Below are 56,473 nucleotides of genomic sequence, written 5' to 3' on the forward strand. Positions count from 1 at the left end.
GGAACGGACGCTTCCTTTGTACTCACCCTCTCGGGCTTTCCTCCGGGCTTTTCCCTTCGGTCTTGCGTTTCCGACTCTATCAGACTCTTTCGAGTCCCGATTCCCGGTCGAAGCGGGTTCCGCTTTCCAGTTCCTCGCTTCCGCGATTCCCTTTCCGGCGGTTCCGACTCTATCAGATCCTTTCGGGCCTGATTCCCAGTCAGCGGGGTTTGTCTTCCCGGCCCTTGGGCCGTTCCGACGAGTGAGACTTTAGCGGATTCCTTGGCTCCGACGCTAATCGGGGGCGTTCTCGCGAACGCGGATTCCTCATTCCGCAAATGCGCACGAAAAACCGGACGACAGGTGTCGCTGGTCAGAAGTGATTACTGCGGATTGGTTGTCCGGGGACCGACCGGAGTCGGCGCTCACGTCGGACAACTCGGAGCACACTACGGATCGGGGCGGGCCGTGTCAACCTCTGGCTCACCGCCGGCTCAGCCGTTGCCGGAGGCCAGTTCGCGGCTGCGGTCGCGGGCGGCTTCGAGGGCGGCGATGAGGGCGGCCCGTACGCCGTGGTTCTCCAGCTCACGGATGGCGCTGATGGTGGTGCCGGCCGGGCTGGTGACGGCTTCGCGCAGTTTGACGGGGTGTTCGCCGCTGTCGCGGAGCATCACGGCGGCGCCGATCGCGGCCTGGACGATCAGCTCGTGGGCCTGGGCGCGGGGCAGGCCGAGCAGGATGCCCGCGTCGGTCATCGCCTCGACCAGGAAGTAGAAGTACGCGGGCCCCGAGCCGGACAGGGCGGTCGCCGCGTCCTGCTGGGACTCGGGGACGCGGAGGGTCTTGCCGACGCCGCCGAAGATCGCCTCCGCGGCGGCGAGGTGCTCGGGCGTGGCGTGGCTGCCCGCCGAGATGACGGACATCCCCTCGTCGACCAGGACCGGGGTGTTCGGCATGACGCGGACGACCGGGGTCTCCGCGGCGAGGCGCTCCTCGATGAACGCGGTGGTGATGCCCGCGGCCGCGCTGATGACCAGGCGGTCGGGGGTCAGGTGCCCGGCGAGCTCGTCGAGGAGGCGGCCCATGTCCTGGGGCTTCACCGCGAGGATGAGGATGTCGGCGCGGGTGGCGGCCTCGGCGTTGTCCACGGAGTCGACGCCGTACCGGTTGCGGAGCTCCTCGGCGCGCTCGGCACGGCGGGTGGTGACCAGCAGGTCCGCCGGGCGCCAGCCCGCCCGGATCATGCCGCTGAGCAGCGCCTCGCCGATCTTTCCGGTGCCGAGGACTGCGACTGTCTGGGCCATGCGGTTCACCCTCCGGGCGGTGCTGACGGTTCTCGGTGCTCGTTGCCCGCCATCCTCCCCCAAGGCTCGTCAGGTCGTCGGGGTGGTCGCCACGTACAGCTGGACGGCGTAGCTCTCCTCGACCGTGCCGTCCGGGAAGACCTCCGCGAGGTGGTCGCGCTCCTCGGTGAGGAAGGTCCGGGTGCGTGCGTCGCCGATGACCAGGAGGGCGGAGTGGCTGCCGAGGTTGGCGAGGTGGGTGTCGAGGGGGACGCGCCGGGTCCAGCGCAGCAGGCGGTGCGCGAAGCCGAGCGCGGGCGGCAGGGTGCGGACGGCGCGGCCGGGGTGGCCGTGGACGGACTCCCCGGCGCCGAGGAAGCGGCGGAGGCGGGCGTCCTGTTCGGCGACCCAGGGGACCGACTGGTCCGAGATGTTCCACCACAGGGCGAGGGCGCCCCCGGGACGCAGGACCCGTACCGCTTCGGGGGCGGCCAGCTCCGGGTCGGTCCAGTGCCAGGACTGGGCGTAGGTGATCAGGTCCGTGGAGGCGGTGGCGAGGGGGAGGTGGTTGCCGTCGCCGCGCACCACGGGCAGGCGGGGCAGCGAGCGGTGCAGCTCCGCCGCCATGCCGGAACCGGGCTCGACGGCGGTGACCCGGGCGCCGCGCTCGTGCAGCAGCCGGGTGGCGATGCCGGTGCCGGCGCCGACGTCGGCGGTGCGGGCGCCGCGCAGGGGGCGGCCGGCCAACTCCTCCACCGCGTCGAGGAGCGCGGGCGGATATCCGGGGCGGGCGGCGGCGTACTGGGCGGCCGCGCGGTCGAAGGAGAGCGCCCGGGGCGTCGGCGGGGCAGTAATGTCGGGGTCGGCGGGGTCCATGGGGTCATCGTGGCCGCCATGGAGGCGCCGCGCCAGGGCGCGGGCTCGTGGCGCTACGGGCGCCTGGGGCGCTTGGGCCTGTTGGTGCCGCCCTGCTTGGCGGACCGGTTCTGCTTGCGGGCCGCCGGGTTCCCTGTCCGGGTGGAGCGGCGCTTCTCGTAGCGGGCCACGGCCGCCTCGTACTCCTCGCGGTGCAGCCGTTCGCCCGGGGCCTCCCGGAACGTGCGGAAGAAGTACGCGAGCAGCGAGCCGACGAAACCGATCGTCTTGATGCCGCGCAGGCTCGCCTCGCGCTCCGGGTCGGCGGGGCGGCGGCCGAAGCCCTCCCAGGTCTTGCGGAAGGCGACGGCGCTGCAGACGGCGAACATCAGCATCACGAGGATGCCGACGAAGCTGCCGACGTCGGCGATCTCCAGGCCCTGGAAGGCGAAGCGCAGGACGAAGCAGGAGGCGACCGCGGCGGCCAGCGAGCCGACCGCCGCGCCCACCCGGCGCAGCCCGTAGCCCCCGCTGTGGTCGACCCAGGTCGTACCGAAGAAACGCAGGGGCTCGGGGTGCGGGCCGGGGGTGGTGGAGCCGGGCGCGGCTCCGGTGCCGGGGGCTTCGCTGTTCTCGCTCACGGAGCCGATTATCCCCGGGCGGGTACGGCGGGAGCCCTGCCGGTCAGTCGCAGCGGGGCGCGATGTAGCCGTCGCTGCCGGTGTGGACGTAGGCGTCCGAGACGAACTGGCCGTTGGCGATGTTGTCCCAGATGTTCGAGGTGCCGTAGGGGCCCTTGACCGACTCGCCCGCCTTCTGGCAGTAGATCCCCACCTTCACCCCGTAGGGGAGCGTGCGGACGATGCCGTACTTGGTGCCCGGGCCCCGGCGGACGTTGACGCGGTAGCCGGGGGCGACCGGGTACCGGGTGACGCCGTCCTCCGCGGCGAGCGCCACGGGGTCGGTGTCCCCGGGTCCGGGCGCGGCGCCGTCCGCGTCCACGGCTTCCGCGGTCGTCACGTCGTTCTCTTCGTCCATGGCCATCAGGGCCTCCCCCTCGCAAGACGGTCCGTACGGCCGGAATCCGGCCCGTACGACAGGTACGACGCGCAGGCTACAAGCCCCCTCCGTATCGCACGCACCATCGACTAGGCTCCGTGCGTCGCGCTTGCGGACGAACACACGGGGGTGGGCGATGCCGCCGCTGCGAGGTACCGGTGCCGGTCCGGAAGCGGAACATCCGGACCATGCGGGCCAGTACCGTCTTGAGACGCGTCTGGGCGCGGGGGGCATGGGGGTCGTGCATCTGGCGCGCTCCGCCTCCGGGCTCCAGCTCGCCGTCAAGGTGGTGCATCAGCAGTACGCCTCGGACCCGGAGTTCAGGGCGCGTTTCCGGCAGGAGGTCGGGGCGGCCCGGCGGGTCAGCGGCGCCTTCACCGCACCCGTCGTCGACGCCGATCCGGACGCCGAGCTGCCCTGGATGGCCACCCTGTACGTTCCCGGTCCGACCCTCTCCGACCAGGTGAAGCGGAACGGGCCGATGGCCCCCGCCGCGCTCCGGCGGCTGACCGCGGGGCTCGCGGAGGCGCTGCGCGACATCCACCGGGCCGGGGTCATCCACCGCGACCTCAAGCCGAGCAACGTGCTGCTCGCCGACTCCGGGCCCAAGGTCATCGACTTCGGGATCTCCCGCCCCTACGACAGCGATCTGCGCACCGAGACCGGCAAGCTGATCGGTTCGCCGCCGTACATGGCGCCCGAGCAGTTCCAGCGGCCGCGCGAGGTCGGGCCCGCCGCCGACGTGTTCGCGCTGGGGGCCGTGCTCGTCCACGCGGCGACCGGGCGGGGGCCCTTCGACTCGGACAGTCCGTACATCGTGGCGTACCAGGTGGTGCACGACGAGGCGGATCTGGCGGGGGTGCCCGAGGACCTGGCCCCGCTGATCGGGCGGTGCCTGGCGAAGGACCCGGCCGAGCGGCCCACCCCCGACGAGATCATGGCGGCGCTGCGGCCGCCGTCGTACGACGCCGCCGCGTTCGTACCGGTGCAGCGGCGGCCGCTCGCCACCTCGGTGCCCGCCCCGGAACCCGGTGGCGGGGACACGGACGCCGACACGCATGTGCGGGCGGCGGGCGGGCGGGTCCGGGCGGGCGGCGGCAAGCGGCGGTGGCTGGCGGCCACGGCGGTACTGCTGGTGATGGGCGCGGGCGGGGCGTGGGTTGTGGGGTCGGGCGCGGTGCTCGGCGGCTCCGGCGGGGCGGCGGCGGAGGGTCCGGCCGAGGGCGCGGAGGAGGACGTGGCGGAGGAGTTCTCGCCGTGGGACATCGCGTTGGGCGGGAAGACGACGCCGGTCTGCGCAGCCCCGGACGGTTCCGCCCTGTACTGCGCGGCGGACGGGACCGGGGCGGCCCGGCTGGACCCCGTCCACGGTCGGATCACGTGGTCGCGGCATGCGGTGGCCGGTGCCCCGGCCGGGGTGGTGTCGGTCTCCGGCGGTCTGGTGCACACGGCGGTGCCGGGCGGGAGGATCCGGGCGTACGACCCCGCCGAGGGCGGGCCGGTCTGGAGCGCGGACCTCTCCCCGTACGAGGGCACCCCTTTCGCCGCGGGCGACACCCTTCTGCTGGTCGCCGGGGACGGCACGACCGAGGCGCTGGACGCCGCGACCGGGGTCTCGCTGTGGCGGCACGCGCTCGCCGGGCACCGGCGCCCCGACTACGCGCTGTACGACGCGGGCACCGGGCTGGCCTACGCCTTCGAGAACTCGTCGTACGGGTCGAGCACGCTGATCACGGCCGTCGATCCCGCGTCGGGCCGCACGGCCTGGCAGCGGCGGCTGGACGGGATGCTGACGCCGGTGGGGAGCGCGGACGGGGCGCTCGTGCTGACCGAGATGAACGGGGACACCCAGACGGTCGGGCTGGTCGGCTACGACCCGAAGACGCGGAAGGCCGTCCGGACCGCGCTGCCGTTCCGGATGAACGATCCGGAGGTCGTGGTGGGCGGGGACACCGCCTATCTGCTGGGGCGCGGCGGGACGCTGGTGGCCGTCGACACCCGGGCGGGGGGCGGTGCCACGGACGCCGGGGACGCGGTGCGCTGGCAGTTGGAGACCGCCGCCGGGCGGACCTCGGCGCCGGTGCTCGCCGCCGGGGACCGGCTGTACTTCTCGGCGGCGGACGGGCGGCTGCTGGCCGTGGACACCGGTCGCGGGAAGCTGCTGGGGCAGACCGGGCCCCGGCTGCGGGACGGGCGGCTTGGCTACGCGGCGGGGCTGCCCGCCCCGGTGGTGGTGGGCCGGGCGGTCGTCGGGACGGCGCCCGACGGGTCCGTGTTCGCCGTGGACGGCGCGGACCCCGCCCGCTGGTGAGGGTTCACCGGCGGACGGGGTCCGGATACGCGGGGGTTCAGCCGAGCTTGGAGACGTCACGCACCGCGCCCCGGTCGGCGCTGGTGGCCATCGCGGCGTAGGCCCGCAGGGCGACGCTGACCTTGCGTTCGCGGTCCTTCGGGGCGTACGTGCCGTTCAGCGCGGCCCGCCGGGCGGCCAGCTCGGCCTCGGGGACCAGCAGTTCGATCGAGCGCCCCGGGATGTCGATCCTGATCCGGTCGCCGTCCTCGACCAGGGCGATCGTGCCGCCCGAGGCGGCCTCCGGCGAGGCGTGGCCGATGGACAGGCCCGACGTACCGCCGGAGAAGCGGCCGTCGGTCACCAGGGCGCAGCTCTTGCCGAGGCCGCGGCCCTTGAGGAAGGAGGTCGGGTAGAGCATCTCCTGCATGCCGGGACCGCCGCGCGGGCCCTCGTAGCGGATGACGACGACGTCGCCCTCCTTGATCTCCTTGCGGAGGATCTTGTCGACGGCCGCCTCCTGCGACTCGCAGACGACCGCCGGGCCCTCGAAGGTCCAGATCGACTCGTCGACGCCCGCCGTCTTCACGACGCAGCCGTCCTCCGCGAGGTTGCCCTTGAGGACCGCGAGGCCGCCGTCCTTGGAGTAGGCGTGCGCCAGGTCGCGGATGCAGCCGCCGGCGGCGTCGAGGTCGAGGGTCTCCCAGCGCTCGGACTGGGAGAAGGCGGTGGCGGAGCGGACGCAGCCGGGGGCGGCGTGCCACAGCTCGACGGCCTCCGGGGAGGGGGAGCCGCCGCGGACGTCCCAGTCCTTCAGCCACTGGTCGAGGGAGTCGGAGTGGACCGCGTGCACGTTCTCGGCGAGGAGTCCGGCGCGGTGCAGTTCGCCGAGGATGGCGGGGATGCCGCCGGCCCGGTGCACGTCCTCCATGTAGTACGTGCCGCCGGGGGCGACGTTGGGGGCGACCTTCGCCAGGCAGGGGACGCGGCGCGAGACGGCGTCGATGTCGGCCAGGTCGTAGTCCAGCTCGGCCTCCTGGGCGGCGGCCAGCAGGTGCAGGATCGTGTTGGTGGAGCCGCCCATGGCGATGTCGAGTGCCATGGCGTTGTCGAAGGCGGCACGGGTGCCGATGGCGCGGGGCAGGACGGTGGCGTCGTCCTGCTCGTAGTGGCGCCGGGTGATCTCGACGATCGTGCGGCCGGCCTCCTCGTACAGCGCCCGGCGGGCGGTGTGGGTGGCGAGGACGGAGCCGTTGCCGGGGAGGGAGAGGCCCAGCGCCTCGGTCAGGCAGTTCATCGAGTTGGCGGTGAACATGCCGGAACAGCTACCGCAGGTGGGGCAGGCGTTCTCCTCGATGCGGAGGATGTCCTCGTCGGAGATGCTCTCGTCCACGGCGTCGCTGATCGCGTTGACCAGGTCGAGCTTGCGGACCGTGCCGTCGACCAGGGTGGCCTTGCCGGCCTCCATCGGGCCGCCGGAGACGAAGACCGTCGGGATGTTGAGGCGCATCGCGGCCATCAGCATGCCCGGGGTGATCTTGTCGCAGTTGGAGATGCAGATCAGCGCGTCCGCGCAGTGCGCCTCGACCATGTACTCGACGGAGTCGGCGATCAGGTCGCGGGAGGGGAGGCTGTAGAGCATCCCGCCGTGGCCCATCGCGATGCCGTCGTCGACGGCGATGGTGTTGAACTCGCGGGGCACGGCGCCCGCCGCCTTGATGGCCTCGGAGACGATCCGGCCGACCGGCGCCAGGTGGGTGTGGCCGGGGACGAACTCGGTGAAGGAGTTGGCGACCGCGATGATCGGCTTGCCGATGTCCTCGCTCGCTACGCCCGAGGCCCGCATGAGGGCTCGGGCGCCCGCCATGTTGCGGCCGTGAGTGACAGTGCGGGACCTCAGCTGGGGCATCGTCTCTCGCTCCTTCGACGTTAAGGACTGTCTTCGAGCGTACGCCCCCCGCTCCAAGATCTGGACAGAGTGTCCGATATGCGGGACGAAACTGCCGGGTGCGCCGCCGGTCCGGGAGGCCGCGCTACGGGTGCTGGGTCCCGGTCGGGGACCAGGCCAGGTGGAGGCGGGTGAAGGCCAGCGCCTCCGCCAGGTCGGCCTCGCGTTCCGCGGCGGACATGGCCCGGCGGGTGTTGACCTCGATGACGACGTGGCCGTCGAAGCCGGTACGGGCCAGGTGCTCCAGGAGCTCGGCGCAGGGCTGGTCGCCCCGGCCGGGCACCAGGTGCTCGTCCTTGTTGGAGCCCTTGCCGTCGGCGAGGTGGACATGGGCGAGCCGGTCGCCCATCCGCCCGACCATCGCCATGCCGTCGGTGCGGGCCGTCGCGGTGTGCGAGAGGTCCACGGTGAAGTGGCGGTAGTCGTTGGCCGTGACGTCCCACTCGGGGGCGTACGCGAGCATCTCGCGGTCCCGGTAGCGCCAGGGGTACATGTTCTCGACGGCGAACCGCACATCGGTCTCGTCGGCCATCCGCCAGATGCCCGTGACGAAGTCGCGCGCGTAGTGGCGCTGCCAGCGGAACGGCGGGTGGACCACGACGGTCGACGCGCCCAGCCGCTCCGCCGCCGTCCGGGCCCGCTGGAGCTTCACCCACGGGTCGGTGGACCAGACGCGCTGGGTGATCAGGAGGCAGGGCGCGTGGACGGCCAGGATCGGCACCCCGTGGTAGTCCGAGAGCCGGCGCAGTGCCTCGATGTCCTGGCTGACGGGGTCGGTCCACACCATGACCTCGACGCCGTCGTAGCCCAGGCGCGCGGCGATCTCGAAGGCCGTCGCCGTCGACTCCGGGTAGACCGAAGCCGTCGACAGGGCGACCTTCGCATCCGGGACGCGCACCACTGGTTCTGCCACTGGGACAGCGTACGGGCAGCGGTACGTCGCGCCGAGGGACCGTGGCGGAAAGTGAGCAGGACCATGGGGCCGGGCGTCCCCGAGGCCCCCGGCCCTCAGCCCGGTGAGGTCAGGGCGGCCCGTTCCGCGGGCAGGTGGTCCAGGCGGCGCAGGATGACGCCCTCGCGCAGCGCCCAGGGGCAGATCTCCAGCTCCTCGACGCCGAGCAGGTCCATCGCGCCCTCCGCGACCAGCGCCCCGGCGAGCAGCTGGCCGGCCCGGCCTTCGGAGACGCCGGGCAGGCCGCCGCGCTGCGCGGAGGTCATCGCGGCCAGCCGGGGCACCCACTCCTCCAGCGCCTTGCGGGAGAGGTTGCGCTGGACGTACAGGCCCTCGGTGGAGCGTGCGGCGCCCGCGATCCTGGCGAGCTGCTTGAAGGTCTTGGAGGTGGCCACGACGTGGTCGGGGCGTCCGAGGCGGGTGAACTCCCCGACGCTGCGGGCGATGGTGGCGCGCACATGGCGGCGGAGCGCCTTCACGTCCGCCGGGTCGGGCGGATCGCCCGGCAGCCACCCGGCGGTGAGCCGGCCCGCCCCGAGCGGCAGCGAGACCGCCACGTCCGGCTCCTCGTCCATGCCGTACGCGACCTCCAGCGAACCGCCGCCGATGTCGAGCACCAGCAGCCGCCCCGACGACCAGCCGAACCAGCGGCGCGCGGCGAGGAAGGTGAGCCGGGCCTCCTCCGGGCCGCTCAGGACGGTGAGGTCGACACCGGTCTCCTCGCGCACCCGGGCCAGCACCCGGTCGGCGTTGCTCGCCTCCCGCACCGCCGAGGTGGCGAACGGCAGGACGTCCTCGCACCCCTTGTCCTCGGCGGCCTGGAGCGCGTCGGCGACCGTGGCGACCAGCCGGTCCACACCTTCGGGGCTGATCGCCCCGTCCTCGTCGAGGAGTTCGGCCAGGCGCAGCTCGGCCTTGTGGGAATGCGCGGGCAGCGGACGCGCTCCGGGGTGCGCGTCCACCACCAGGAGGTGCACCGTGTTCGAACCCACGTCCAGGACTCCGAGTCTCATGGCCGAAACGCTACCGGGGCCCCGAGACCGCTCCGACCGGTGGTCCGGGGGTGCTCCCGCCCCGCTCCGGCCCGCCGTCCGGCCCTCCGTCGGCCGTACGCTGGGCACGTGCCAAAGACGAAAAAGGCGAAGCCGGGCAAAAACACGAAGAAGCAGAAGGCGGAGCAGACGATGCAGCGGGAAGTGAACGGTCCGGCCCCCGCCGGGGACGGGGCCGACGACGAGGTGGGGATCGATTTCGCCCGCGCCTGGGTCGAGTTCCCCGACCCCGAGGACGACGAGCAGGTCTTCCGCTGCGACCTGACCTGGCTGACCTCCCGGTGGACCTGCGTCTTCGGCAGCGGCTGCCGGGGCATCCAGGCGGGCCGGGCCGACGACGGCTGCTGCACGCTGGGCGCGCACTTCTCGGACGAGGACGACGAGCGGCGGGTGGCCTCGCACGTCGAGCGGCTGACACCGGAACTGTGGCAGTTCCACGACGTCGGCACCGGCACCGGCTGGGTCGAGGTCGACGACGACGGGGAGCGCCAGACCCGCCGCTGGCAGGGCTCGTGCATCTTCCAGAACCGGCCGGGGTTCGCGGCGGGCGCCGGCTGCTCGCTGCACATCCTGGCGCTGCGCGAGGGCCGGGAGCCGCTGGAGACGAAGCCGGACGTCTGCTGGCAGCTGCCGGTCCGGCGCACCTACGACTGGATCGACCGGCCCGACAACACCCGGGTGCTCCAGGTGTCGATCGGCGAGTACGACCGCCGGGGCTGGGGCCCCGGCGGCCACGACCTGCACTGGTGGTGCACCTCGGCGACCTCGGCGCACGGGGCCGGGGAGCCGGTGTACGTCTCGTACCGGCCCGAGCTCACCGAGATGATGGGCGAGAAGGCGTACCAGCGGCTGGCCGAGCTGTGCGAGGAGCGGCTCTCCGCCCTGCTGCCGATGGCCCCGCACCCGGCCGACCCGGCCTGATCGTTCCGCCGGGGCCGACCGCGGCCGCCAGGACCGTCGGAGCCGTCAGCCGGACGGGGGCGGCTCGGCGGGGCCCGTGGAGCCGGTCGGGCCCGGGGACTCCGCGGGGTGGCCGCCCTGGCCCGGGCCCGGGTCCGGCGGGGTCGTCGTGGGCGTCGGGGACGGCGTCGGGTCGACGGGCGCCGGGGCCGTGGGCGACGGGTCCGGCGCGGGCCGGGCGGGCGCCGCGGTCACCAAGGGCCGGAGCGGCGGAGGGGCGGGGGCGGGCGGCCGCGCCCCGCTCCCCCGGACCACCACCACCGAGCCGGACGGGGCGAGCGTGATGCGCGCGCTCCACGGACCGGCCGGTTCCCGCCGGTGGTCCACCAGGACCCGGAGCGTGGTGGAGCCGCCCGTGGCGAGCGTGCCCGAGGGGCGGCTCAGCCGCACCCAGGAGGCGTCCGCGTGGGCCGACCAGGCGACCGGCGCCCCGCCCGAGGCGGTCAGCCGGATGCGGGTGGCGTCGCCGGAGGTGCGGGCCTCGACGGTGAGACCGGGGCCGGAGCCGATCACCTCCACCGAGACGTCCGGGGCCCGGTCGTCCCCGGAACCGCCGGGCTGGGGGCGGGCGTTGCCCGCGTTCTCGTAACGGCTGCCCGAGGGGGCGGGGCCGCGGTGCCCCTCGCTCTCGGTGGCGGCGATCGACGCGCCGCCCCGGCCCTCCCCGGACTGCGGCGCGCCCCGGTAGGCGGTCCACAGCGCGATCACCGGGGCGGCGACGACCGTGGCGACCACCGTCGTCGTGACGACCCTGGCCCGCAGCCGGTCCCGGCGCGCGGCGTGGTCCTTCGGGTCCATCGGGAAGCCCGACCGGTCGAAGCGCGGGCCGCCGGAGCGGCTGCGCTGCGCGTGGGCCATCGCGACGTACGCCGAGCGGCGGGGCGCGGCGACGACCGGCAGCGCGGCGGCCGGGGCGACGGTGGAACCGGGCCACGGCCCCTTGGCACCGGCGCGCTCGGCGGCCCGGCGGCAGCGCGGGCAGTCGTCGACATGGCGGACCAGCTCGCGGCGGAGGGCGGCGGAGAGCAGGACCCGGTGGTCGCCGGTGAGCCGGGCGACGACCGGGCAGTTGCCCGTCTCGACGACGGCGAGGGCGGCGCGGGTGCGCTCCACCTCGCAGGCGGCGGCGGCCAGCAGCTCGCGGGCGGCGGCCGGGTCGAGGCCGAGGACGGAGGCGACGGCGCCCGGGGCGAGGCGGTGGCGCACCGCGAGTTCGAGCGCCTCGCGCTGCTCGGGGGTGGTGCCGGCCGCCTCGGGCCAGGCCAGTTGGGCCAGCTCGCGGCGGTGCGCCTCGGCGTCCTCCGCCTCGGGGGACGCGGCGGCCCCGGAGGCGGGCGGGGACGCGGGGGCGGGGAGCGGGGAGCGGGACAGGGGCGTGCGGCGCCCGGTGCGCGCCCCCGGGGCGGTCGCGCCGGCCCGGCGCCGATGGGCCTGGCGGCCCCGCTTCTGCTCGGTGAGCTTGCGCAGGCACATCCACCGGGCGAGCGCGTACAGCCAGGATTTACGTTCCTCCTCGCCCGCCGGACACCGGCCGCCCTGCCGTTCCGCGATCGCCAGCACACCGCCGAGCGCCTCGGTGGCGGCGTCGTGGTCGCAGAGCACGGAGAGGCAGTAGGTGAACAGGCCGTCGAGATGCGGTTCGTAGCGGACGGGCGGCCGGCGCGACGAGGAGGACAGCGCGGACGGCGTGTACGCCGAAAGGCGGGGCGCACTGCCCCGCGTCCGGTGTGCGCCGGTGGTGTGTGTGGGGGGCTCCAGACCGCTGCTCGTCACCTTGCGACCGTAGGCAGCACCCGGCACACCATTAGCTCACCTTCAGCACTTTTAACCCTTACGGGTGAACGTATCGCTCAAAAGGGGACAGGAATCCTGGATTCCGTCGAGCGGTCCGCACCCCGGACGCCCTGCGGGGCCCGGCGGTTCCGGGGCTCCGCAGCGGTGCCGACGGCGTTGTCGTACCCCACCTATACGGTGGGCGTCATGGCTGCCCGTACGAAATCCGCGAAGGACCGGCCGTCCTACCGCTGCTCCGAATGCGGCTGGACGACCGCCAAATGGCTCGGCCGCTGCCCCGAATGCCAGGCGTGGGGGACGGTCGAGGAGTTCGGCGGCGCCCCCGCCGTGCGGACCACCGCGGCCGGCCGGGTCAGCTCCGCCGCCCTCCCCATCGGCCAGGTCGACAGCCGGCAGGCCACCGCCCGGTCGACCGGCGTCGGTGAGCTGGACCGGGTGCTCGGCGGCGGTCTCGTGCCGGGCGCCGTCGTGCTCCTCGCGGGCGAGCCGGGCGTCGGCAAGTCGACGCTACTGCTGGACGTGGCCGCGAAGTCGGCGTCCGACGAGCACCGCACGCTCTACGTCACGGCTGAGGAGTCGGCGAGCCAGGTCCGGCTGCGCGCCGACCGCATCCGCGCGATCAACGACCACCTCTACCTCGCCGCCGAGACGGACCTCTCCGCCGTCCTCGGCCATCTGGACGCCGTCAAGCCCTCCCTGCTCATCCTCGACTCGGTGCAGACCGTCGCCTCGCCGGAGATCGAGGGGGCGCCGGGCGGCATGGCACAGGTGCGGGAAGTGGCCGGGGCCCTGATCCGGGCCTCCAAGGAGCGCGGCATGTCCACGCTGCTGGTCGGCCATGTCACCAAGGAGGGCTCGATCGCGGGCCCCCGCCTGCTGGAGCACCTGGTGGACGTGGTGCTGTCCTTCGAGGGCGACCGCCATGCCCGCCTCCGTCTCGTCCGCGGCGTCAAGAACAGGTACGGGGCGACCGACGAGGTCGGCTGCTTCGAACTGCACGACGAGGGGATCACCGGCCTCGCCGACCCCTCCGGCCTCTTCCTCACCCGGCGCGACGAGCCGGTCCCCGGCACCTGCCTGACCGTCACGCTGGAGGGCAAGCGGCCGCTGGTCGCCGAGGTCCAGGCGCTCACGGTCGACTCCCAGATCCCCTCGCCCCGACGCACCACCTCGGGCCTGGAGACCTCCCGGGTCTCGATGATGCTCGCGGTCCTGGAGCAGCGCGGCCGGATCAGCGCGCTCGGCAAGCGCGACATCTACAGCGCGACGGTGGGCGGGGTGAAGCTCTCGGAGCCCGCCGCGGACCTCGCGGTGGCACTGGCGCTGGCCAGCGCGGCCAGTGACACCCCCCTGCCGAAGAACCTGGTGGCGATCGGCGAGGTGGGCCTCGCGGGCGAGGTCAGAAGGGTGACGGGGGTGCAGCGCAGGCTGGCCGAGGCGCACCGCCTGGGGTTCACGCACGCGCTGGTGCCGACCGATCCGGGGAAGATCCCGGCCGGTATGAAGGTCACAGAAGTCGCCAACATGGGCGATGCGCTCAGAGTCCTCCCGCGCCGGTCTCGCGCACAGGCCCCCCAGGAGGAGGGCGCACGCCGGTAGACTTTGCCCTGGTCTCGCCCGTCCGTGCGAATGGCACGAGGGACGTAAGGGCACCGCGAACCTGTGACCGGAGGAGTGCAGTGGCAGCCAACGACCGGGCAGCATCGCCCGGAAAGTCCGGCCAAGGCACCGGTAACGAGGCGCTGATGCGCGCCTCGCTGAGCGCCGTCGCGCCCGGAATGGCGCTGCGGGACGGTCTGGAGCGCGTCCTCCGCGGCAACACCGGCGGGCTGATCGTGCTGGGCATGGACAAGACCGTCGAGTCGATGTGCACCGGCGGATTCGTGCTGGACGTGGAGTTCACCGCGACCCGGCTGCGCGAGCTGGCCAAGCTGGACGGCGCGCTGATCCTCGACAAGGACATGACCAAGATCCTGCGCGCCGGTGTGCAGCTGGTGCCGGACGCCTCCATCCCCACCGAGGAGACCGGCACCCGGCACCGCACCGCGGACCGGGTCTCCAAGCAGTGCAACTTCCCGGTCGTCTCGGTCTCCCAGTCGATGCGCCTGATCGCCCTGTACGTGGACGGGGAGCGGCGGGTCCTGGAGGAGTCCGGCGCGATCCTCTCCCGGGCCAACCAGGCCCTCGCCACCCTGGAGCGGTACAAGCTCCGGCTCGACGAGGTCGCGGGCACGCTCTCCGCGCTGGAGATCGAGGACCTGGTGACGGTCCGGGACGTGACGGCGGTCTCCCAGCGGCTGGAGATGGTCCGCCGGATCGCCACCGAGATCGCGGAGTACGTGGTCGAGCTGGGCACCGACGGCCGTCTCCTCTCGCTCCAGCTCGACGAGCTGATCGCCGGCGTCGAGCCGGAGCGCGAGCTGGTCGTGCGCGACTACGTGCCGGAGCCGACCGCGAAGCGCTCCCGCACGGTCGCCGAGGCGCTGACCGAGCTGGACGCGCTCTCCCACACCGAGCTGCTCGAACTCCCCGTCGTGGCACGGGCGCTGGGCTACAGCGGCTCTCCCGAGACGCTGGACTCGGCGGTCTCGCCGCGCGGTTTCCGGCTGCTGGCCAAGGTGCCGCGGCTGCCCGGCGCGATCATCGACCGGCTGGTGGAGCACTTCGGCGGTCTGCAGAAGCTGCTCGCCGCCAGCGTGGACGATCTCCAGACCGTGGACGGCGTCGGCGAGGCGCGGGCGCGCAGTGTGCGCGAGGGACTGTCCCGGCTGGCCGAGTCGTCGATCCTCGAACGGTACGTGTGACGGCCGCCGCCGGACCGGTACATGCGGAAGGGGCCCGGTTTCCCGGGCCCCTTCCGCATGTCCGGGGGCGTGTGCCGGGGCTCAGTCCTTCGCGAGGACGAAGGGGGCGCGCTGCACCGGCACACCCGGCACCTTCGCCTCGACCAGGTACGTGCCCGGCCCGGCCGAACCCGCCGGGGGCGTCGCGCAGCGCGCGGAGCTCTTGTGGCGGTCCCACTCCACGGTGTGCAGGACCGTACCGCCCGCCGGGACCTTGATCAGCAGGGGTTCCGTGACGCTCGGGCAGTCCTTGGACGACCAGACGCGGTCGTTGTCGCCGCCCGCCCTGGTGACGGTGAGCACCGCGCTCCTCGGCCCGAGGTCGGCCTTGCAGGTGGCGGCCGAGGTGTTGCTGACGGTCAGTCGGAACTTCGGCTTCTCGCCGGGGGCGTAGCTGTTCGCGGTGGCCAGGCTCAGCCGGAGCGCCTCGGGGGCGCAGTCGGGAAGCGGGGACGAGGCCGGGACCCGCTGGCCCGCCGCGCCGCCGGAACCGGTACCGGAACCGGAGCCGCCCGCGTCACCGGCCTCGGTGGCCGCGCCGCCGCCCGCGTCCGTGCCGCTGGAACCGGAACCGGAGCCCGCGCCGCCGGAGCCCGCGCCCGTGGCGCCGGAGTCGCCGCCGGAGTCGCCCGCCTCGTCGCGGCCGCCGGGCTGCTGGCTGATGGCCGGGCCGGAGCCGCCGGGGCCCGGGGTGATCTCGCTCGCGGGCCCCGAACCGGCGGGCTTGGCATCGCTCTTGGCGCCCTTGCTCCCGCCCGAGGTCACGGCCCAGAAGATCAGCACCGAGATCAGCGCGACGAGCGACAGCGCAACGGCCCTTCGCCGCCAGTAGATGGTGGAGGGAAGCGGACCGATCGGATTACGCAGAGATCCCACGGCTCAAACTCTACGAGAGATCGGCACCGGCTCCCGCCCCACCCGCCGTTCGGGTCAGCAAGTTTTACGGATCATCATCCCGACGCCCGCGCTCCGCACCCCATTTGCCCCCACATCGCCCCTGCGCCCCGGGACGGTTGAACAAGGGGCGGCTCCTGAATGAACTTCAGGTTCCATTCATTACCCTCTGTCGGATGGACAGCTCAGTTACCGCCCCGCTCTACCGGGACATCACCGACTTCGCCCATGACATGCCGTCATGGGTGCAGCATCTGGCCGAGATATGGACGGAGCTCGGGCTCCTCCTCTTCGGCCTCCTGTTCGTCACCGGGTGGTGGCGGGCCCGCACCCGCGACGACCGCGGCCTGGCCCTGGCGGTGCTGGCACCGGTGGCGACGGCCTTCGGCTATGTGGTCAGCGAAGTACTCAAGTCGGCGGTGACCGAGGAGCGGCCGTGCCGGGCGGTCGCCGGGGCCGCGGCCTCCCTGGTGACCTGCCCGCCCTACGGCGACTGGTCCTTCCCCAGCAACCACTCCGCGATCGCGGGCGCGGCGGCGGTCGCGGTGGCGCTCGTCCGGCCCGTGCTGGCCTGGCTGACCGTGCCGATGGCGCTGCTGATGGCCTTCTCCCGGGTCTTCGTCGGCGTGCACTACCCGCACGACGTGGCGGTCGGCCTGGTGCTGGGCGCCCTGGTCTCGGCGCTGGTGATCGCCGTACTGCGCCGCCCCGTGCAGTCCCTCGCCCGAACGGTACGGAGCAGCGGGGCGCCCCTGGCGGCCTGGGCCTCCGGACCGGGCGCGACGACCCGGCGTTCCCGGCGGCGGCACGGCTGAGCGCGCGCACCGGGGCGCGGGTGCGGCGTACGGGCCGCGCGCCCCGGTGCCTCTTGGGCCGGTTGCCGGACCCTCGGGTCTCGGACGGGTGGCGTTATCACCCCAAGGGCCCCCAGGAGTGGCGACACCGCCGTGGGCGGAACCGTTGTCCGGCCTTCCGTGCCAGGATCGAGGGGCGATGACTGCCACGACTTCGACACAGACGCCCCCCACGTCCCTCCACTCCCCCGTGATCAGCTGGTTCGACGAGCACGCCCGCGATCTGCCCTGGCGCCGCCCCGAAGCGGGTGCCTGGGGCGTCATGGTCAGCGAGTTCATGCTCCAGCAGACCCCCGTGAACCGGGTCCTGCCGGTGTACGAGCAGTGGCTGGCCCGCTGGCCCCGCCCCGCCGACCTGGCCGCCGAACCGCCCGGCGAGGCGGTCCGCGCCTGGGGCCGGCTCGGCTACCCCCGCCGGGCGCTCCGGCTGCACGGTGCCGCACAGGCCATAACGGAACGCCACGGCGGCGATGTACCGAGCGAGCACGGCCAGCTGCTCGCGCTCCCCGGCATCGGCGAGTACACCGCCGCCGCGGTGGCCTCGTTCGCGTACGGACAGCGGCACGCCGTGCTCGACACGAACGTCCGCCGGGTCTTCGCCCGGGCCGCCACCGGCATCCAGTACCCGCCGAACGCGACGACCGCCGCCGAACGCAGGCTGGCCCGGGAGCTGCTCCCCGAGGAGGACGAGCGGGCCGCCCGCTGGGCCGCCGCGACGATGGAGCTCGGCGCCCTGGTCTGCACCGCGAAGAACGAGGACTGCACCCGCTGTCCGATCGCCCGGCAGTGCGCCTGGCGGCTGGCCGGGAAACCCGCCCACCAGGGGCCGGCCCGGCGCGGCCAGACGTACGCGGGCACCGACCGGCAGGTCCGCGGCCGGCTCCTCGCGGTGCTGCGCGACTCCGTGGCCCCGGTGTCGCAGTCGGCGCTGGACGCGGTGTGGGACGAGCCCGTGCAACGGGCCCGCGCCCTGGACGGCCTGGTCGCCGACGGCCTGGTCGAACCCCTGCCCGGCGGGCAGTACCGGCTTCCCCTCACCTGACCACTCCCCGAATCTGCCCCCGGCGCTCCCCCGTGCGCCCTCGTTGTTACACAACCGATGGGCAGCCGTGCGTCGGCGTATGGCTGCTCCGCACAGCCTCGTGACAACCGCTCCGTAGCGTTTTCCCATCAGCCCGACGACGGCCCGACCGCACAACGGCCGGCGTCGGCAGCACGGGGATCCACGGGGACGGAGGCGGTTGGAATGGCGCAGGGCGAGGTACTCGCGTTCGAGGACTACGTACGCACTCGGCAGGACGCGCTGCTGCGCAGCGCGCGACGGCTGGTCCCCGACCCGGTGGACGCGCAGGACCTGCTCCAGACCGCCCTGGCCCGTACGTACGGCCGCTGGGACGGGATCGCCGACAAGTCGCTGGCCGACGCCTACCTCCGTCGCGTCATGATCAACACCCGTACCGAGTGGTGGCGGGCGCGCAAGCTGGACGAGGTCCCGACCGAGCAGCTGCCCGACGCCAGCGTCGAGGACGGCACCGAGCAGCGCGCCGACCGCGCCCTGCTGATGGACGTGCTCGGCGTGCTGGCTCCCAAGCAGCGCAGCGTCGTCGTGCTGCGACACTGGGAGCAGATGAGCACGGAGGAGACGGCCGCCGCGCTCGGCATGTCTGCCGGTACGGTGAAGAGCACGCTGCACCGTGCGCTGGCACGGCTGCGCCAGGAGCTGGAGAGCCGCGAGGCGGCGAGCCGGGAGGCCCGGATCGCCGAGGAGCGGCGGCGGCCGGTCGGCCGCGTTCCGGCGCGGGCGCGGGCGGGCAGGCATACGGACGAACGGGGGCGGGAGCGGTGCGCGGCCTGACAGCCAGCGGCGACGGCGGTGACCGTGGCAGCGGAAGAGACGACGGCGGCCACGCGGCCGCCGTCCGGCGTGGCCGGCGCCTGACCGGCCGGGCGGCGGCCGCCACGACCCTGGTCGGGCTCGCCGCCTTCGGGCTGTTCACGGCGAGCTGCTCGACCGGCGGCACCGGCACCCGGGACGAGGGCCCGGCCGGTACCCAGCCCGTCGCCCAGGTCACCCCCGGCGACACCCCCTCCTCGTCCGCCCGGCCCGCCACCCGGGTCGACCCCGTGGCGCTGCTCAAGCGGGACCCCAGGGTCAGCGAGCGGGTCCGGACGGACCTGAAGCCCTGCGCCGGTTCCGACTACCCGGTGGACACCTCGTACGGCACGCTGACCGGCGGCCCGGCGCCCGATGTCGTGGTGAACGTGATGACCTGCGCCGATTCGGTGGGCGTGGGCACGTACGTGTACCGGCGGGAGGGCAACGGCTCGTACCAGAACGTGTTCGCCGTCGAGCAGCCCGCCGTCTACGGGACCATCGACCGCGGCGATCTGGTGGTGACGACCCAGGTCTACGAGAAGAAGGACGCGGTCGCGTACCCCTCCGGCGAGGAAGTGATCACCTACCGCTGGGCGGGCAACCGGTTCGGCGAACACGACCGGGTGCACAACGACTTCAACCGAGCCGTGGGCAACGGCGGGGCCGCCCTCCCGGGGACGGACGCCGGGCCGGCGGGGAACTGAGAGCATTCCGATGGCCGAGACCCATGTCCTGTTCGTCGAGGACGACGACGTCATCCGCGAAGCCACCCAGTTGGCGCTGGAGCGCGACGGCTTCGCGGTCACCGCGATGCCCGACGGGCTCTCGGGCCTGGAGGCGTTCCGGGCGGACCGCCCCGACATCGCCCTGCTCGACGTGATGGTGCCGGGGCTCGACGGGGTCAGCCTCTGCCGCCGCATCCGCGACGAGTCGACGGTTCCCGTGATCATGCTGTCGGCCCGCGCCGACTCGATCGACGTGGTGCTGGGCCTGGAGGCCGGTGCGGACGACTACGTCACCAAACCGTTCGACGGGGCGGTGCTGGTGGCCCGTATCCGCGCCGTGCTGCGCCGGTTCGGCCATGCCTCGGGCGGGCAGGCGGGCGGCGGCGAGCCGGAGTCGGAGGACGCCGGCGGGGTGCTGGTCTTCGGTGACCTGGAGGTCGACACCGAGGGCATGGCCGTGCACCGGGGCGGTGAGCGGGTGGCGCTGACCCCGACGGAGATGCGGCTGCTGCTGGAGTTCTCGGCGGCGCCGGGCACGGTCCTCTCCCGCGACAAGCTCCTGGAACGGGTCTGGGACTACGGATGGGGCGGTGACACCCGGGTCGTGGACGTCCATGTGCAGCGGCTGCGCACCAAGATCGGCCAGGACCGGATCGAGACGGTCCGCGGCTTCGGCTACAAACTCCGGCCGTGAAGCGGCCCGCCCTGCGGACGGGGGTCCGCTGGAAGATCAGCATCGCGATCGCCGCGGTCGGGGCGCTGACCGCGGTCGCGCTCAGCTTCGTCGTGCACAACGCGGCCCGGGTCTCGATGCTGGAGAACGCCCGCGAGGTCCAGTTGGAGCGGCTGACGTACGCGCAGCTCCTGTACGAGGCGACGAAGACGAAGAAGGCCGATCCCCGCTTCGGCGCCAAGCTCAACGATCCGACGATGCCGCAGAGCCTGCGCGCGGAGACCGCCAAGAACCGGCGGGCCACCCATGTCGAGGAGACCGCGAAGGGCGTGCCCGACGTGTGGGCGGCGGTCCCGGTCGGTCACGGCGACGTGCTCTCGCTGCACACCCGGTTCGCCGGGCGCAGCTCCACGATCATGGCCGATCTGGACCGGGCGCTGATCATCGGCTCGGTCTCGGTGGTGTTCGGCGGCTGCGCGCTGGGGGTGCTGATCGGCGGCCAGCTGTCGCGCCGGCTGCGCAAGGCGGCGGCCGCGGCGGGCCGGGTCGCCCAGGGCAACACGGACGTACGGGTGCGGGACGCGGTCGGCGGGGTCGTCCGGGACGAGACGGACGAGCTGGCCGGCGCGGTGGACGCGCTGACGGACGCGTTGAACGCGCGGATCGAGGCGGAGCGGCGGGTCACCGCGGACATCGCGCACGAGCTGCGTACGCCGGTGACCGGGCTGCTCACGGCGGCCGAGCTGCTGCCCCCGGGGCGCCCGACCGAGCTGGTGCGGGACCGGGCGCAGGCGATGCGGACGCTGGTCGAGGACGTGCTGGAGGTGGCCCGGCTGGACAGCGCGTCGGAGCGGGCCGAGCTCCAGGAGCTGGCGCTGGGCGAGTTCGTCAGTCGGCGGATCGGGCTGCTGAACCCGGACGTGACGGTGCGGGTGGTGCACGAGTCGTACGTCAGCACCGATCCCCGGCGGCTGGAGCGGATCCTGGGGAACCTGCTGGGCAACGCCGCCAAGCACGGCGCCACCCCGGTGGAGGTGACGGTCGAGGGCCGGGTGGTCCGGATCCGCGACCACGGTCCCGGGTTCCCGGCGGACCTGCTGCGCGAGGGGCCGAGCCGGTTCCGTACCGGCAGCAGTGACCGGGCGGGCCGGGGGCACGGCCTCGGGCTGACCATCGCCGCCGGTCAGGCACGGGTCCTCGGGGCCCGGCTGACCTTCCGCAACGCGGGGCCCGAGGGGGCGGCGCAGGGCTCCGGCGGGGCCATCGCGGTGCTGTGGCTGCCGGAGCACGCGCCGACGAACACCGGGAGCTTCCCCATCCTCGCGGTGGCGGAGCAGCGTGCCGCGGAGAGCGCGGGCGGCGACGCGGACGGGGACAGCGGCAGCAGCGACGGTGCCGGGGCGGCGCCGGGGCGCAAGCGGGCGTAACGGCGGCGCGGCCGAGCACGGACGCGCGGACCGGCGGCCGAGCGCGGGCGCGAAACGGCGGGAGGCCCCCGGGGCCTGCGCCCGGGAGCCTCCCGTTCCGTCGTTCCGTACGTCCGCTCCGTACCCGCGGAGGGTTTCAGACGGCCTCGGCGACCGGCTTGGGCGCCGGGCCCGAACCGCGCAGCGGCACTTCCTTGACGAAGACCGAGGACACCAGCGCGATCACCGCGACCGAGGCGCCCACCAGGAACGCGATGTGCGTCCCCGAGGCCACCGCGAACTGGTACGCCTCGCGCGCCGCGTCCGGCAGCTTCGCCAGGCTCGCCGCGTCCAGCTGCGCGGACCTCGCGGTCGCCGCCCCGCCGCCGCGGGCCAGCATCTCGTCCTGCACCCGCCCGGTGAAGAGCGCGCCCATGATCGCGACGCCGAAGGAGCTGCCGAGCGTGCGGAAGAGGGTGGTCGAGGAGGAGGCGGCGCCCATGTCCTTCAGCTCCACGCTGTTCTGCGCGACGAGCATGGTGATCTGCATCAGGAAGCCCATCCCCGCGCCGAGCACCGCCATGTAGACGCCGGAGGTGAGCCGGGTGGTGTCGACGTCCATCCGGGACAGCAGGTAGAGGCCGCTCACCATCAGCACGGAGCCCAGGATCGGGAAGATCTTGTACTTGCCGGTGCTGGTGGTGACCCGTCCGGCGACGAGCGAGACGACCATCATCGACAGCAGCATCGGCAGGAGCAGCACACCGGAGTTGGTCGCCGAGGCACCCTGGACGGACTGCTGGTACAGGGGCAGGAAGAGCACCGCGCCGAACATCACGAAGCCGGTCATGAAGCCGATGACGGACATCAGGGTGAAGTTGCGGTTGCGGAAGATGTGCAGCGGGATGATCGGCTGCGCCGCCTTCGTCTCGACGAAGACGAAGGCCACGAGGGCGACGACCCCGATCGCGACGAGCTCCATGATCACGGTGGAGGTCCAGGCGTACTCCGAGCCGCCCCAGGTCGTGACCAGCACGATCGAGGTGATGCCGAGGGTGAGCAGCCCGGCGCCGAGGTAGTCGATCCGGCCCTTGCCGCCCTCGCGCCGGGGCAGGTGCAGGACCATGGTGACCATGGCGAGGGCGACCGCGCCCAGCGGCAGGTTGATGTAGAAGCTCCAGCGCCAGCCGAGGTGGTCGGTGATGGTGCCGCCGACCAGCGGTCCGCCGATCATGGCGATGGCCATGACACCGGCCATCATGCCCTGGTACCTGCCGCGCTCGCGGGGCGGGACGAGGTCGCCGATGATCGCCATGACGCCGACCATCAGACCGCCGGCGCCGAGCCCCTGAACCGCCCGGAAGCCGATCAGCTGGCCCATGTCCTGGGCCATTCCGCTCAGCACCGAGCCGATCAGGAAGATCACTATGGACGTGAGGAAGATGCCCTTGCGCCCGTACATGTCGCCGAGCTTGCCCCAGATGGGCGTGGAGGCCGCGGTGGCCAGGGTGTAGGCGGTGACGACCCAGGAGAGGTGCTCCAGACCGCCGAGGTCGCCGACGATCGTCGGCATGGCCGTGCCGACGATCAGGTTGTCCAGCATGGCGAGCAGCATCGTGATCATCAGGGCGAGGATCACCACCCGGACGCTGCGCTGCGGCACCCCGGGCTCCGCGGCCGGCCGCTCCGCGGCGGCCGCTTCCCCGCCCCCGCCTGGCGCTTTCTTCAGATCGGTCATCGTTCCCACTCCCCCGGCCCCGCCGTACGGACCCGTTCCCCTGCCTGAGCCGGAGGACTTACTTGCCGCCCGGCTAGTAACTACACTGGGGAAGGTAGACCCCTAACTAGCCGGGCGTCAAGTAAGTTTTGAGGAGCTCTCATGGGCCGCACACCGCAGCAGCGCCGTGGCAACACGCGCCAGCGCATTCAGGACGTCGCCCTGGAGCTCTTCGCCGAGCAGGGCTACGAGAAGACCTCGCTCCGCGAGATCGCCGAGCGGCTGGACGTCACCAAGGCGGCGCTGTACTACCACTTCAAGACCAAGGAAGACATCCTGGTCGGCATCTTCGAGGACCTGAACCGTCCGGTGGAGGAGCTGGTCGCCTGGGGCCAGGAGCAGCCGCGCACGCTGGAGACGAAGAAGGAGCTCCTGCACCGCTACAGCGAGGCGCTGGTCGAGGCCGCCCCGCTCTTCCGCTTCATGCAGGAGAACCAGGCGGCCGTCCGCGACCTCAGCATCGGTGTGACGATCAAGGAGCGCGTGATCGCCCTGGTGGGGCTGCTCCAGGAGCCGGACGCCTCACTGGCCGACCAGGTGCGCTGCTTCACCGCGCTCGTCGCCTCGCACGCGGGGATGTTCGCCCTCAAGGACGCCGAGGGCGACCCCGAGGAGAAGCGCAAGGCCGTCCTGGAGGTCGCCATCGAACTGATCACCCAGGCGCACACGGGCGCGGGTGCGGGAGCGGATAGGGGTACCGACGCCCCGGAGTCGTGACGCGGTCCGGTCAGACGCGCACGCCCTCGCGGTGCAGGAAGTGGACCGGGTTGACCGCCGAGCCGTAGTCGGCGGTGTGCCGGATCTCGAAGTGCAGGTGCGGGCCGCTGGAGTTCCCGGTGTTGCCGGAGAGCGCGATCCGCTCACCGGTCCGCACGGCGTCGCCGATCCGCACGTCGATCCGCGACAGGTGGGCGTACTGGGAGTACGTGCCGTTGGAGTGCTTGATCACGACGGCGTTGCCGTACGCGGGGCCGTCGCCGCCGCCGTTCGGGCCGGCCTTCACGACGACGCCGCTGTGCGCGGCCTCGACCCTGGTGCCGATCGGCACGGCGAAGTCCTGGCCGGAGTGCTTGTGGGCCCAGCGGCTGCCGTCGTTGCCGTAGCTCGCGCTCAGCTCGTAACGGTTCACCGGGGCGGACCAGCCGTGCGCCTTCTTGATGGCGGCCTTCTTCGCGGCGGCCGCCTTCTTGGCCGACGCGGCCTTCTTCGCGGCGAGCTTGCCCTGGACGGCGGCCTGCTCGGTGATCGACCGGGCCGCGCCGGCACCGGTCAGATGGTCCACACCGCTCGGGGCCCCCGCCGAACCGGCCGCGAACGCAGCGCCCGCGCCGAGAACCATCGACGCACCGAGACCGGCCGCCATCAGGGCGCCGCGGGTACGGGACAGGGACGGGCGGCGGGAGTGCTGGAACGAAACGCGCTTCGACATATGCGGAGAACCTCCGTAGATGACTGGACCCGGCGCTCGACCGGGCTGGCCATCCCTTGGTAACCCGCATCCCAGCCGGGGTTCAAACCCCCCATCTACGAACAAAAGCCGTATCCGACACCTCGGGAATTCGCCGGGCTTCCCACCGCCGCGACCACGGCCGGGCCCGCCGGGACACCGTTCCGGGCCGTCCGGCGATCACCCGCTCCGCCTCCCCTATCGCCCCTAGTAGGCCCGGAACGGGCTGTGCGGCTTGTCACCGCGGGCAGGCCGGAACCGACCCCCTTCCGGGACCTTCGGCCCTAAGGTGACGGGACCACAGCGAACTCCGGGGGGACGGGGACATGGGCAGCGACATGGACGGCATCGAGCTCGCCGACGCCGTCGAATCGATCCGCGACCAGCTCATCGACGCCGCGGGCCGCGCCACCGGCAGCCCGCTGGCCTTCGAGGTCGGCGACATCCAGATGGAGTTCACCCTCGAACTCCGCAAGGAGATCAAGGGCGGCGGCCGGGTGAAGGCATGGGTGGTCGACGCGGGCGCCGACGCCTCCCGCGCGACCGGCCGCACCCACAAGGTCGCCTTCACGCTGAAGCCGCGTACCGCCGCGACCGGCGGGGCCTGGGAGATCAGCGACGACGACCCGGGCAGCACGGCCCACTTCGGCGGCGGTGGGACGCCCCGGCCGTGACCGTCGCGGAGCGCACGGTCGTCGTCACCGCGGCCGCCCAGGGCAGCGGTGTCCTGCTCACCGACCGCCTCGTCCTGACCTGCGCCCATGTCGTCCAGCGCGGTCCCGCCCTGGTCGCCCACCCGCTCCGGACCGGGCCCACCCCCGCGAAGGTCGCCTGGATGGACCACGACCTCGACGCCGCGCTCCTGGTCACCACCGACCCGCTCGGCCCGGACACCCCGGCACGGCTCGGCCTCCTCCACTCCGAGCACGCCGTCCCCGGCTGCGAGATCACCGGCTTCCCGCACGTCCAGCGGTACGGGCACGAGGGGCACCTGGAGTCCGACCAGTACACCGCCACCGCCCTGCCGACCGCCGGACAGGCGCGCGGGCTGCTCGTCTGCGAGCTGGACGGCCCGCCCCCGGCCGACGACGCCCGGGTGTCGGCGCTGCGTGGACTGTCGGGCGGCCCCGTCTTCGCCGGTGACGTCCTCATCGGCATCGCCCGGCAGGTCCCCCAGGGGCGCGCGGGCCGCCGCGTGGAGTGCGTACCGCTCGCCCCGCTGCTCGCCGCGAAACCGTTCCGGCTGGTCTACGAGCAGAACGGCCCGCCCCTGCGCCACGAGCCGGTACGCGGCCACTTCCCCCGGGACGCCTGGTACGAGAAGGACTACGCGGCGGCGCTCGGGGCCGCGTACCGCCGGACGAAGATCTTCGGCCTCGACGAGCTGGGCCGACGCGACTCCGAATGGGACCTGGACACCGCGTACCTGAGCCTGGAGGCCCAGCAGCAACCCGACCGGAGCGGACTCGGACCGTCCACCCCCGGCCCGGCCCGGCGGATCGAGGCCCTCCTCCCCGACCGGCACCGGGTCCTGCTGCGCGGCGACGCGGGCGCGGGCAAGACCACGCTGCTGTGGTGGCTGGCCGCGCACGCCGCGTCCGGCACCCTGAGCACGGAGCTGGGCGCGCTCAACGGGCTGGTCCCGTTCGTCGTCCCGCTGCGCACCCTGCGCGCCGAGGGCGGCACCTTCCCCTCCCCCGCACAGCTGCCCGACGCGGCCCGGCTGGTGGTCGACCGAGCCCCCGAGGGCTGGGTGGGCCGGGTGCTGGAGTCCGGCCGGGGGCTGCTGCTGGTCGACGGACTGGACGAGGTGCCGGGCGACGACCGCGAGCAGGCCCACCAGTGGCTCTCCCGGCTCCTGGACCGCTACCCGGACACCCGCTGCGTCGTCACGGTGCGCCCGCTCGCCGTCGAGTCCGGCTGGCTGGACGGCCAGGGCTTCGAGGAGCTGCGGCTGCTGCCGATGAGGGACCAGGACATCGAGGCGTTCGTCGCCGCCTGGCACCGGGCCGCCCGGCTGGACGACGACGACCACGAGACGCTCGGCATGCTGGAGCGGGACCTCGTCCAGCAGTTCGCCCAGAACCGCATCCTGCGCGACCTCGCCCGCACCCCGCTGCTCTGCGCCGTGATCTGCGCCCTGCACCGCCGCCGCCAGGGCCTCCTCCCGGAGACCCGCTGGAGCCTCTACGCGTCCGCCCTCACCATGCTCCTCGGCGACCGCGACAAGCAGCGCCGGATCGACGCACCCGAGGGCATCACGATGAGCCCGGCGGAGCAGGCCCAGCTCCTCCAGCGCATCGCGATCTGGCTGGTCCGGGGCAATCAGTCGGAGCTGGACCGCGCCTCCGCCCTGCGCCAGCTGGAACGCGCCCTGCCCGGCATGGCGCGGCTGAGCTCCCAGGGCTCGTCCGACACGATCCTGAACCACCTGCTCAACCGCAGCGGGGTCCTTCAGGAGCGCGCCGAGGACACCTACCAGTTCGCCCACCGCACCTTCCAGGACTTCCTGGCCGCGAAGGAGTTCGTCGAGGGCGACCAGCTGCACGAACTCCTCACCCGGGCCGGCTCCCAGAACTGGTACGACGTCATCCTGCTCGCCGCCGGCCACTGCGACCGCCGGGACCACCCCGTCCTGGTCAACGGCCTCCTCGACCACGTCCCAGGCCCGGCCGACACCGCCACCCGGGACGAGATCGTCGTCCTGGCGGCCCTCTGCGCCCAGCACGCCACCTGGCTCGACGAACCGACCCGGGAGCGGGTCCACGCGGCCGTGTCGGCGCTCTTCCCACCGGACGACTACACGGCCGTCAAGGTGCTCGCCCGCCTCGGCCCGGCCGCCCTGGCCCACCTGCCGGACCCGGCCCGGGTGACCGACGAGGAGGAGATCAACCTGCTCACCGAGCTGATCAGCGAGATCGGCGGGGCCGAGGCCGTACCGCACGCCCGTCGCTGGGCCCTCGCCCACCCGGAGCTCGAACTCGTCCTCACGGCCAACTGGGACCGGTACCCGATACACCCGTACGCCCGGGAGGTCCTCTCCGTCTTCGACCTGCCGCACAGATCCCTGGTCCTCAACACCGAGGAGAAGCTGGCGGCCCTGCGCCATCTGCCGTCCGTCAGAAGCCCGTTGATCACGGGGGAGCACCCGGCCACCACCCTCGACACCGCCCTCCGCGGTGGTCCGTGGACCGCCGTGGAGATCCAGGAGAACCCCGGACCGGCCGACCTCTCGTTCCTGACGGACTGCACCGCGCTCGAATCCGTGTCGCTGAACCAGTGCCCCGCCGTCCAGGACCTCGGCGCGCTCGTCGGACTCCCCTCGCTGAGGTCGGTCGAGCTCGACATGACCCATCTCCCCAGCGCCGCGCTGGCCGCCACGGCTTCCCGGGAACTGCACTCCCTGCAGCTGAACCACCTGAGCGCCGACCGGCTCTCCCAGGTCCCGGCCCACCCCCGGCTGACCCTGCTGGGCATCCACCAGGTGGCCCTCTTCGAGATCGACTCGCTCGACGGCTGGACCGGTTTGCGACGGCTGGAACTATGGGCTCCCACCCCGGTCCGCCCGCTGCTCGCCGCCCTCCGAAAGGCTCCGCAGGTCGCCCATCTCTCCCTGTTCCTGCCGTCCGCCACGGAATTCACCGCGGAACAGCCCGTGCCCTTCCTGGAGAGTCTGGAACTCAACCAGGGCGACGACACACTCGGGCTGGAGGCGATCCCCCGGGCCTTCCCCGCGCTGAAGCAGCTCCTGCTCGTCTCGCCCGGCCACATCGGCGGTGGCGATCTCTCCCTGCTCCGGACGGCGCTGCCCGACTGCCAGATCACCGCGATCTGACACCGCCGCCCCCGGAAGAGCCCCGGGCGCCCCGCACAACGGAAAAGGCCCGGGCCCCGGACCGTTGCACACGGTCCGGGGCCCGGGCCCCTGCTTGCTTCCGCTCAGGCGCTCAGCGGCGGCCTCACACGTCCTTCGACATGTTCGGACCCGCGCCACCCGCGGCCTGCTCGATCGGCGGGACGTCGGGCAGAGCCGTCTTCTCCTCGCCGCGGAAGGTGAACGCCTTCTCGTCGCCCTCGCCCTCCGTGCCGACGACCACGATGTGACCGGGGCGCAGCTCGCCGAAGAGGATCTTCTCCGAGAGGATGTCCTCGATCTCGCGCTGGATCGTCCGGCGCAGCGGCCGGGCGCCCATCACGGGGTCGTAGCCCTTCTTGGCGAGGAGCGTCTTGGCCTCCGCGCTGAGCTCGATGCCCATGTCGCGGTCCTTCAGGCGCTCGTCCACCTTGGCGATCATCAGGTCGACGATCTGGATGATGTCTTCCTGGCTGAGCTGGTGGAAGACGACCGTGTCGTCGACACGGTTGAGGAACTCGGGCCGGAAGTGCTGCTTCAGCTCTTCGTTGACCTTGTTCTTCATCCGCTCGTAGCCGGTCTTGACGTCGCCCTGAGCGGCGAAGCCCAGGTTGAAGCCCTTCGAGATGTCCCGCGTACCGAGGTTGGTCGTCATGATGATGACCGTGTTCTTGAAGTCCACGACCCGGCCCTGGGAGTCGGTCAGACGACCGTCCTCCAGAATCTGGAGCAGGGAATTGAAGATATCCGGGTGGGCCTTCTCGACCTCGTCGAAGAGGACGACGGAGAACGGCTTGCGGCGCACCTTCTCGGTGAGCTGACCGCCCTCTTCGTAACCCACGTAGCCGGGGGGCGAACCGAAGAGACGGGAAACCGTGTGCTTCTCGCTGAACTCCGACATGTCGAGGGAGATCAGCGCGTCCTCGTCGCCGAAGAGGAATTCGGCGAGCGTCTTGGAGAGCTCGGTCTTACCGACACCGGACGGACCGGCGAAGATGAACGAGCCACCGGGGCGCTTCGGGTCCTTCAGACCGGCCCGCGTACGGCGGATCGCCTGCGAGAGGGCCTTGATGGCGTCCTTCTGCCCGATGACGCGCTTGTGCAGCTCGTCCTCCATGCGGAGCAGGCGGGAGGACTCCTCCTCGGTCAGCTTGAAGACCGGGATGCCCGTCGCGGTGGCGAGGACCTCGGCGATCAGCTCGCCGTCGACCTCGGCCACGACGTCCATGTCGCCGGCCTTCCACTCCTTCTCGCGCTTGGTCTTCGCGGCGAGGAGCTGCTTCTCCTTGTCACGGAGGGAAGCGGCCTTCTCGAAGTCCTGCGAGTCGATCGCGGACTCCTTGTCGCGGCGGACGCCGGCGATCTTCTCGTCGAACTCGCGGAGGTCCGGCGGCGCGGTCATCCGGCGGATGCGCATCCGGGAACCGGCCTCGTCGATCAGGTCGATCGCCTTGTCCGGCAGGAAGCGGTCGGAGATGTACCGGTCGGCCAGCGTCGCGGCCTGGACCAGCGCCTCGTCCGTGATGGAGACGCGGTGGTGGGCCTCGTAGCGGTCGCGCAGACCCTTGAGGATCTCGATGGTGTGCGGCAGCGACGGCTCGGCGACCTGGATAGGCTGGAAGCGGCGCTCCAGCGCGGCGTCCTTCTCCAGGTGCTTGCGGTACTCGTCGAGCGTGGTGGCACCGATGGTCTGGAGCTCACCGCGGGCCAGCATCGGCTTCAGGATGGAGGCGGCGTCGATCGCGCCCTCGGCGGCGCCCGCACCCACCAGGGTGTGGAGCTCGTCGATGAACAGGATGATGTCGCCGCGGGTGCGGATCTCCTTGAGGACCTTCTTCAGGCGCTCCTCGAAGTCACCGCGGTAGCGGGAGCCGGCGACCAGCGCGCCGAGGTCGAGGGTGTAGAGGTGCTTGTCCTTGAGGGTCTCGGGCACCTCGCCCTTGACGATGGCCTGCGCCAGGCCCTCGACGACCGCCGTCTTGCCGACGCCGGGCTCGCCGATGAGGACCGGGTTGTTCTTGGTACGGCGGGACAGCACCTGCATGACCCGCTCGATCTCCTTCTCGCGCCCGATGACCGGGTCGAGCTTGGACTCGCGGGCCGCCTGGGTGAGATTCCGGCCGAACTGGTCGAGCACCAGGGACGTGGAGGGGGTGCCTTCCGCGGGGCCGCCCGCGGTCGCCGCCTCCTTGCTGCCCGAGTACCCGGAGAGCAGCTGGATGACCTGCTGCCGCACCCGGTTCAGGTCGGCGCCCAGCTTCACGAGGACCTGGGCGGCGACGCCCTCGCCCTCGCGGATCAGGCCGAGCAGGATGTGCTCGGTGCCGATGTAGTTGTGGCCGAGCTGGAGGGCCTCGCGGAGCGACAGCTCCAGGACCTTCTTGGCCCGGGGCGTGAAGGGGATGTGCCCGGACGGGGCCTGCTGGCCCTGGCCGATGATCTCCTCCACCTGCTGGCGGACCGCCTCGAGCGAAATCCCGAGGCTCTCCAGGGCCTTAGCGGCGACACCCTCACCCTCGTGGATAAGGCCCAGGAGGATGTGCTCGGTGCCGATGTAGTTGTGGTTGAGCATCCGGGCTTCTTCCTGAGCCAGGACGACAACCCGCCGCGCGCGGTCGGTGAACCTCTCGAACATCGTTAATCGCTCCTCAGAGCGGTCAGGCAGTTAGGGGTCGGTCCCCTCCCTGTCCTTCCGCAGCTTAGTCCCGCAAGCGGGGACCGCTCATTCCAACTGCCGACACCGTCCTTGGCCTCCTGCCCCGAACGCTGACAACTTCTCCAACCCGATGGTGCGAGACGATGTTCCCGCAGGCCAGGCAGATACCCCTTTCACCACTACGCCGATGGCGAACGGGAGATGCCCGAACCTGCGTGTCGCCCCTTCCCACTAGGGATGTCCTACCCGCAATTACAGACAGTCCATGCGGCGCACGCCGGTTCCCTCCGCTACGGGCGAACACATTGGCGCTCCCGAATGCGCCCCTACGCCCCCATCACGGACACAACGCGCACCCGTTCGCCGACTCTGCGTAACCCACCGGCCGACGGGTGCGTTCATCCGGCATGGTCATCACCCTTCCCACCTCCGCACCGACCACCGATCGCGAGCAGGAGGGCCACGAGGGCGCCCGCTGGGCGCGGTGGTACGAACGCGAGCTCGGCTGGGCGACGGTGGGCACCGCGCCGGTGCGGCTGCTGACCGGGCTGGAGTTCGACGTGCTCCAGGTCCCCGCGGCCGCCGGTCGCGCGGCGCTGCGGCGGCTGGGCCGCACCGGGCCCGTGGCGCTGTCGGGGGCGCGGATGGGGCTGCTGGTCGCGGCGGGGAGCGCCGAGGAGCTTCCCGGCCTGCTCGACTGGCTGGAGTGGCGGGGGGTGGCCCTCTCCCTGACCGCCATCGGCGCGGGCGGCCGGATCACCGCACCGGTGCCGCCCGGACGGACGGCGGGCACGCCGGGGGCCGCCACCTGGCTGCGGCCCCCCGGACCGCGGCACGAGGGGGGTACGGCGCTCCCGGCCCTCACCGGCCTCGGGAACGGGGACGGGGCTGCCCCCGATCTCGTACGGCTGGTGGACGCGGTGGCGACGGAATGCCACCGGGCCCGTTTGACGCATACCCGAACGGGGTCGTCGGCGACCGTGCCGACGACTCAGCCGTTGGCCTTCCGGTAAGCCTCACGGATCTCGGCGGGAACACGGCCGCGGTCATTCACATTGTGGCCGTTCTCGCGGGCCCACTTACGGATCTCGGCGGTGTCCTTGTTGCCACCGGTAACGGCGCGGCCCTTACCACGGCCGCCGGTGCGCCGGCCACTCTTGGTGTACGGCTCAAGAAGACCACGGAGCTTGTCCGCGTTGCTCGTCGTGAGGTCAATCTCGTACGTCTTGCCATCGAGAGCGAACGTGACCGTCTCGTCCGCCTCGCCGCCGTCGAGGTCATCGACAAGAAGGACCTGAACCTTCTGTGCCACTGGATTCCCTTTCATCGAAAATGCAGTACGCGGAAAGGAAACCGCTTTTCCCCGGAAAACACAAACCCCCGGGAGAGGTTCAGGATCAGGGGAACACGGGAAACGTGCGCGATTCGGACATAGGGTTCCGCCTTGTTCCGGCGGTCACGGATGCCGGTCACAGATGCAGAAGCATCCGGCTGTTGCCCAAGGTGTTCGGCTTCACTCGTTCGAGCCCCAGGAACTCCGCCACACCCTCGTCATAGGAACGCAGCAGCTCGCTGTAGACATCTCCGTCGACCGGTGTCTCCCCGATCTCCACGAAGCCGTGCTTCGCGAAGAAGTCCACTTCGAAGGTGAGACAGAAAACCCGCCGTACGCCCAGCCAACGGGCGGTCTGCAACAACTTGTCCAGCACCTGATGGCCGACTCCGGCGCCCCTGAGGGCGTGGTCGACGGCGAGAGTACGCACTTCGGCGAGGTCTTCCCACATCACGTGCAGGGCGCCGCAGCCGACGACCCGGGCGTCCTCGTCGCGTTCCGCGATCCAGAACTCCTGGATGTCCTCGTAAAGCGTCACGGTCGCTTTGTCGAGCAGGATGCCTTCGCGTACGTACCCGTCCAGGAGGCGGCGTACCGATGCCACATCACTGGTCCTGGCACGTCGGACCGTGATGGCCGTCTTTTTGGTCGGCGGTGCGGTACGGGATTCGGCGGGCGGAAGCTCTGAGGACATACCCCGACGCTATCGCCCGGCGTCCGGCGCCGCCCCATCGGCCGGTTCCCCGGGTTCTCCCCCGGACCGTTCCGCGTCCGCTTCCACAGGCGGTTCCCCGTCCGCTTCTCCGGGCCGTTCCCCGCCCGGCCCGTCCGGCGCGGCGCCCTCCGAGCGGCCGGGCCGAACGACCCGCATGGCGTCCCTGAGCGCTTCACGCTGCTCGGCGGACATCATCCCGAAGAAGGCGACAAGGGCGGCGGCGGGGTTGTCACTGCGGGACCATGCTTCGTTCATCAGCGCGGCCGAGTAGGCGGCACGTGTGGACACCGCCGTATATCTATATGCGCGGCCGTCCACTTCCCTGCGCACCCAGCCCTTCTGATGGAGATTGTCCATTACCGTCATGACGGTGGTGTAGGCGATGGAGCGTTCCTGCTGGAGGTCCTCAAGGACTTCCCGCACGGTGACCGGACGGTTCCATTGCCAGACCCGTGTCATCACGGCGTCTTCCAGATCTCCCAATTGACGGGGCACAACGCCACTTTAGTAGGAGATGGCCAAAATGCCCGGTTTATTCGCACAACAAAAGGGCGTACGGCTCCGGATGAGCCGTACGCCCTCGACGTACTGCGGGGATATGAGGCCGGTCAGGCGCCGTCGCTCCGCGGGGCCTGCTGCACCGACTCGGCACGGCCGAGCGCCAGGTCCACGGCCGCGTCCTCCTTGGCCTTGTTGGGACCGCCCTGGCTCTTGACGATCGTCACGACGAGGCCGATGAAGAAGGCGGCCATCACCACGGGGGGCAGGAGCGCGGATACGTAGTCCATGCCGTCCAGAGTAGCGAGACCGGTCCGGACGGCCGCGCCGCCCCTCGGCATTGCGGCCGTCCGGGTGCGCGACGGCTATCCGGCGACGCGCTGCTGCTGCGGCGGGGGCGCCGGGCGGCGGCGGGGCGGGAAGACCTCCGAGGGCTTCGGCGCGGGCCGGGCGGGCGGCCGGGCGGGGTCCTCCGGGGTCTTGGGCCGTTCGGGTTCCGCCACGGCCCCCCGGCCGCCCGGCAGCGCCAGGAGCCTGCTGCGGGGCGCGGGGGTGCGTGCGGTGAGGCGGGCCCGCACCGAGCGTTCCGCGAGCACCTGGCAGCGCACCAGGAGCGAGGCGGCCACCGGGCGGCGGCGGAGCCCCCGCAGCGCGGCGAGGTCCTCGGGGCGGGGGTCGTACCCGCCCGCGAGGGCGTCCTGGAGCAGCTCCAGATAGCCGCCGGCCGAACCGGGGAGGGCGTCGCGGTACCGGACGAGGTCGGCGAGGAGGAACGCGCGCAGTCGTCCCGCCTCCCCGGCCGCCTCGTCCACGGCGCCGGCCAGCCGCAGGCAGTCCCGGACGTCCTCGTCCGGCAGGGGCGTGGGGTGAAGGGCGGTGGCGAGAGCACGTCGGAGCACCCGCAGCTCGTCCGCGCTGAACGCCATGCCGCCGCGTGATCCGTAAGGCGTGGGCATGCCGCGACCATACGTGCTAAAGGGACAAAATCTGCTTAACCGGACAGTGGTGGCGCGGCGGCGTACCCGTGTCGCGGAGGCCGTTCCCGCAGGTACGCCGCCTGTCCGCTACAGCCGGGGCGCGTTCCGCTCGTACACCAGGCGCAGGCCGATCAGGGTGAGCCAGGGCTCGTGCTCGTCGATGACGGAGGACTCGCCCAACACCATCGGAGCAAGGCCGCCCGTCGCGATGACGGTGACGTCGTCCGGGTCGTCGGCCAGCTCCTTCTTCATCCGCGTGACGACGCCGTCGACCTGGCCGGCGAAGCCGTAGATGATGCCCGACTGCATCGCCTCGACCGTGTTCTTCCCGATCACGCTGCGCGGGCGGGCCAGCTCGATCTTGCGGAGCTGGGCGCCCCGGACGCCGAGCGCCTCGACCGAGATCTCGATGCCGGGGGCGATGACCCCGCCGGTGTACTCGCCCCGGGCGGAGACCGCGTCGAAGGTGGTGGCCGTGCCGAAGTCGACGACGATGGCCGGGCCGCCGTAGAGGTGGGCGGCGGCGGCCGCGTTGATGATGCGGTCCGTGCCGACCTCCTTCGGGTTGTCCATCAGGATCGGCACCCCCGTCCTGATGCCCGGCTCGACGAGCACGGCGGGGACGTCGCCGTAGTAGCGGCGGGTCACCTCGCGCAGCTCGTGCAGGACGGCCGGGACCGTGGAGCAGATCGCGATGCCCTCGATGCCGTCACCCAGCTCCATGCCGAGCAGCGGGTGCATCCCCATCAGGCCCTGGAGCAGCACGGCCAGCTCGTCGGCGGTGCGGCGCGGGTCGGTGGAGATCCGCCAGTGCTCGACGATCTCCTCGCCGTCGAACAGGCCGAGGACGGTGTGGGTGTTGCCGACGTCGATGGTGAGCAGCATCAGTCGTCCGCCCCGTCGGTGTCGGCGGTGTCGCGGAAGTCCAGGCCGATGTCGAGGATCGGCGAGGAGTGGGTGAGCGCGCCGACGGCCAGGTAGTCGACGCCCGCCTCGGCGTAGGCGCGGGCGGTGTCCAGGGAGAGCCGGCCGGAGGACTCCAGGACCGCGCGGCCGTCGGTCAGGGCGACCGCCTCGGCCGTCTGGAGCGGGGTGAAGTTGTCGAGCAGGATCAGGTCGGCGCCCGCGTCGAGGACCTCGCGGACCTGCTGGAGGGTGTCGACCTCGACCTCGATCGGAACGTCCGGGAAGACGTCCCGCACCCGCTTGAACGCCTCGGCGACCCCGCCGGCCGCGATGACGTGGTTGTCCTTGACCAGGGCCGCGTCCGAGAGCGACATCCGGTGGTTGACGCCGCCGCCGCAGCGCACCGCGTACTTCTCCATGGCGCGCAGGCCCGGGGTGGTCTTGCGGGTGTCGCGGACCTTGGCCTTCGTGCCGTCGAGGGCGTCGGCCCAGGCGCGGGTGGCGGTGGCGATGCCGGAGAGCCGGCACAGCAGGTTGAGTGCGCTGCGCTCGCCGGTGAGCAGGTCGCGGGTGCGGGTGGTGACGGTCAGCAGCTTCTGCCCGGCCTCGACCCGGTCGCCGTCCTCGACATGGCGCTCGACCTCGAACTCCTCGGTGCAGACGATGGACAGCACCGCCTCGGCGATCCGCAGCCCGGCCACCACGCCGCTCTCGCGGGCGGTGAAGTCGCCGGTGGCCATGGCGTCCTCGGGGACCGTGGCGACGGTGGTGACGTCCACCCCGCCGTCCAGGTCCTCCTCGATGGCGACGTGCGCGACGTCCTCCACCTGGACCGGGTCCAGGCCCGCCTCGGCGAGCAGCTGGGCGAGGGCGGGGTCGAGACCGCACTCCGGCGGGTCCATCTCGTAGAACTCGTCCCCGCCGCAGCCGCAGCCGTCCCCGCAGCCGCCCGCCGACGGGGCGGGCGCGCCGATCTGGATCAGCGGTACGTCCACGGGCTCGGGGCGCGGGTTCTCTTCGGGCGTGCTCACGGTCGGTGCTCCTCGGGGAGATCGGCGGGGTGGGTCGGGGATGCTGCCCCGAAGTCTGCTGCCCGCGCGGGGCCTACGGGGCCGAATGCCTCGGTCCGCGTCCGGTGGACGACCGGGCGGCGCTCCGGGGTGAGCCGGACCACGAGGTGGCGGCGCCATTCGGCGTCGTCGCGCTCGGGGCGGTCCTCGCGCCAGTGGCAGCCGCGGGTCTCCTCGCGCTGTTGGGCGGCGGCCACCAGGACGCGGGAGACCAGCAGCAGGTTGGTGGCCTCCCACGCCTCGACGCCGGGGACCGCGACCTTCGGCTCGTCGGCCGCGACGGCCCGGAGGGCGCTGCCGTGGAGCGCCTCCAGCCGCTCGGCGGCGGTGGCCAGGCTCTCGGCGGAGCGGAGGACCCCGGCGCCAAGGGTCATGACGCGCTGGATCGTGGCGCGGGCCTCCGGGGCGATCAGCGGGGAGGGGGCGGCGGCGGACGCGGTGACCGGGGCGCCCGCGCGGGGCCGGTCCGCGACGATGTCCGCCGCGATGCGCTCGGCGAAGACCAGGCCCTCCAGGAGGGAGTTGGACGCCAGCCGGTTCGCGCCGTGCACACCGGTGCAGGCAACCTCGCCGCAGGCGTACAGGCCGGGCACGGTCGTACGGCCGCGCAGGTCGGTGCGGACGCCGCCGGAGGCGTGGTGCGCGGCGGGGGCGACCGGGATCGGTTCGGTGACCGGGTCGATGCCGTGGGCGCGGCAGGCGGCCAGGATCGTGGGGAAGCGGTGCTCCCACATCTTGGCGCCGAAGTGGCGGGCGTCGAGGTACATGTGCTCGGTGCCGTGGAGCTCCATCCGGCGGGTGATGGCCTTGGCGACGATGTCGCGCGGGGCCAGCTCGGCCAGCTCGTGCTCGCCGAGCATGAAGCGGGTGCCGGAGGCGTCGACGAGATGGGCGCCCTCGCCCCGTACCGCCTCGGAGACCAGGGGCTGCTGGCCCTCGGCGTCGGCGCCGAGAAAGAGCACCGTCGGGTGGAACTGGACGAACTCCAGGTCGGAGACCTCCGCGCCGGCCCGCAGCGCGAGCGCCACGCCGTCGCCGGTGGAGACCGCCGGGTTGGTGGTGGCGGAGAAGACCTGGCCCATGCCGCCGGTGGCGAGGACCACCGCGGGGGCGTGCACCGCGCCGACGCCGTCGTGCTGGCCCTCGCCCATGACGTGCAGGGTCACGCCCGCGGTGCGGCCCTCGGCGTCGGTGAGGAGGTCCAGGACGAGCGCGTTCTCCACGGTGCGCAGGGCGGCCCCACGGACCGCTTCGACCAGGGCGCGGGATATCTCGGCGCCCGTCGCGTCGCCGCCCGCGTGGGCGATGCGGCGGCGGTGGTGGCCGCCCTCGCGGGTCAGCGCGATGTCACCGCCCTCCGCGGTGTCGAAGCGGGCGCCGGTCCCGATGAGCCTGCGGACCGCGTCCGGCCCCTCGGTGACCAGGGTCCGCACCGCGGCCTCGTCGCACAGGCCCGCGCCCGCGACCAGGGTGTCGTCGAGGTGCTGCTCGGGGGTGTCGCCCTCGCCGAGCGCGGCGGCGATGCCGCCCTGCGCCCAGCGGGTGGAGCCGTCGTCGAGCCGGGCCTTGGTGACGACCACGGTGGCGAGGCCCGCCGCGGCGCAGCGCAGCGCCGTGGTGAGTCCGGCCACGCCGGAGCCGACCACGACGACATCGGCCTCGATGGACCAGCCGGGGGCGGGGGCGGTCAGCCGTATTCCGGTCACGGGGTGGCTCCGAGGGTCAGCGGGATGTTGTCGATGAGGCGGGTGCGGCCGACCCGGGCGGCGACGGCGAGGAGGGCCTCGCCGGTGGTGCGGTCGTCGGGGATCTCGGTGAAGTCGGCCGGGTCCACCAGCGCCAGGTAGTCCAGGGCGAGCGGGGGCTGCGCGGCCGCCGCGTCGTCGAGGATCTGGCGGGCGGCGGTCCGCACCGCCGCCGCGGCCCCGTCCGGCCGGGCCAGGGCCACCGCCTGGGCGTCGGCGGCCAGGCGGGCCTCGCCGAGGGCGGTGAGCGCGGCGGCCCGGCCGGTGGTGGCCGAGGTGGCCGTGGCGCGGGCGTGCAGCGCCTGCTGGGCGGCGAGCCGGTCGCGGGCGGCGAACAGGGCCCGGGACAGGGCGAGGGCGGTGTGCCGCTCCGCCGGGTCCAGGAAGCGGTTGCGGCTGGAGAGCGCCAGTCCGTCCGGCTCGCGGACCGTCGCCACCCCGGCGATCTCCACCGGGAAGTTCAGGTCGCGGACCATGCGGCGGATCAGCGCGAGCTGCTGGGCGTCCTTCTGGCCGAAGAACGCGAGGTCCGGGCGGGTGAGGTGGAGGAGCTTGGCGACGACGGTGAGCATGCCGTCGAAGTGCCCGGGGCGCGAGGCGCCTTCGAGCCGCTCGCCCATGGGGCCGGCCGCGATCCTGACCTGCGGCTCGCCGCCCGGGTAGACCTCGTCGACGGACGGCGCGAAGACCGCGTCCGCCCCGGCGGCGCCCGCCACGGCGAGGTCGGCGTCGAGCGTACGGGGGTAGCGCTCCAGGTCGGCGGCCTCGCCGAACTGGAGCGGGTTGACGAAGACCGTCACGACGACCCGGCCGCCGGGGCCGACCGCCGCTCGGGCGGTGCGGATCAGGGTGGCGTGGCCCTCGTGCAGTGCGCCCATGGTCATGACGACGGCCCGGACGCCCTCCCGGGGCGCGAGGCCGGCCAGCTCGGCGGCGGTACGGAGCAGGGCGGCGGGCCCGGAGGTGCCAGTGGTACCAGCGGCGCCAGGGGTGCCAGGGGTGCCGGTGGGGTTGGTCATCGGGACTCCTCGGGTCCGGTGCCGGTGCCTGGATCGGTGCCCGGGTCCGTGCCCGGCGGGTTGGCGCCCGGGTCCGTACCGCGCGGGCCGGCGCCCGCTCCGGTGCCGTCGGCCAGGACGCCGAGCAGGTCCTCCGCCAGCTCCGGCTTGAGCAGGCCGTGGGCGAGGGCGCGGTCGGCGGTGGCGCGGGCCATCGCGACGTACCCGGCCACCGTCTGCGGGGCGTGGGTGCGCAGCTCGCCGATGTGCGCGGCGACCGTACCGGCGTCGCCGCGGGCCACCGGGCCGGTCAGCGCGGCGTCGCCGGAGCGCAGGGCGTTGTCGAGGGCGGCGCCCAGGAGCGGGCCGAGCATCCGGTCCGGGGCGCCCACCCCGGCCGTGCGCAGCAGCTCCATCGACTGTGCCACCAGCGTGACCAGGTGGTTCGCGCCGAGGGCGAGTGCCGCGTGGTAGAGCGGTCGGGCCTCCTCCGCGATCCACTCGGGCTCGCCGCCCATCTCGATGACGAGCGCCTCGGCGGCGAGCCGCAGCTCCTCGGGGGCGGTCACCCCGAAGGAGCAGCCGGCCAGCCGCTGGACGTCGACGGAGGTGCCGGTGAACGTCATCGCGGGGTGCAGGGCGAGCGGCAGGGCGCCGGCGCGCAGCGCCGGGTCCAGGACCCCGGCCCCGTACCGCCCGGAGGTGTGGACGAGGAGCTGCCCCGGCCGCACCGCCCCCGTCCCGGCCAGCCCCTCGACCAGGCCGGGCAGGGCGTCGTCCGGCACCGTCAGCAGCACCAGGTCGGCGCGGGCCAGGACCTCGGCGGGCGGCACCAGCGGTACGTCGGGGAGAAGGGCCGCGGCCCGGCGCACCGACGCGTCGGAGACACCGGAGACGGCGACCGGCCGGTGCCCGGCGAGCCGCAGGGACGCGGCGAGGGCGGGGCCGACCCGGCCCGCGCCCACGACGCCGACCGTCAGGCGGGCGGGGCGGTCCTTGGCTTCCAGGGGTTCGTGGGGGGCTGTTGCGTTCACTCGGCGAGGCCTTCCGTTCCAGTCCGCAGGGGGTACCGGACGATTTCTCTGCATGCTACGCCAGCGTTTCGCCCGCCTCCTCCGCCCGTCCACAGCCTGTGGACGAAAATCGGTGGATCGGAAAATCGGCTCGGAAAAAAGAGTTGAGGCCCACGGTGTGCGCTGCGTGATGATCGTCCCATGGCAGACATCACAGACACGGACGAGCGGCAGACGCCCCCGCAGCCGGGGAGCGGGACCGCGCAGGACGATCAGGACGCGCGGCGACGGCGCCGGGTCGCCGCCTGGCGGGCCGCCCGGCGGACCCTGACCAGGTCGCCCCTGGATCTCCCGCTCGGCGAGCGGCTCGCCGCCCTGGCGGCCGGGGCCGGCTCCGTCACCGACCCGGACGGCCCCACGGACATATACGGCGACGGGGTCGTCGCCGAGCTGGAGAAGCGGGTCGCGGCGCTGCTGGGCATGGAGGCCGCCGCGTTCTTCCCGACCGGGACGATGGCGCAGCAGGTCGCGCTGCGGTGCTGGGCAGGGCGGACCGGCAACGACGCGGTGGCCCTGCACCCCCTGGCCCACCCGGAGGTGCACGAGCGCGGGGCGCTGGGGGCGGTGAGCGGGCTGCGCACCGTGCACCCCACGGCCGAGCCCCGGCTGCCCACCGCGTCGGAGATCCGCGACTTCGAGGAGCCGTTCGGCACGCTGATGCTGGAGCTGCCGCTGCGCGACGCCGGATTCACCCTGCCGACCTGGCAGGAGCTCCAGGACGTGGTGGAGGCCGCGCGGGAACGGGACGCGGTGGTCCACTTCGACGGTGCCCGGCTCTGGGAGTGCGCCCCGCACTTCGGCCGGGAGCTGCCGGAGATCGCGGCGCTCGCGGACAGCGTGTACGTCTCGTTCTACAAGACCCTCGGCGGGCTGTCCGGGGCCGCCCTGGCAGGGCCGCGCACGCTGGTGGACGAGGCCCGCACCTGGCGCCACCGGTACGGCGGCCAGCTCTTCCAGCAGTTCCCCGCCGCGATCGGCGCCCTGATGGGCCTGGACCGGGCACTGCCCCAGCTCCCGGCGTACGTGGCACAGGCGAAGGTGGTCGCCGGGGCGCTGGCCGAGGGCTTCGCGGAGGCGGGCGCCGGCTGGTTCCGGGTCCATCCGGAGCCGCCGCACACGCACCAGTTCCAGGTGTGGCTGCCGTACCCGTCCGACGTCCTGGACGAGGCGGCCGTGCGGCTGGCCGAGGAGACCGGTGTGTGCCTCTTCCGCCGCTGGTGGCCCGCGCCCGCCGGACCGCCCGGGACCTCTTTCACCGAGGTCACGGTGGGACACGAGGGACTGGAGTGGAGCGCCGCGGACGTACGGGACGCCGTACGGGCGTTCCTGGAGCGGGTCGCCGCACCGTGACGTCCCGGAGCCGCCGCGCCGATTGACGGCCCCCGTCAACCGGCGCGGCGGTTCCACGCCCACCCCGCACCATGGAGGGGTGAGTGTGCACATCGACATCGCCGGGCTCGCCCCCGAACGGATCGTCTTCGAGACCTCCCCCCTCGCCGAGCTGGGGCTGGCCCTGCACGCCCTCTCCGAGCCGGGCCACCACCCGGGGCTGCACGGCTGGGCGACGGCCACCGCCAGCGCGCTCGACCCGGACCTCGCCGACCGGCTCCACGAGGCCGACTTCCTGTGGCGCCACACCTTCTCGGACATCTTCCTGCCGTTCGCCGGCATCCGGGACGGTTCCGTCCCCACGGGCGCGACCCTCGCCGACGACCTCGACATCCTCGACCGGCTGGACGACGAACGGTTCGCCGCCGCCGCCCTGGAGTTCACCTGCGCCGGGCTCTACGGGCTCGGCGCGCCCTCCCCGCTCGGCAACGCGAAGATGCACGCCCGCGCCCTGGAGATGGCCGCGGTGCACGGGCCCCGGCAGGTGGAGTTCACCCGGCGGCTGCTGGCCGACCCGGCGCCGGTGCGCGGCTGGGTGCGGCGGCTGTTCGAGGACTGCGACCGGGCGTTCTTCGCGGACACCTGGCAGCGCGTCCGGGTCCAGCTGGTCGCCGACGCCCGGCACAAGACCGACCTGCTGCGCCGGAAGGGGATCGGCGACGCGATGGCCGCGGTCTCCAGCGCGCTCAGCGTCGACGAGGCGTCCACCCGGATCAGCGCCGACAAGCTGAACGAGGGCCGCACCAGCGCGGTCGGCCCCGGGCTCACCCTCATCCCGTCCACCTTCGGCTGGCCGCACCTCAACCTGCTGCACGCGCCGGGCTGGCGCCCGGTGATCCACTACCCGGTGCACCGGCCGGATCTGCCCTCCCCCGCCTCCGTCGAGCTGCTCCAGCTGCGCATGGAGGCGCTGGCCCACCCGATGCGGATGCGGCTCTGCCGCCACCTCGCCCGCTCCGCCCACACCACCGGCCAGCTCGCCGACACCCACGGCATCACCGCGCCCGAGGTCTCCCGGCACCTGGCGGTGCTGAAGCGGGCGGGCCTGGTCACCACCCGGCGGCGCGGCCGGTACGTGCTGCACCAGCTGGACCTGACCTCGGTGGCCCGGCTGGGCAGCGACTTCCTGGAGGGCATCCTGCGCTGAGCCCGGCCCCGGCCCGGGTCAGTGCGGACCGCCCCCGGCCCGGACCAGCCCCGTCTCGTACGCGAGGACCACGACCTGCACCCGGTCGCGCAGCTCCAGCTTGGTGAGGATGCGGCCCACATGCGTCTTCACCGTCGCCTCGGAGAGCACCAGGCGCCCCGCGATCTCCCCGTTGGACAGACCCTGGGCGACCAGCAGCATCACCTCGCGCTCGCGCTCGGTGAGCCGGGCGATGTCCTTGTGCTTCGGCTCGTCCGAGCGGCCCGGCAGCATCGGGGAGAAGCGGTCGAGCAGCCGGCGGGTGGTCGACGGGGCGACGACCGCGTCCCCGCTGTGCACGGAGCGGATCGCGGCGAGCAGCTCGGCGGGCGGCACGTCCTTGAGCATGAAGCCGCTGGCCCCGGCCTTCAGCCCGGAGAAGGCGTACTCGTCGAGGTCGAAGGTGGTCAGGATCAGCACCTTCGGCGCGTCCGGCCGCTCGCAGATCCGCCGGGTCGCCTCGACCCCGTCCAGCCGGGGCATCCGTACGTCCATCAGCACCACGTCGACCTCGGTGGAGCGGAGCGCCTCGATCGCCTCCGCGCCGTCGCCCGCCTCGGCCACGACCTCCATGTCCGGCTGGGCGGCGAGCACCATCCGGAAGCCGGTGCGCAGGAGCACCTGGTCGTCGACGAGCATCACACGGATCGCCATGAGGGGGTCCTGTCTCCTGTTGTCCGAAGTGCCGATGGGTTCTGATGGGCGCTGACGCGTACTGATGGGCGCTGGATCGCCGCTGACCGGATGCCGGTGCGCGGACGCACGGACCCGGGCGCGCCGGGCGTCAGGTCGGTTTGAGCGGCAGCAGCGCGCTGATCCGGAAGCCGCCGCCCGGGCGCGGCCCGGCGTCCAGCGTGCCACCGACCATCCCGACCCGCTCCCGCATACCGATCATCCCGTGCCCCGCGCCGTCCGCGCCGCCGTCCTCGTACAGCTCGTGCGCCGCGCCCCGCCCGTCGTCCTCGACCAGCAGCCCGAGGCCGTCGTCGAAGTAGAGCAGCCGCACACTGGCCCCGGCGTCCGGGCCGCCGTGCTTGCGGGTGTTGGTCAGGGCCTCCTGCACGATCCGGTACGCGGTCAGCTCGACCCCGCTGGGCAGCGGGCGCGGGGTGCCCTCGACCTTGAAGTCGACCGCCAGACCGGTCCGCCGGACCTGCTCGATCAGCTCCTGGATCTGCTCCACGTCGGGCTGCGGGACGTACTCCCCGCTCTCCTGCGCGTCGCCGGTGCGCAGCACCCCGAGCAGCCGGCGCATCTCGGCGAGCGCCTGGCGGCCGGTGCTGGAGATGGTCTCCAGGGCCTGCTTGGCCTGGTCCGGCGCCGCGTCCATGACGTAGGCGGCGCCGTCGGCCTGCACCACCATCACCGACACGTTGTGCGCGACCACGTCGTGCAGCTCCCGGGCGATCCGGGCCCGCTCCGCCGCCACCGCGACCTTCGACTGCGCCTCGCGCTCCCGCTCAAGCCGCGCCGCCCGCTCCTCCAGCTGACGGAAGTAGGCCCGCCGGGTCCGCATCGAGTCGCCGAGCACCCAGGCGAGCACGAACGGCACCGTCAGTACGACGACGATGAAGACCTCTTCGGCCCAGTTGACCGGCGGCACCTCCCCCGGCCAGCGCATCTTGGACAGGCTCGCCGCGGCCAGACTGCACGCCAGCGCCAGCCGGGACGCCCAGCGCTGCCCCACCGTGGCCACGGTGAAGACGATGACCAGCATCGCGAAGTTCATGACCCCGGGTTCCACCCCGGTGACCAGCTGCGCCACCCCCATCGCGATGGCGAGCAGCAGCATCTTCTCCGGCGCCCGCCTGCGCAGCGCCACGACCGTGCAGTACCCGACCGTGATCAGAACGGCGGCGACGCGCTGCCGCGCGGTCTCCCCGAGCCCCACCATGGACAGCCCCGAGAGCCCGAGGAGGGCGACGGCCCAGAAGACGTCGACGCCCGTCGGGTGTCTGCGAAGGAAGTCGTAGAGACGCTGCACGCGACCCAGCGTAGGGACAGGCACGGGGCAGGTGGGTCAGCCGAAGGGCCGATCCGGCTTCCGGGGCCGTACTCCCCAAGGTGGAGACTTGGCTCCGTGACGGACGAGTGGCGTGGGTGGCAGGAGGCGGCGGAGGCCGCGCTCTACGGGGACGGGGGCTTCTACCGGAGCCCCGAAGGGCCCGCCGGCCACTTCCGTACCTCGGTGCACGCATCCGCGCTCTTCGCCGCCGCCGTGGCCCGGCTGCTGGTCGCGACGGCCCGGGGACTGGGCACCGACCGGGTCGATCTGGTGGACCTGGGGGCGGGCCGGGGCGAGCTGTTGACGGGGGTGCTGGCCGCGCTGCCCGCCGAGGGCGGCGAGGGGCTGACGGTACGGGCCCGGGCGGTGGAGCTGGCGGACCGGCCGCCCGGCCTCGATCCCCGGATCGGGTGGAGCTCCCGGCTGCCGTCCCGCACGTACGGGTTGCTGTTCGCCAACGAGTGGCTGGACAACGTCCCGGTCCCGGTCGCCGAGACCGGCGAGGACGGCGTCGACCGCTACGTCCTGGTCCGGACGCGGGACGGGGCCCAGCGGCCGGGGGCGCCGGTGACCGGTGCGGACGCCGCGTGGCTGCGCCGCTGGTGGCCCTCGGCCGGGCCGGGGAGCCGGGCGGAGATCGGCCGCCCCCGGGACGCCGCCTGGGCGCGGGCGGTGGCCACCCTGACCGGGGGGCTCGCGGTGGCGGTGGACTACGCCCACGAACGGGCGGCGCGGCCCCCCTTCGGCACCCTGACCGGCTTCCGGGCGGGCCGGGAGGTGGCGCCGGTGCCGGACGGGAGCTGCGACCTCACCTCGCACGTGGCGCTGGACGCCTGCGCGGCGGCGGGTGCGGCGGTGGCCGGTACGGAGCCCGAGCTGCTGACCCAGCGCGAGGCGCTGCACCGCCTCGGGGTGCGCGGCGGGCGCCCGCCGCTGGCGCTGGCCTCGTCCGACCCGGCCGGTTACGTACGGGCGCTGGCCTCGGCGGGCGAGGCGGCGGAGCTGACGGCCCGGGGCGGCCTCGGCGACTTCGGCTGGCTGGTGCAGCGCGGGGGTCCGGGGCCCGGCCCCGTCGCGTTCACGTAATACTGACCGCATGACGGAGACGACGGTCGGCATCGGCGGCGCGGCGGAGAGCACGGACATGGTGCTCAACATCGGTCCCCAGCACCCCTCCACGCACGGTGTGCTCCGGCTGCGGATCGTGCTGGACGGCGAGCGGGTGCTGAGCGCGGAGCCGGTCGTCGGCTACATGCACCGCGGCGCGGAGAAGCTGTTCGAGGCGCGCGACTACCGGCAGATCGTGATGCTCGCCAACCGCCACGACTGGCTGTCGGCGTTCTCCAACGAGCTGGGCGTCGTGATGGCCGTGGAGCGGATGCTCGGCATGGAGGTCCCCGAGCGCGCGGTCTGGACCCGTACGCTCCTCGCCGAGCTGAACCGAGTGCTGAACCACCTGATGTTCCTCGGCTCCTACCCGCTCGAACTCGGCGGGATCACCCCGGTCTTCCACGCCTTCCGGGAGCGCGAGGAGCTCCAGGGCGTGATGGAGGAGATCTCCGGCGGCCGGATGCACTACATGTTCAACCGGGTCGGCGGCCTCAAGGAGGACCTCCCGGCGGGCTGGACCGGCCGGGTCCGGGACGCCGTCGCCGCCGTCCGCTCCCGGATGGGCGTCTACGACGACCTGGTGCTCGGCAACGAGATCTTCCGGGGCCGCACCCGCGGCGTGGGCGTGCTCGCGGCCGACGCGGTGCACGCGTACGGGGTGTCCGGGCCGATCGCCCGCGCCTCGGGCGTCGACTTCGACCTGCGGCGCGACGAGCCGTACCTGGCGTACGGGGAGCTGCGGGACACGTTGAAGGTGGTCACCCGGACCGAGGGCGACTGCCTGGCCCGCTTCGAGTGCCTGCTGGAGCAGACGCACAACGCGCTGGACCTCGCGGACGCCTGCCTGGACCGGCTGACCGAACTGGCGCCCGGCCCGGTCAACCAGCGGCTGCCCAAGGTGCTGAAGGCCCCCGAGGGCCACACCTACGCCTGGACCGAGAACCCGCTCGGCATCAACGGCTACTACCTGGTCTCCAAGGGCGAGAAGACCCCGTACCGGCTGAAGCTCCGCTCCGCCTCGTACAACAACATCCAGGCGCTCACCGAGCTGCTGCCGGGAACGCTGGTCGCCGACATGGTGGCGATCCTGGGCTCGCTCTTCTTCGTCGTCGGCGACATCGACAAGTAGCGCCGGGCACGTCGGACGCGCGCACCCGGCGCGTACGCCGGCGTGCGCGCGTCCGGCGTGCGGGTCCGGCTACGAGATCGCGCTGCGGAGCTCCACCACGTCGAGCTGCTCGGTCTCGTCGTGCGCGGTCAGGTCGATGACCTTGCCGACGGCTCCTTTGGCGGCCCGGTCGGTGCGGTGCGCGGCCAGCGCCTCCTCGCCCACCACGTCGGCGAGGTCCTCGTCCTGCACGGACTCGATCGCGGCGCGGTTCTTCTGCGTCTGCGTGCCGAAGAAGTCGAAGCTGCCCTGCGGCACCGGCTGACGGCGCGCCGGCGCGTACGGGGCGACGGCCGAGGCGGGCGACGCGGGGCGGGCCGGGGGGAGCGCGACGGACTGCCGGGCCGGGGGCAGCGGGGCCGGGGGACGCAGATGGCGCGCGGCGGTCCGGTCCTCCTCGGCGGCGGGCGGCGCGGCCGGGGCGGGCGCGGCGGCCGGGCGCCGGGCGACCTCGGTCCGGCGGGCCTGCTCGGCGGCGCGGCGGGCCTGCTCGGCGGCGCGGCGGGCCTCCTGGAGCGCGGCGTTGCGGGAGAGGTCCTGGAGCGCCTGGGCGGCCCGGAGATAGGCGCCCGGCGTCGGCGTGGAGGTCGCGGCGGCCAGCTCGCGGGGGGCCTTGGCAGCCGGCTCGCGGGGGGCGGCGGCCTCCAGCGCGAGCTGCCTGCGGCCCTCCAGGGCACTGGCCCGGCCGGTCTCGGCGTTGGCGTACCGGCGCAGCAGCGCGGCGTGCTCCCCGCGCAGGTTGGCCAGCTCCACGCGCTTGCGGCGCAGCTTCGTCTCCAGCCGGGCGCGCAGCTCCCGCGCCTCCTCCAGGTCGGATTCCAGCTCGGCCGCCCGCTCCTCGGCGCGCCACTCGTCGCCCGCCCGGGCCCGGGCCAGCTCGGCGACGCGGCGGCCGGCGTCCCGGTCCCAGCTGCGCATCAGGTACGCGCCCGTCACGGCGGCCACCGCCGTGACGGCCACCAGCCCGCGCAGGACCAGGGGCTCGGCCAGCAGCCAGGAGCCCGCGGCACAGACGACCGATACTCCGGCGACCGCCGACGGCGGAAGGATTCTGTGCAGAGGTGGCGAATGGCGATGACGTCCACGTGGCATGGCCTGAAATTTACCGTGTGTGCGGGGCACTTGGGGGGCCGCCCGTCAATCTGTTCCCTGCCGGTTACCTGACGGCCCCCTTTTCCCTCCGTTTCCTACTTCTCGACCAGTCCCTTCGCACGGAGATAGTCCCCGGCGACATCGGCGGGCTTTGCCCGCTCGGCGTCGACCTTGCGGTTCAGTTCCGCGAGATCCCCGGTGGTGAGGGTCTTGGTGAGCCGGCCGAGCGCTTCGGCGATCTCGGGGGAACCGGCGTCCTTCGCGTTGACGACCGGCAGGACGTTGTCGGCGTTCTGGAGCTTCTTGTCGTCCTCCAGGAACACCAGGTCGTAAGCGTCCAGCACGGCGTCCGTGGTGGTGGTGAGGACCAGTTGGTCCTTGCCGTCCTTGACCGCCTGCTTGGACTGCGGAGTACCGACTCCCTTGGGGTCGATTCCGGTGACGTCGATGCCGTACGTCTTCTTCAGACCCGGTGCGCAGAAGGGCCGCACCTCGCACTCGTCGCCCGCCGCGATCTTCACCGGGACCTTCGAGCGGCCGAGGTCGGAAAGGGATTTGATCTTGTTCTTCGCGGCGAATTCCTTGGTCACCGCGAAGGCGTTCTGGTCGACCGCCGCACCGGCCGGGAGGACCTTCAGCCCGCGCGGGGCGGCGAGCTTCTCCAGGGCGGCGACCGTGGCCGCGGTGTCGCCCGAGGCGACCGGTGCCTTCGCGGCCTTCTCCGCGCCGTTCGCCTTGGCGTTGAGGAATTCGGCGATCGTCGCCGCGTATTCGGGTACGACGTCGATCTCGCCCTTCTCCAGGGACGGCTCGTACAGCTCCCGGTTGGCCACGGTGGTGACGGAGGTGCGGTACCCGGCGTCGGCCAGGATCTGCGCGTACAGCTCCGCGAGGACCTTGGACTCGGTGAAGGAGGCGGCGCCGACGACCAGCGGGCCCTTCTTCCCGGAGCCGGACTCCGCGGCGGCCCCGCCCCCCTTCTCCTTCTCCAGGCTGTCGCCGCCGCAGGCGGCGAGCGAACCGGCCAGCGCGGCCATGCCGATGACCGCGCCGGCTATGCGCGAGGGCTTGCTCATGTGTTGTTCTCCGTCCTCAGCAACAGGGTGATCAGGGATCCGCGGGGAAGGGGAGCGGGCGGCCGCCGGGCCCGCGCGCGTACGGACGGCGTCATGCCGTCCGGCGGCGGCCCAGCGGCGACAGCAGCCGGTCCAGGGCCACCAGCACGCCCTCCACCAGCAGCGCGAGCGCGGCGACCAGCACCGCCCCCGCGACCACTTGCGGGGTGTTGTAGGTGTTGAAGCCGGCGGTGATGATCCGGCCGAGGCCGCCCTGGCCGACCATCGCCGCGATCGTGGCCGTGGCGACCACCTGGACGGCGGCCGACCGCAGCCCGGTCATCACCATCGGGTGGGCCAGCGGCAGCTCGACCCGGAGGAAGAGCTGACGGCCGGTCATGCCCATGCCGCGCGCCGCCTCCGTCACCGACCGGTCGACCTCCGTCATCCCGACGTAGGCGTTGGTCAGCAGCGGCGGCACCGCGAACAGCACCAGCGCGACGACCGTCGGCACGTAGCCGGCGTTGCGCAGCGGCGAGACCATGAAGAGGGCCAGCACGGCGAAGACCGGGACCGCCCGCCCCACGTTGGAGATGTTGACCGCCAGCGCGCCGCCCTTCCCGAGGTGCCCCAGGTACAGGCCGACGGGCAGCGCGACCGTGCACGCCAGGGCGAGCGCCACCCCGCTCACGTACAGGTGCTCGGCGAGCCGGTGGGCCGCGCCGCTCTCCCCCGACCAGTTGGCCCCGGTGGTGAGCCACGCCCAGGCCCCGCTCATGACTCCCATGGATTCAGACCGCCTTCGCCACCGGGTCCGCCACGGGGGCGGTACGTATGCGGGTCCAGGGCGTCAGCAGCCGCTGCACGCCGAGCAGCAGCAGGTCCGCGACGACCGCCAGCAGCACGCACAGCACCGAGGCGGTGAGCACCTGGGCCTTGAAGAAGCTGGGCAGCGCGTCCCCGATGAGGTTGCCCAGCCCGCCCCTGCCGACGATCGAACCGACCGTCGTCAGCGCGATCGTGGAGACCGTGGCGATCCGCACCCCGGCCATCAACGCGGGCATCGCCAGGGGCAGTTCGACCTCCCACAGCAGCCGCACCGGCCCGTAGCCCATCCCTCTCGCCGCCTCCTTCGCCTCCGGCGGAACGGCTTCGAGGCCCGCCAGGATGTTCCGCACGAGGACGGTCAGCGAGTAGAGCACGAGGCCCGTGACCACCAGGGCGGCGGAGAGCCCGAAGAGGGGCAGCAGCAACGAGAAGAGGGCGAGCGAGGGGACCGTGTAGAGCACCGTCGTCAGCCCGAGCACCGGGGCGGCGAACCGCCGGCCGCGCCGCGCCAGAAGCGCCAGCGGAAAGGCCACCAGAAGGCCGATCGCCACCGACACCGCGGTGATCCAGACGTGTTGGACCGTCGCGTCGGTCAACTCCTGGCCACGGGAACGGAGATACTCCCCGCAGATCCAGTCGTTCGCCACCAGGCAGTTCTCGCCCGCGGCCATCCGCCCCCACCTCCCGTCGGCACTTCGTACGCCTGTCCGGTGACCCTATCCTCGGCCACTGACAATCGTGGGGACCGTTGTATTTCAGCAACACGCCCTTCACAGAACTCGCGCCACAATGGAGAACCATGATCCGTTTCGAGCACGTCACCAAGCGGTACGCGGACGGCACCACCGCCGTCGACGACCTTTCCTTCGAGGTCGCCGAGGGTGAACTGGTCACGCTCGTCGGACCGTCCGGCTGCGGCAAGACGACGACCATGAAGATGGTGAACCGGCTGACCGAACCGACCGAGGGCCGGATATTCGTCGACGGGGACGACATATCCACCATCGACCCCGTCGCACTCCGCCGCCGTATCGGATATGTGATCCAGCAGGTGGGGCTCTTCCCGCACCGCACGGTCCTGGAGAACACCGCGACCGTCCCGCATCTCCTGGGCTGGAAAAAGGGAAAGGGGCGGCAGCGCGCGGCCGAACTCCTCGACCTGGTCGGACTCGACCCTTCCGTTTATGGCGACCGCTATCCGGAACAGCTTTCCGGAGGTCAGCGCCAACGCGTCGGCGTGGCAAGGGCACTGGCCGCCGACCCGCCGGTCCTGCTGATGGACGAGCCTTTCGGCGCGGTCGACCCGGTCGTCCGGGAACGGCTCCAGAACGAATTCCTGAAACTCCAGGAACAGGTCCGCAAAACCGTCCTGTTCGTCACCCACGACATCGAGGAAGCCGTCCGGCTCGGCGACCGGATCGCCGTCTACGGACAGGGCTCCATCGAGCAGTTCGACACCCCCGCCACCGTGCTCGGCGCCCCCGCCACCCGGTACGTCGCGGACTTCGTCGGCGCCGACCGCGGCCTCAAGCGGCTCTCCGTCACCCCCGTCGAGGAGAGCGACCTCGACCAGCCCCCGGTCGTCCACCTCGACGACCCCCTGGCCCGGGCCACCGGACGGCTCCGCGCCGAGGGCGCGCGCTGGGCCGTCGTCCTGGACGGCGAGGACCAGCTGCACGGCTGGCTCCCGGCCGACGCCGCCGACGCGGCCGACGCCACCGGGACCGTACGCGCCCACGCCCGCCGGATGGAGGCGTGGCTCCCCCTCGGCGCCCCGCTCAAACAGGCGTTCTCCACCATGCTCCAGCACGACGCCGGCTGGATCGCCGTCCTCGACGCGCAGGGCACCGGCCGCTTCCTCGGCGTCCTCACCCCCGCCCGGCTGCACGAGGCGCTGCGCCGCTCGATCGACGCGGACGCCCAGGACCTCCCGCGGGCCGAGGTGACGGTCGAGACCGTGGAGCGCGCCACGCTCTGAGCCGGGGCCCCTGGGGACGGGCGACCGTCAGTTCTCGCTGAGCCGGCTGCTCAGCCAGTCCAGCGCCGAGGGGATCTCCCGCCGCCAGGTGTTGAAGTTGTGCCCGCCGCTGTCCAGCACGATCGAGGACACCTGGGCGGGCGCCTTCACCTTGGAGATGAACCGCCGCGTGGTGGTGTAGTTGCCCTCGCCGTGCCGGGAGGTGGTGACCAGGAAGGACGAGTCGGGCTGCGGCATGTTGTCCAGCGTCCACATCAGGTCCGCCCGGTTCCGCGCGTCTTGGTCGCCCTGGAAGAGGTCACCGGTCGTCGGGTCCTCGGCCGCCTTGTAGTAGGCGGAGAGTCCGGCGCTCGCGATGAACCGGTCCGGGTGGTGCAGCCCGATCTTCAGCGCGCAGTAACCACCGGTCGAATTGCCGATGATGCCCCAGTTCCGGGCGAGCTTCCCGACCCGGTACGACTCGGAGACCGCCTGCGGCACGTCCTCGGCCAGGAAGGTCTCGGTCTGCGGCCCGCCCTCGATGTCCACGCACTCGGTGTCCCGGGGCGGCGCGACCGTCGGCCGCAGCATCACCAGGATCATCGGCTGCGACCGCCCGGCTTTCACCCGTTCGTGTGCGGTCCGCGGATAGTCGAGCCCCTTCAGGAGGTTCTCCGCGACCCCCGGATAGCCGGTCAGCACCTCGACCGCGGGGAACTTCCGACGCGAGAAGGCCGGCTGGAAGTACTCCGGCGGCAGGTACACGTACGCCGAGCTCTCGATCCCCGACCGCTTGCCCGCGACCACGACCTTGTCGATCCGGCCGCTCACCTCGGGGCGCGGCCCGCCCGGCACCTGCGGCCGCTGCTCCCCGACCCGGACGATGTTCTTCGAGGCCAGGGTGGCCGCCGCGTGGTCGGTCACCACACCCAGGTCCTGCTTCCGGCCGAACAGATCGGCCCACGACCCGTAGAAGAGGAAGGAGTTGTTCGCCACCAGGGCCACCGTGACGAAGATGGTCACCTGGGTTGCCAGCATGAGGCCGATCCGGCCGGACACCGCGGGCACGCTGCGACGGGACAGCCGGGGCCAGAGCCAGATCGTGGCGGCGAAGAACACCACGGCCAGCACGATGGCCAGAACCAGAAGCGTCTTACTGGTAAGACCCATGGATGGTGAGCTTTCTTCTCTGGAATTTTCCGTGCGTGGGTGAACCCGCGGCGCGGAAGCCTCGTCCTACAGATCGCACATCGTCCTGAGGCATATGTCCGAAGGACTCAAGATTCTCTCGCGGAGCCACGGGAAGCGATGTCTGTCACGCTAGATGGGGATAAATCGGGATCGGTTCCGAGTCCCGTAAGCAAGTTCGTACGAGGCCCCCGCCCCGAAACGGTACCGGGCCTCGTGGGTACCGCCTGCACCGTCGTCGGCCTGATCGACATCGCCGCGGGCGTCTTCCCCCGCTTCCGGCACAGCCGGATGCACACCCTCGCCGAGGTGCTGCCCGGCGCCCTCGGCCCGTTCGCCGCCGCGCTCTCGCTGAGCGCCGGCGTCCTCCTCCTGCTCCTCGCCCACGGCCTCAAGCGGCGCAAGCGGCGGGCCTGGCGGGCCGCCGTCCTGCTGCTCCCGGCCGGCGCCCTGGCGCAGTTCACGTACCGTCACTCGGTCGTCGGCGCCCTGGTCTCGCTGGCGCTGTGCATGCTGCTGGTCCGTCACCGGGGCGAGTTCTCCGCCCTCCCCGACCCGCGCAGCCGCTGGCGCGCGCTGGCCAACTTCGTCCTCCTCGGCGCGGGTTCGCTCGCCCTGGGCGTCGCCGTCGTCAGCGCGCACCCCGGCCGGGTGGTCGGCGACCCCAGCATCGCCGACCGGCTCCAGCACGCCCTGTACGGGATGCTCGGCGTCGAGGGCCCCGTCCGGTACACCGGCGACACCTCCTGGACCGTGGGCTACTCCCTCGGCGCCCTGGGCCTGCTGACCGCCGTCACCACCGTCTACTTCGCCTTCCGCCCCGAGCACCCGGCCGCCCGGCTCACCGAGGACGACGAGGTCCGGCTGCGCGCCCTCCTGGAGAAGCACGGCGGCCGCGACTCGCTCGGCCACTTCGCCCTCCGCCGCGACAAGGGCGTCGTCTTCTCCCCCAGCGGCAAGGCCGCCGTCTGTTACCGCGTGGTGTCCGGGGTCATGCTCGCCAGCGGCGACCCGATCGGCGACGTCGAGGCATGGCCCGGCGCCATCGAGCGCTTCATGGACGAGGCCCGGGCCCACTCCTGGACCCCCGCCGTGATGGGGTGCAGCGAGACCGGCGGCGAGGTCTGGACCCGCGAGACCGGACTCGACGCCCTGGAACTCGGCGACGAGGCGGTGGTGGACGTCGCGGATTTCTCCCTCGCCGGGCGCCCGATGCGCAACGTACGCCAGATGGTGAAGCGCATTGAACGCCTCGGCTACGAGACCCGCGTCCGCCGCGTCCGCGACATCGGCGAGGACGAGCTCGCCCGCATCCGCCGCGCCGCCGACGACTGGCGCGGCACCGACCACGAGCGCGGCTTCTCCATGGCGCTCGGCCGGCTCGGCGACGCGGCCGACGGCGACTGCGTCGTCGCCACCGCCCACAAGGCCGACGAGTCCGGCACGGACTCCCCGTACGGCGACCTGAAGGCCGTACTCCACTTCGTCCCCTGGGGCACCGACGGCATGTCCCTCGACCTGATGCGCCGTGACCGCTCCGCCGACCCCGGCATGAACGAGCTGCTGATCGTCGCCGCCCTCCAGGCCGCCCCCGGCCTCGACGTCGAGCGCGTCTCGCTGAACTTCGCGATGTTCCGCTCGGCCCTCGCCCGCGGCGAGAAGCTGGGCGCCGGGCCGGTGCTGCGGACCTGGCGCGGGCTGCTGATCTTCCTCTCCCGCTGGTTCCAGATCGAGTCGCTGTACAAGTTCAACGCCAAGTTCCGGCCCCGCTGGGAACCCCGCTTCGTCGTCTACCGCAACGCCGGGGACCTCCCCCGGATCTCCTTCGCCGCCATGCAGGCGGAGGGCTTCGTCAGCTTCTCCCTCCCCCGCCCCTTCGCCCGCCGCTTCCCGGCCCCCGGCCCCCGCCCCTGCGCCCACACCCCCGCTCCGGGCCCCGAGCGGCACGCGCACGCGGCATAGTCCCCCTCCGTACAGGCCTACGCTGGACACATGAGTACGTTGCGTGGACGAGGCACGGTCCAGGGCCTGCCGGAGTGGGACCGCTGCGCGGTCATGGGTGTCGTGAACGTGACCCCGGACTCCTTCTCCGACGGAGGCCGCTGGTTCGACACCACGGCCGCGGTCAAACACGGTCTCGACCTGGTCGCCCAGGGCGCCGACCTGATCGACGTCGGCGGCGAGTCGACCCGCCCCGGCGCGACCCGCGTGGACGCCGAGGAGGAGCTGCGGCGGGTGGTCCCGGTGGTCCGGGGACTGGCCGCCGAGGGGGTGACGGTCTCCGTCGACACCATGCGGGCCCGGGTCGCCGAGCAGGCCGTCACGGCGGGCGCCGTCCTGGTCAACGACGTGAGCGGCGGTCTCGCCGACCCCGACATGATCCCGGTCGTCGCCGCGGCCGGCGCCCCGTTCGTCGTGATGCACTGGCGCGGCTTCAGCGAGTCCATGAACAGCCGCGCGGTCTACGGGGACGTCGTCGCCGAGGTCGTCGCGGAGCTGCGCGAACGGATGGACGCCGTGGTCGCGGGCGGTATCGCCCCGGAACGCGTCGTGATCGACCCCGGCCTCGGCTTCGCCAAGGAGGCCGCCCACGACCTCGCCCTGATCGCCCGCCTCGACGCCCTGCGCGCCCTGGGCCGCCCCCTGCTGGTCGCCGCCTCCCGCAAGCGCTTCCTCGGCCACGTCCTGGCGGGCGAGGGCGCCACACCACCGCCCGCCCGCGAACGCGACGCCGCCACCGCGGCCGTCTCCGCGCTCTCCGCGCACGTCGGCGCCTGGGCCGTCCGGGTCCACGAGGTACGGGCCACCGCCGACGCGGTCCGGGTCGCCCGCGCCGTCGAGGGAGCCGCGTGAGCACCGGCCGCGACGAGCACGCGGAGGCCGCCGCCGACATCGCCGCCGTCGAGCGGGCCAACACCGCCTTCTACGAAGCGATGGAGCACGGCGACTTCGAGGAGCTCTCCGGGCTCTGGCTGCCCGGCGAGGACCTCACCGTCTCCTGCGT

51 protein-coding genes (1 of these 51 cut by a window edge) are annotated in these 56,473 nt (G+C 72.9%); 22 read left to right on the plus strand and 29 right to left on the minus strand.

What is annotated here, in order from left to right; translation table 11 throughout:
- Positions 1 to 473: 473 nt before the first annotated feature.
- The 4 genes from proC to ACF08W_RS32185 form a co-directional block, all read right to left on the minus strand.
- Positions 474 to 1,283, minus strand: a complete 810-nt coding sequence (proC, locus tag ACF08W_RS32170; RefSeq protein ID WP_392281466.1) for a pyrroline-5-carboxylate reductase — start codon at positions 1,281 to 1,283, stop codon at positions 474 to 476.
- 69 nt (positions 1,284 to 1,352) lie between these two features.
- The gene (locus ACF08W_RS32175; RefSeq protein WP_392281467.1) at positions 1,353 to 2,138 is read right to left on the minus strand and encodes a class I SAM-dependent methyltransferase; all 786 of its coding nucleotides are present in this window, start codon (positions 2,136 to 2,138) and stop codon (positions 1,353 to 1,355) included.
- A 53-nt stretch (positions 2,139 to 2,191) separates the two neighbouring features.
- Positions 2,192 to 2,758, minus strand: coding sequence for a hypothetical protein (locus tag ACF08W_RS32180; RefSeq protein WP_392281468.1), 567 nt, complete (start codon positions 2,756 to 2,758; stop codon positions 2,192 to 2,194).
- A 43-nt stretch (positions 2,759 to 2,801) separates the two neighbouring features.
- Positions 2,802 to 3,161: an SH3 domain-containing protein gene (locus ACF08W_RS32185; protein ID WP_392281469.1), complete on the minus strand. Its 360-nt coding sequence runs from the start codon at positions 3,159 to 3,161 to the stop codon at positions 2,802 to 2,804.
- Positions 3,162 to 3,312: 151 nt separating this feature from the next.
- On the opposite strand from ACF08W_RS32185, the gene ACF08W_RS32190 reads away from it, so the two are divergent.
- Positions 3,313 to 5,487 (plus strand): serine/threonine-protein kinase, encoded by a 2,175-nt coding sequence (locus tag ACF08W_RS32190; protein ID WP_392281470.1) that lies wholly within the window; start codon positions 3,313 to 3,315, stop codon positions 5,485 to 5,487.
- Between the two features lie 37 nt (positions 5,488 to 5,524).
- Here the strand turns inward: ACF08W_RS32190 and ilvD are convergent, their stop codons facing one another.
- From ilvD to ACF08W_RS32205, 3 genes are all read right to left on the minus strand, one after another.
- Positions 5,525 to 7,375 (minus strand): dihydroxy-acid dehydratase, encoded by a 1,851-nt coding sequence (gene ilvD, locus ACF08W_RS32195; RefSeq protein ID WP_392281471.1) that lies wholly within the window; start codon positions 7,373 to 7,375, stop codon positions 5,525 to 5,527.
- A gap of 124 nt (positions 7,376 to 7,499) precedes the next feature.
- The gene (locus tag ACF08W_RS32200) at positions 7,500 to 8,327 is read right to left on the minus strand and encodes a sugar phosphate isomerase/epimerase (RefSeq protein ID WP_352275481.1); all 828 of its coding nucleotides are present in this window, start codon (positions 8,325 to 8,327) and stop codon (positions 7,500 to 7,502) included.
- Positions 8,328 to 8,422: 95 nt separating this feature from the next.
- Positions 8,423 to 9,379: a Ppx/GppA phosphatase family protein gene (locus ACF08W_RS32205; protein ID WP_352275482.1), complete on the minus strand. Its 957-nt coding sequence runs from the start codon at positions 9,377 to 9,379 to the stop codon at positions 8,423 to 8,425.
- Positions 9,380 to 9,487: 108 nt separating this feature from the next.
- Between ACF08W_RS32205 and ACF08W_RS32210 the strand changes: the two genes are divergently transcribed.
- A complete protein-coding gene (locus tag ACF08W_RS32210; RefSeq protein WP_392281472.1) occupies positions 9,488 to 10,339 on the plus strand; it encodes a hypothetical protein in 852 nt (283 codons plus the stop codon).
- 45 nt (positions 10,340 to 10,384) lie between these two features.
- On the opposite strand, the gene ACF08W_RS32215 is transcribed toward ACF08W_RS32210, so the two are convergent.
- A complete protein-coding gene (locus ACF08W_RS32215) occupies positions 10,385 to 12,151 on the minus strand; it encodes a hypothetical protein (protein WP_392281473.1) in 1,767 nt (588 codons plus the stop codon).
- A gap of 207 nt (positions 12,152 to 12,358) precedes the next feature.
- On the opposite strand from ACF08W_RS32215, the gene radA reads away from it, so the two are divergent.
- Complete coding sequence (gene radA, locus ACF08W_RS32220) at positions 12,359 to 13,771, plus strand: DNA repair protein RadA (protein WP_352275487.1); 1,413 nt, start codon at positions 12,359 to 12,361, stop codon at positions 13,769 to 13,771.
- A gap of 80 nt (positions 13,772 to 13,851) precedes the next feature.
- Positions 13,852 to 14,976 carry a DNA integrity scanning diadenylate cyclase DisA gene (gene disA, locus ACF08W_RS32225; RefSeq protein ID WP_352275488.1) on the plus strand — a complete coding sequence of 375 codons (1,125 nt, stop codon included), beginning with the start codon at positions 13,852 to 13,854 and terminating at the stop codon, positions 14,974 to 14,976.
- 81 nt (positions 14,977 to 15,057) lie between these two features.
- Here disA and ACF08W_RS32230 read toward each other — a convergent pair whose 3' ends face one another.
- Positions 15,058 to 15,891, minus strand: coding sequence for a hypothetical protein (locus tag ACF08W_RS32230; RefSeq protein WP_392281474.1), 834 nt, complete (start codon positions 15,889 to 15,891; stop codon positions 15,058 to 15,060).
- 194 nt (positions 15,892 to 16,085) lie between these two features.
- On the opposite strand from ACF08W_RS32230, the gene ACF08W_RS32235 reads away from it, so the two are divergent.
- From ACF08W_RS32235 to cseC, 6 genes are all read left to right on the plus strand, one after another.
- Positions 16,086 to 16,724, plus strand: a complete 639-nt coding sequence (locus ACF08W_RS32235) for a phosphatase PAP2 family protein (RefSeq protein ID WP_352275491.1) — start codon at positions 16,086 to 16,088, stop codon at positions 16,722 to 16,724.
- A gap of 178 nt (positions 16,725 to 16,902) precedes the next feature.
- A complete protein-coding gene (locus ACF08W_RS32240; RefSeq protein WP_352275493.1) occupies positions 16,903 to 17,805 on the plus strand; it encodes an A/G-specific adenine glycosylase in 903 nt (300 codons plus the stop codon).
- A 204-nt stretch (positions 17,806 to 18,009) separates the two neighbouring features.
- On the plus strand, positions 18,010 to 18,618 hold the full coding sequence (locus ACF08W_RS32245) for a SigE family RNA polymerase sigma factor (protein ID WP_352275494.1): 609 nt from the start codon (positions 18,010 to 18,012) through the stop codon (positions 18,616 to 18,618).
- Positions 18,606 to 19,343 (plus strand): hypothetical protein, encoded by a 738-nt coding sequence (locus ACF08W_RS32250; protein ID WP_385203859.1) that lies wholly within the window; start codon positions 18,606 to 18,608, stop codon positions 19,341 to 19,343. Before ACF08W_RS32245 ends, ACF08W_RS32250 begins: the two co-directional genes overlap by 13 nt.
- Positions 19,344 to 19,353: 10 nt before the next feature.
- On the plus strand, positions 19,354 to 20,058 hold the full coding sequence (gene cseB / locus ACF08W_RS32255; RefSeq protein ID WP_385203856.1) for a two-component system response regulator CseB: 705 nt from the start codon (positions 19,354 to 19,356) through the stop codon (positions 20,056 to 20,058).
- Positions 20,055 to 21,464 (plus strand): two-component system sensor histidine kinase CseC, encoded by a 1,410-nt coding sequence (gene cseC, locus ACF08W_RS32260; RefSeq protein ID WP_392281475.1) that lies wholly within the window; start codon positions 20,055 to 20,057, stop codon positions 21,462 to 21,464. The genes cseB and cseC overlap by 4 nt, the downstream gene beginning before the upstream one ends.
- 136 nt (positions 21,465 to 21,600) lie before the next feature.
- Here the strand turns inward: cseC and ACF08W_RS32265 are convergent, their stop codons facing one another.
- Entirely contained in the window at positions 21,601 to 23,181 is a 1,581-nt protein-coding gene (locus ACF08W_RS32265) for an MDR family MFS transporter (protein WP_352275500.1), read from the minus strand.
- Positions 23,182 to 23,322: 141 nt separating this feature from the next.
- On the opposite strand from ACF08W_RS32265, the gene ACF08W_RS32270 reads away from it, so the two are divergent.
- On the plus strand, positions 23,323 to 23,937 hold the full coding sequence (locus ACF08W_RS32270) for a TetR/AcrR family transcriptional regulator (protein WP_392281476.1): 615 nt from the start codon (positions 23,323 to 23,325) through the stop codon (positions 23,935 to 23,937).
- A 10-nt stretch (positions 23,938 to 23,947) separates the two neighbouring features.
- On the opposite strand, the gene ACF08W_RS32275 is transcribed toward ACF08W_RS32270, so the two are convergent.
- Positions 23,948 to 24,649, minus strand: a complete 702-nt coding sequence (locus ACF08W_RS32275; protein ID WP_352275503.1) for a M23 family metallopeptidase — start codon at positions 24,647 to 24,649, stop codon at positions 23,948 to 23,950.
- Positions 24,650 to 24,993: 344 nt separating this feature from the next.
- Between ACF08W_RS32275 and ACF08W_RS32280 the strand changes: the two genes are divergently transcribed.
- Both ACF08W_RS32280 and ACF08W_RS32285 read left to right on the plus strand, forming a co-directional pair.
- A complete protein-coding gene (locus ACF08W_RS32280; protein ID WP_392281477.1) occupies positions 24,994 to 25,341 on the plus strand; it encodes a trypco2 family protein in 348 nt (115 codons plus the stop codon).
- Complete coding sequence (locus ACF08W_RS32285; protein WP_392281478.1) at positions 25,338 to 28,502, plus strand: NACHT domain-containing protein; 3,165 nt, start codon at positions 25,338 to 25,340, stop codon at positions 28,500 to 28,502. Before ACF08W_RS32280 ends, ACF08W_RS32285 begins: the two co-directional genes overlap by 4 nt.
- A gap of 124 nt (positions 28,503 to 28,626) precedes the next feature.
- On the opposite strand, the gene ACF08W_RS32290 is transcribed toward ACF08W_RS32285, so the two are convergent.
- The gene (locus tag ACF08W_RS32290) at positions 28,627 to 31,155 is read right to left on the minus strand and encodes an ATP-dependent Clp protease ATP-binding subunit (RefSeq protein WP_352275506.1); all 2,529 of its coding nucleotides are present in this window, start codon (positions 31,153 to 31,155) and stop codon (positions 28,627 to 28,629) included.
- A gap of 428 nt (positions 31,156 to 31,583) precedes the next feature.
- Between ACF08W_RS32290 and ACF08W_RS32295 the strand changes: the two genes are divergently transcribed.
- Entirely contained in the window at positions 31,584 to 32,189 is a 606-nt protein-coding gene (locus tag ACF08W_RS32295) for an SCO3374 family protein (RefSeq protein WP_392281479.1), read from the plus strand.
- Here ACF08W_RS32295 and ACF08W_RS32300 read toward each other — a convergent pair.
- The 10 genes from ACF08W_RS32300 to ACF08W_RS32345 form a co-directional block, all read right to left on the minus strand.
- Positions 32,168 to 32,488, minus strand: coding sequence for an Lsr2 family protein (locus ACF08W_RS32300; protein ID WP_352275508.1), 321 nt, complete (start codon positions 32,486 to 32,488; stop codon positions 32,168 to 32,170). The genes ACF08W_RS32295 and ACF08W_RS32300 overlap by 22 nt on opposite strands.
- A 157-nt stretch (positions 32,489 to 32,645) precedes the next feature.
- Positions 32,646 to 33,203, minus strand: a complete 558-nt coding sequence (locus ACF08W_RS32305; RefSeq protein WP_385203836.1) for an amino-acid N-acetyltransferase — start codon at positions 33,201 to 33,203, stop codon at positions 32,646 to 32,648.
- Positions 33,204 to 33,212: 9 nt separating this feature from the next.
- On the minus strand, positions 33,213 to 33,719 hold the full coding sequence (locus tag ACF08W_RS32310; RefSeq protein WP_392281480.1) for a BlaI/MecI/CopY family transcriptional regulator: 507 nt from the start codon (positions 33,717 to 33,719) through the stop codon (positions 33,213 to 33,215).
- A gap of 113 nt (positions 33,720 to 33,832) precedes the next feature.
- Entirely contained in the window at positions 33,833 to 34,012 is a 180-nt protein-coding gene (locus tag ACF08W_RS32315) for a hypothetical protein (RefSeq protein WP_352275513.1), read from the minus strand.
- 75 nt (positions 34,013 to 34,087) lie between these two features.
- On the minus strand, positions 34,088 to 34,648 hold the full coding sequence (locus ACF08W_RS32320) for a hypothetical protein (protein ID WP_385203945.1): 561 nt from the start codon (positions 34,646 to 34,648) through the stop codon (positions 34,088 to 34,090).
- 138 nt (positions 34,649 to 34,786) lie between these two features.
- Positions 34,787 to 35,584, minus strand: a complete 798-nt coding sequence (locus ACF08W_RS32325) for a type III pantothenate kinase (RefSeq protein WP_352275514.1) — start codon at positions 35,582 to 35,584, stop codon at positions 34,787 to 34,789.
- Positions 35,584 to 36,636 (minus strand): carboxylating nicotinate-nucleotide diphosphorylase, encoded by a 1,053-nt coding sequence (gene nadC, locus ACF08W_RS32330; RefSeq protein ID WP_352275516.1) that lies wholly within the window; start codon positions 36,634 to 36,636, stop codon positions 35,584 to 35,586. Before nadC ends, ACF08W_RS32325 begins: the two co-directional genes overlap by 1 nt.
- Positions 36,633 to 38,381: an L-aspartate oxidase gene (locus ACF08W_RS32335; protein ID WP_392281481.1), complete on the minus strand. Its 1,749-nt coding sequence runs from the start codon at positions 38,379 to 38,381 to the stop codon at positions 36,633 to 36,635. Before ACF08W_RS32335 ends, nadC begins: the two co-directional genes overlap by 4 nt.
- Positions 38,378 to 39,439, minus strand: coding sequence for a pantoate--beta-alanine ligase (gene panC, locus ACF08W_RS32340; RefSeq protein ID WP_392281482.1), 1,062 nt, complete (start codon positions 39,437 to 39,439; stop codon positions 38,378 to 38,380). Before panC ends, ACF08W_RS32335 begins: the two co-directional genes overlap by 4 nt.
- A complete protein-coding gene (locus tag ACF08W_RS32345; protein WP_392281483.1) occupies positions 39,436 to 40,452 on the minus strand; it encodes a Rossmann-like and DUF2520 domain-containing protein in 1,017 nt (338 codons plus the stop codon). Before ACF08W_RS32345 ends, panC begins: the two co-directional genes overlap by 4 nt.
- 180 nt (positions 40,453 to 40,632) lie before the next feature.
- On the opposite strand from ACF08W_RS32345, the gene ACF08W_RS32350 reads away from it, so the two are divergent.
- Both ACF08W_RS32350 and ACF08W_RS32355 read left to right on the plus strand, forming a co-directional pair.
- Positions 40,633 to 41,841 (plus strand): threonine aldolase family protein, encoded by a 1,209-nt coding sequence (locus ACF08W_RS32350; RefSeq protein WP_392281484.1) that lies wholly within the window; start codon positions 40,633 to 40,635, stop codon positions 41,839 to 41,841.
- Between the two features lie 85 nt (positions 41,842 to 41,926).
- Positions 41,927 to 43,027, plus strand: coding sequence for a DUF5937 family protein (locus tag ACF08W_RS32355; protein WP_392281497.1), 1,101 nt, complete (start codon positions 41,927 to 41,929; stop codon positions 43,025 to 43,027).
- 18 nt (positions 43,028 to 43,045) lie between these two features.
- Here ACF08W_RS32355 and ACF08W_RS32360 read toward each other — a convergent pair whose 3' ends face one another.
- Positions 43,046 to 43,720 (minus strand): response regulator transcription factor, encoded by a 675-nt coding sequence (locus ACF08W_RS32360; protein ID WP_352275523.1) that lies wholly within the window; start codon positions 43,718 to 43,720, stop codon positions 43,046 to 43,048.
- A gap of 130 nt (positions 43,721 to 43,850) precedes the next feature.
- Positions 43,851 to 45,050: a sensor histidine kinase gene (locus tag ACF08W_RS32365; protein WP_385203815.1), complete on the minus strand. Its 1,200-nt coding sequence runs from the start codon at positions 45,048 to 45,050 to the stop codon at positions 43,851 to 43,853.
- 96 nt (positions 45,051 to 45,146) lie between these two features.
- Here ACF08W_RS32365 and ACF08W_RS32370 point away from each other — a divergent pair, with 96 nt between their 5' ends.
- Entirely contained in the window at positions 45,147 to 46,157 is a 1,011-nt protein-coding gene (locus ACF08W_RS32370) for an SAM-dependent methyltransferase (protein ID WP_392281485.1), read from the plus strand.
- 10 nt (positions 46,158 to 46,167) lie between these two features.
- Positions 46,168 to 47,310, plus strand: coding sequence for an NADH-quinone oxidoreductase subunit D (locus ACF08W_RS32375; protein ID WP_385203809.1), 1,143 nt, complete (start codon positions 46,168 to 46,170; stop codon positions 47,308 to 47,310).
- A 69-nt stretch (positions 47,311 to 47,379) separates the two neighbouring features.
- Here ACF08W_RS32375 and ACF08W_RS32380 read toward each other — a convergent pair whose 3' ends face one another.
- The 4 genes from ACF08W_RS32380 to ACF08W_RS32395 all read right to left on the minus strand — a co-directional run bounded on the left by ACF08W_RS32380 (position 47,380) and on the right by ACF08W_RS32395 (position 50,995).
- Positions 47,380 to 48,441, minus strand: coding sequence for a hypothetical protein (locus tag ACF08W_RS32380; protein WP_392281486.1), 1,062 nt, complete (start codon positions 48,439 to 48,441; stop codon positions 47,380 to 47,382).
- 95 nt (positions 48,442 to 48,536) lie between these two features.
- On the minus strand, positions 48,537 to 49,517 hold the full coding sequence (locus ACF08W_RS32385) for an ABC transporter substrate-binding protein (protein ID WP_392281487.1): 981 nt from the start codon (positions 49,515 to 49,517) through the stop codon (positions 48,537 to 48,539).
- A 91-nt stretch (positions 49,518 to 49,608) separates the two neighbouring features.
- Entirely contained in the window at positions 49,609 to 50,283 is a 675-nt protein-coding gene (locus tag ACF08W_RS32390) for an ABC transporter permease (protein WP_392281488.1), read from the minus strand.
- A 4-nt stretch (positions 50,284 to 50,287) separates the two neighbouring features.
- Complete coding sequence (locus tag ACF08W_RS32395) at positions 50,288 to 50,995, minus strand: ABC transporter permease (RefSeq protein ID WP_392281489.1); 708 nt, start codon at positions 50,993 to 50,995, stop codon at positions 50,288 to 50,290.
- Positions 50,996 to 51,123: 128 nt separating this feature from the next.
- Here ACF08W_RS32395 and ACF08W_RS32400 point away from each other — a divergent pair, with 128 nt between their 5' ends.
- Positions 51,124 to 52,302, plus strand: coding sequence for a betaine/proline/choline family ABC transporter ATP-binding protein (locus tag ACF08W_RS32400; protein WP_352275534.1), 1,179 nt, complete (start codon positions 51,124 to 51,126; stop codon positions 52,300 to 52,302).
- 27 nt (positions 52,303 to 52,329) lie between these two features.
- On the opposite strand, the gene ACF08W_RS32405 is transcribed toward ACF08W_RS32400, so the two are convergent.
- On the minus strand, positions 52,330 to 53,451 hold the full coding sequence (locus tag ACF08W_RS32405; protein ID WP_385203790.1) for an alpha/beta hydrolase: 1,122 nt from the start codon (positions 53,449 to 53,451) through the stop codon (positions 52,330 to 52,332).
- A 138-nt stretch (positions 53,452 to 53,589) separates the two neighbouring features.
- On the opposite strand from ACF08W_RS32405, the gene ACF08W_RS32410 reads away from it, so the two are divergent.
- From ACF08W_RS32410 to ACF08W_RS32420, 3 genes are all read left to right on the plus strand, one after another.
- Entirely contained in the window at positions 53,590 to 55,431 is a 1,842-nt protein-coding gene (locus tag ACF08W_RS32410; RefSeq protein ID WP_392281490.1) for a phosphatidylglycerol lysyltransferase domain-containing protein, read from the plus strand.
- A gap of 93 nt (positions 55,432 to 55,524) precedes the next feature.
- Positions 55,525 to 56,322, plus strand: coding sequence for a dihydropteroate synthase (folP, locus tag ACF08W_RS32415; protein ID WP_392281498.1), 798 nt, complete (start codon positions 55,525 to 55,527; stop codon positions 56,320 to 56,322).
- Positions 56,319 to 56,473, plus strand: the 5' end (the start) of a protein-coding gene (locus ACF08W_RS32420; protein ID WP_385203781.1) for a nuclear transport factor 2 family protein. Its footprint extends 328 nt past the window's final position; only the first 155 of its 483 coding nucleotides appear in the window; its start codon is at positions 56,319 to 56,321; the stop codon falls past the right edge of the window. The genes folP and ACF08W_RS32420 overlap by 4 nt, the downstream gene beginning before the upstream one ends.

The sequence above is a fragment of the Streptomyces sp. NPDC015144 genome, assembly GCF_043079735.1.
Classification (GTDB): domain Bacteria; phylum Actinomycetota; class Actinomycetes; order Streptomycetales; family Streptomycetaceae; genus Streptomyces.

What these genes read in the sequence shown, in the direction of transcription:
- ACF08W_RS32360 (WP_352275523.1), bottom strand. Translation starts at nt 43,720, where the DNA reads ATGGCGATCCGTGTGATGCTCGTCGACGACCAGGTGCTCCTGCGCACC.
- cseB (WP_385203856.1), top strand. Translation starts at nt 19,354, where the DNA reads ATGGCCGAGACCCATGTCCTGTTCGTCGAGGACGACGACGTCATCCGC.
- ACF08W_RS32380 (WP_392281486.1), bottom strand. Translation starts at nt 48,441, where the DNA reads ATGCCACGTGGACGTCATCGCCATTCGCCACCTCTGCACAGAATCCTT.
- ACF08W_RS32385 (WP_392281487.1), bottom strand. Translation starts at nt 49,517, where the DNA reads ATGAGCAAGCCCTCGCGCATAGCCGGCGCGGTCATCGGCATGGCCGCG.
- ACF08W_RS32265 (WP_352275500.1), bottom strand. Translation starts at nt 23,181, where the DNA reads ATGACCGATCTGAAGAAAGCGCCAGGCGGGGGCGGGGAAGCGGCCGCC.
- ACF08W_RS32395 (WP_392281489.1), bottom strand. Translation starts at nt 50,995, where the DNA reads ATGGCCGCGGGCGAGAACTGCCTGGTGGCGAACGACTGGATCTGCGGG.
- ACF08W_RS32290 (WP_352275506.1), bottom strand. Translation starts at nt 31,155, where the DNA reads ATGTTCGAGAGGTTCACCGACCGCGCGCGGCGGGTTGTCGTCCTGGCT.
- ACF08W_RS32190 (WP_392281470.1), top strand. Translation starts at nt 3,313, where the DNA reads ATGCCGCCGCTGCGAGGTACCGGTGCCGGTCCGGAAGCGGAACATCCG.
- ACF08W_RS32240 (WP_352275493.1), top strand. Translation starts at nt 16,903, where the DNA reads ATGACTGCCACGACTTCGACACAGACGCCCCCCACGTCCCTCCACTCC.
- ACF08W_RS32320 (WP_385203945.1), bottom strand. Translation starts at nt 34,648, where the DNA reads ATGGCGTTCAGCGCGGACGAGCTGCGGGTGCTCCGACGTGCTCTCGCC.
- ACF08W_RS32375 (WP_385203809.1), top strand. Translation starts at nt 46,168, where the DNA reads ATGACGGAGACGACGGTCGGCATCGGCGGCGCGGCGGAGAGCACGGAC.
- ACF08W_RS32305 (WP_385203836.1), bottom strand. Translation starts at nt 33,203, where the DNA reads ATGTCCTCAGAGCTTCCGCCCGCCGAATCCCGTACCGCACCGCCGACC.
- ACF08W_RS32295 (WP_392281479.1), top strand. Translation starts at nt 31,584, where the DNA reads ATGGTCATCACCCTTCCCACCTCCGCACCGACCACCGATCGCGAGCAG.
- ACF08W_RS32350 (WP_392281484.1), top strand. Translation starts at nt 40,633, where the DNA reads ATGGCAGACATCACAGACACGGACGAGCGGCAGACGCCCCCGCAGCCG.
- ACF08W_RS32270 (WP_392281476.1), top strand. Translation starts at nt 23,323, where the DNA reads ATGGGCCGCACACCGCAGCAGCGCCGTGGCAACACGCGCCAGCGCATT.
- ACF08W_RS32405 (WP_385203790.1), bottom strand. Translation starts at nt 53,451, where the DNA reads ATGGGTCTTACCAGTAAGACGCTTCTGGTTCTGGCCATCGTGCTGGCC.
- folP (WP_392281498.1), top strand. Translation starts at nt 55,525, where the DNA reads ATGGGTGTCGTGAACGTGACCCCGGACTCCTTCTCCGACGGAGGCCGC.
- ACF08W_RS32175 (WP_392281467.1), bottom strand. Translation starts at nt 2,138, where the DNA reads ATGGACCCCGCCGACCCCGACATTACTGCCCCGCCGACGCCCCGGGCG.
- ACF08W_RS32280 (WP_392281477.1), top strand. Translation starts at nt 24,994, where the DNA reads ATGGGCAGCGACATGGACGGCATCGAGCTCGCCGACGCCGTCGAATCG.
- ACF08W_RS32315 (WP_352275513.1), bottom strand. Translation starts at nt 34,012, where the DNA reads ATGGACTACGTATCCGCGCTCCTGCCCCCCGTGGTGATGGCCGCCTTC.
- ilvD (WP_392281471.1), bottom strand. Translation starts at nt 7,375, where the DNA reads ATGCCCCAGCTGAGGTCCCGCACTGTCACTCACGGCCGCAACATGGCG.
- ACF08W_RS32410 (WP_392281490.1), top strand. Translation starts at nt 53,590, where the DNA reads ATGTCTGTCACGCTAGATGGGGATAAATCGGGATCGGTTCCGAGTCCC.
- panC (WP_392281482.1), bottom strand. Translation starts at nt 39,439, where the DNA reads ATGACCAACCCCACCGGCACCCCTGGCACCCCTGGCGCCGCTGGTACC.
- ACF08W_RS32400 (WP_352275534.1), top strand. Translation starts at nt 51,124, where the DNA reads ATGATCCGTTTCGAGCACGTCACCAAGCGGTACGCGGACGGCACCACC.
- ACF08W_RS32235 (WP_352275491.1), top strand. Translation starts at nt 16,086, where the DNA reads ATGGACAGCTCAGTTACCGCCCCGCTCTACCGGGACATCACCGACTTC.
- ACF08W_RS32245 (WP_352275494.1), top strand. Translation starts at nt 18,010, where the DNA reads ATGGCGCAGGGCGAGGTACTCGCGTTCGAGGACTACGTACGCACTCGG.
- ACF08W_RS32390 (WP_392281488.1), bottom strand. Translation starts at nt 50,283, where the DNA reads ATGGGAGTCATGAGCGGGGCCTGGGCGTGGCTCACCACCGGGGCCAAC.
- ACF08W_RS32205 (WP_352275482.1), bottom strand. Translation starts at nt 9,379, where the DNA reads ATGAGACTCGGAGTCCTGGACGTGGGTTCGAACACGGTGCACCTCCTG.
- ACF08W_RS32185 (WP_392281469.1), bottom strand. Translation starts at nt 3,161, where the DNA reads ATGGCCATGGACGAAGAGAACGACGTGACGACCGCGGAAGCCGTGGAC.
- radA (WP_352275487.1), top strand. Translation starts at nt 12,359, where the DNA reads ATGGCTGCCCGTACGAAATCCGCGAAGGACCGGCCGTCCTACCGCTGC.
- proC (WP_392281466.1), bottom strand. Translation starts at nt 1,283, where the DNA reads ATGGCCCAGACAGTCGCAGTCCTCGGCACCGGAAAGATCGGCGAGGCG.
- ACF08W_RS32275 (WP_352275503.1), bottom strand. Translation starts at nt 24,649, where the DNA reads ATGTCGAAGCGCGTTTCGTTCCAGCACTCCCGCCGCCCGTCCCTGTCC.
- ACF08W_RS32325 (WP_352275514.1), bottom strand. Translation starts at nt 35,584, where the DNA reads ATGCTGCTCACCATCGACGTCGGCAACACCCACACCGTCCTCGGCCTG.